Consider the following 57,671-nt stretch of genomic DNA (forward strand, 5'->3'; position numbering starts at 1 on the left):
AGAAATGAACCACCCGGGCACGCCGAATCTCTACGATATGTCCTTGCCGGTATCCAAGGGCGGCCTCACCTTCCGCGCCCGGTTTGGTGTTGAGCGCAATGGCGAAAACCTGCTGGCAGAAGGCGTTTATTCGAAAAACTCGGGGATCAAGGACGGCTATCCAGAGTTCACCATGCAGATGCTGATGGATCTGGGCTGGGACGGTGACCTGACGGCAGAGGAGCGGGCCAGCATTGACGCTGTGGCTGGTCCCGCAACCAACTGGAAGACCGATCTTTCAGGGGGTATTCAGCGCGTCGCCATCAAGCACGAGTGTGCACCTTTCGGCAATGCGAAAGCGCGTACTGTGGTCTGGAATTTCCCGGATCCGGTGCCCGTGCATCGTGAGCCGCTCTACACCACGCGTCGCGACCTGGTTGCGGATTACCCAACCTATGCAGACAAGACCTTCTGGCGGGTCCCGACTTTGTATGAGTCCATTCAGAAGAAGGATTTCAGCAAAGACTTCCCCATCATTCTGACCTCCGGCCGACTGGTCGAGTACGAAGGTGGTGGCGATGAAACGCGATCCAACCCCTGGCTTGCTGAGTTGCAGCAGGACATGTTCATTGAGGTGAATCCGCGGGATGCGAACAACCTGAACATTCGCGACGGCAATGACGTTTGGGTAGCCGGGCCTGAAGGCGGGCGCATCAAGGTCAAGGCCCTGGTCACCGAACGTGTCGGCGAAGGCGTTGCCTTCATGCCGTTCCACTTCGGCGGGCACCTGGAAGGTAAATCGCTGAGGGATAAATACCCCAAGGGCGCTGATCCCTATGTTCTGGGTGAATCTACGAACGTTGTTCAAACATACGGGTACGACTCGGTCACGCAGATGCAAGAGACCAAAGCCACCCTGTGTTCGATAATGCCGGCATAACAAGAGGTGTAGACCATGTCACTTAATGGACAAGCACGCGCAAAATTCCTTTGCGATGCCGAACGCTGCATCGAATGCAATGCCTGCGTTACGGCCTGTAAGAATGAGAACGAAGTCCCCTGGGGTATTAACCGTCGCCGTGTGGTTACCATCGAAGATGGCAAGCCAGGCGAGCGTTCGATCTCGGTAGCTTGCATGCACTGTTCAGACGCGCCTTGTATGGCCGTTTGCCCGGTCGACTGCTTTTACCAGACCGAAGACGGTATCGTTCTGCACTCCAAGGATCTGTGTATCGGTTGTGGGTACTGCTTCTATGCTTGCCCCTTCGGCGCGCCCCAATTCCCGCAAGCGGGCAATTTCGGCAGCCGGGGCAAGATGGATAAGTGCACCTTCTGTGCCGGTGGTCCCGAAGAGGACAACTCAACCGTTGAGTTCGCCAAGTATGGAAGCAACCGCATTGCCGAGGGAAAATTGCCTCTCTGTGCGGAAATGTGCTCAACCAAAGCCTTGCTGGCCGGTGACGGCAATGAGGTGGCGGACATCTATCGCCAGCGTGTGGTGAGCCGTGGTTTCGGTTCGGGCGCCTGGGGATGGGGCACAGCTTACGAGAAGAAGGGTGCATAAGATCGCCTGAGTATTCCGGGGCCTTTTGGCCCCGGAGCATTTTCGGGCAAAGAATTCTTCTTGTTGATTCCCTTGGAGTGCTCACATGAATTTAAAACTATTGGGTGTCGCTGTCTTTTTTCTGGCGACACTGTCAATCAACTCTGTCTGGGCGGAAGATGTCCCCGCAGTTGATCGAACAGCGACCGGGGGCGCTCAAACCCTGGAAGATATAATGGCCCGCCAGCAGAAATTGAAAGTTGACGGGGCATTCCGTTCTGAAAACCTGGGCGATCCAGCCAATGCAGCGCCAGCTACCGATCAATTAGGTACGCGGGGCGGGGTTTCTATCTCAGACACCTACCGCTCCATCCGCTATAACAAGTTTGATGCCAATACGCAGGCTCGTGGGCCAGCGGCAGACGTTCTTATCCAGGATGGAGGGATGGGGTGGCTTAAATTCCGAGAGGGGCCGCTCATCACCTACGGTGGCGGCGCGCTTCTGGGGTTTATCGCCCTGCTGGTGGTGTTTTATCTTGTTCGCGGCAAGATCATGATCGAAGGTGGCCCTGCAGGTACCACGATTGAACGGTTCAAAGCGATTGAACGGTTTGGCCATTGGTTGTTGGCCGGTTCGTTTATTGCTTTGGCGACAACCGGGCTCATTACCCTGATGGGCCGCAGCTTTCTGATTCCCGTAATAGGGCCCGATGCCTTCGCGACTCTGGCTGCAGGCTCCAAGTGGGTTCACAACAACATCTCCTGGTCTTTTATGCTCGGCCTGGTGATGACGTTCTTCATGTGGGTGGCCCACAACATTCCAGATAAAGTGGATTGGCAGTGGATCAAGGCGGGCGGCGGTATTTTTACCAAATCCCATCCTTCAGCAAAGAAGTTCAACGCCGGCCAGAAGATCGTGTTCTGGACGGTTATGGTGTTGGGCTTCTCGGTCTCTCTGACTGGCCTGTCATTGCTGTTCCCGTTCCAAATACCGATGTTTGCGGACACATTCAGCATCATAAACAGCGTATTGGGAACAGACTTTGCCACGGTTCTGACACCCCATGAAGAAATGCAGTATTCCAATCTTTGGCACTCTATCGTGGCTTTCGCCATGATGCTGGCCATTATTGCCCACATCTATATTGGCACCGTTGGTATGGAGGGTGCTTTTGATGCCATGGGCAGTGGTCAGGTTGATGTGGAATGGGCGCGACAGCATCACGATTTGTGGGTAGCCGAGGTCGAAGCCAAGCAAGGTAAAGGAGAGAATTCGTGAAAGTTATGATTGGGGCATTTGCCGCTTCCTTGCTGATTGCCTTCGCCGCGCCGGTGGTTCTGGGCCAGTTCGGATGGTCATCGGCCGAGCAAGGCAGCAGCGCAACGAGCGTTCGCCTTGACTAAGCCATCAGACACACACCAGATCGATGCTGTCGGTTTGGTGTGCCCTCTCCCCGTCTTACGCTTTAAAAAGCGGGTTCAGGGCTTGGCTGGCGGGACACTGGTCGAGTTCTTGGCGGATGACCCTACAGCACGTAAGGATTTGCAGGCGCTGTGTGATATAGCTGGGCACAGGATTGAATGGGTACGGGAAGAAGGTGCGGGGGTTATCCGTTATTGTATCTCTCTGGCTTGAGTGAGGTTCGGGACTACTTGTCCCAAGCCTCACCACGAGCAACATCTGAAGCTTTTTGCTCCACCCAATGCTCGCCATCCTCAGCGAGTTCTTTCTTCCAGAATGGCGCCGAAGTTTTCAGGGCATCCATAATGAACTCGCAGGCCGCAAATGCATCTGCTCTGTGGGCGCTACACACACCGACAAACACAATCTGTTCTCGCAGTAACAATCTGCCAACCCGGTGGATCACCCGTGCTTTACGCACATCCCAGCGCCGGGAAGCCTCTTCAATCAGCCCTGCAATCACCTGTTCCGTCATTCCCGGGTAGTGCTCCAGAAACAACCCCGACACATCCTGTGTATCGCCATGGTCGCGCACCAGTCCGGTAAATGTAGCAATAGCTCCGGTACCCGCTCCACTATCACGCAACGCGGTATACTCAGAGGCGGTATCAAAATCTTCAGTCTGGATGCTTATCATACTAACCCCCGGTTACCGGTGGGAAAAAAGCCACCTCATCGCCGGCCTTCACAACTGCAGCGGGTTTAACCATGGCCTGATTGATCGCAATCATCACCGGCTGGCTACCTTGCAGTTGTGCCCAGGGTCCACCTCGGCTGGCCAGTTCTGCCAACAGGTCGCCAGCAGTCTGCTCCTCGTTTGCCGGCATTGTGAGTTGCTCCGTACCTAATTCCTCCCGGAGGCGGGCAAAAAAACGAACGGTCAGGGTTTGTTCAGTCATGTCAGCTCAATAAGTCAGTAAATGGATAGTAGGTTAGCAGGTCTCCCTCTGCTATCAACGCATGTTCCGGAACCACTGCCAGCCCACCGGACCAGCATGCAGAGCTCAACATGCCTGAGCTCTGGTTTGTATAAGCAGAAACCTGAATTTTGCCGTTAACGGATTCCGTCCGCGCCCGCAGGAACTCACGGCGCACGGAAGGTTTGGTCACATTAAAGGCAGCGGGTACCTGTTGCCCTACAGGATGAACCTGCAAGCGCCCCTGGCAGGTGCGAATATAAGGCATACCCACCATCAGAAAGGTTACCAGGACCGAGGCGGGATTGCCGGGCAGGCCGAACACAGGTGTGCCCTTGATCGAGCCAAACGCCAGCGGCTTGCCGGGCTTGATCGCCATGCGCCATAGAGACAGCTGGCCGGATTCTTCCAGTACCGCTCGCACGTGGTCTTCCTCACCGACTGAAACGCCGCCACTTGTAATAACGAGATCGGCTGCAGTAGCTGCGCGCTCAAGGGTTTCTCGGGTAGTTGAGCGTGTATCCCCAAGTGTCTCACACAGCACTGCCTCGCAACCTGCCTCGGCCAAAAGCCCAAGCAGGGTGAAGCGATTGGAGTTGTATATCTGACCAGGCCCCAGCGGAAGGCCCGGCTCCACAAGTTCATCGCCTGTTGAGAGAATCGCCACTCGCAGCTTTTTCACTACATTAACTTCGGCGACACCAATGGATGCCAGAAGGCCCATTTCCTGGGGCCGGATCTTGCTACCTTTTGCCAGGGCCAAACTGCCCTCCGCAAGATCCTGGCCGCGCCTGCGAATGTTTTGGTCAGCTTTCACTTCTCCGTCGATGAGAATGCCATTGTCTGTAACCTCAACCCGTTCCTGCATGACAACAGTGTCTGCACCAGCCGGGATTTCGGAGCCGGTGAAGATGCGGGCGGCTGTTCCGGGTTGCAGCGTCCCGGGTGGCGAACCAGCCGGAATTCGGGCAGATACTGGCAGAGGCTGCCTCTGCGCATAATCTGCGGCGCGCAAAGCATAACCATCCATTGCACTGTTATCCGCTGGCGGAACATCCGCTGGCACACGATAATCCTGCGCCAGCACTCTGCCCAGGCTCTCTGTCAGGGGGAGAAGCTCGGTTTCCGTAATCACCGGTGCTTTGCTCAGCAGGTGAGCGATAGCCTCATCAACCGGTGTCAGGTTGGCTGCCATGATGAATGTCTCCGTGTTCTTAATTAGCGTGTGGCGAGTTTACCAATAACCTGTTGCAGGCGTTCAACAGCACGTACCGGCTTGCGCCCAACCAGAGCTGAGAAGTTGCAGGGGCCGTGGCGGCTGTCCAGCTGGGTGCTCAGAATGCCGTTCCAGCCAGTGCGACAGGCTCCCGTAGAACCGGGTAGGCAGAAAATTGCGGTGTGGTTCGCCAGCCCGCCAAAGGCTCTGGACTGAATGGTGGAACTGCCGATTTCCAAAGCGGATTGACGCCGGAACTCTTCGCCAAAGCCTTCAATGGCCTTGTCCAGCAGAGGCGCAACCGCTTCCGGTGTGCTGTCGCGCTCGCTAAAGCCCGTGCCGCCTGTGATGATAATTACCTGAATGTCCGAATCTGCAATCCAGGATGACATCGCTGCCCGCACCAGATAAACGTCGTCTGGCAGAATACGCCGCGAAACCAGCCGATGACCGGCCTCCACAACACTGTCTTCGAGAAACTGACCGGAGGAGTCTTCTTCATAGCCGCGGGTGTCGGAGACCGTAAGAATCGCGATGTTGAGGGGTTTGAGTTCGTTCGTGGGTTCAGTGCTCATGGCAAGGTACTCCGAGAATCACAGGGGGAATTTTGGATATCAGTATCCCTTTCAGAGCAAGGTAATGGAAGGGAGTAACCCATCAGGGGGAGGCTATAAGTCCCTTCATATAGGCATTTACGCCGAAAGTTGGCGTTAATTTGGTCAGTACACTTGACATTGCCCGCCAAGGTGGATGATTATCGCTCTTGCCCTACGAACGTTTGTACCCACTCTAACTGGCTCCTGTTTTTCCGGACTTCTATTTACACCGGTTGCTCGATCTGGCCAGCATCAGTTTTTACAACGAATCATACAATCTGTTCAGGGGCGCCCCTGTCATACCAACTTCCGTTTAATTCCATTCCTGAAAATCTAATAACCTATGAATCTTACTGAACTCAAGCAGAACTCCATGCCCGAATTGCTCGATATCGCGCAAGAGATGGGTCTCGATAACCTGGCACGTTCCCGCAAGCAGGATGTTATCTTCACCATATTGAAGAAGCATGCAAAAAGCGGTGAAGACATTTATGGCGACGGCGTACTGGAGATTCTGCAGGACGGTTTCGGTTTCCTCCGCTCTGCGGATGCCTCCTATCTGGCAGGCCCGGACGACATTTACGTCTCTCCTAGCCAGATCCGCCGCTTCAACTTGCGCACAGGTGATACCGTTGCCGGCAAGATTCGACCGCCGAAAGATGGTGAGCGCTACTTTGCCCTGTTGAAGGTTGCTGAAATCAACTTCGACAAGCCGGACAACGCCCGAAGCAAGATCCTGTTTGAGAACCTCACGCCACTGTTTCCAGATGAGCGTATGCAACTGGAAGCCGGTAACGGCAGTACCGAAGATCTGTCCTCCCGAGTGCTGGACCTGGTCGCACCCATAGGTAAAGGGCAGCGCGGGCTGATCGTATCTCCGCCCAAAGCCGGTAAAACTCTGCTGATGCAGAGCATTGCCCAGTCGATCACACGTAATAACCCGGAATGCCACATTATCGTTTTGCTGATTGACGAGCGTCCGGAAGAAGTGACCGAAATGCAGCGCACTGTGCGCGGTGAAGTGATCGCATCTACCTTTGATGAGCCACCTGCGCGCCATGTGCAGGTGGCTGAAATGGTTATCGAAAAGGCCAAGCGCCTGGTTGAGCACAAGAAGGATGTGGTCATCCTGCTGGACTCCATCACCCGCTTGGCTCGTGCCTACAACACGGTAATCCCGTCGTCCGGTAAAGTACTGACTGGTGGTGTAGACGCCCACGCACTGGAAAAGCCCAAGCGCTTCTTTGGTGCGGCTCGTAATGTAGAAGAGGGTGGCAGCCTGACCATCCTTGCCACGGCCCTGGTGAACACGGGTTCCAAAATGGACGAGGTGATTTACGAAGAGTTTAAAGGTACGGGCAACATGGAAGTGCACCTGGATCGCAAAATTGCCGAGAAGCGGGTATATCCTGCGCTCAACGTTCGCAGCTCCGGCACGCGCCGTGAAGACTTGTTGATGAGCGAAGCGGATATCCAGCGTGTATGGATTCTGCGCAAGCTGCTGCACTCCATGGACGACGACACTGCGGCCATTGAGTTTTTGCTTGATAAGCTTAAAGACACCAAGACCAACGACGAGTTCTTCCAGTCCATGAAGCGCCGGTAATCGCCGGAGCTCTGGTTTTGCGCCTCAGGGTTTGTGGGGCTGGCAGTACCGGGGGCACCCTCCCCGGACACGCCGTGAATACGTCCCTGTAGGCTTGGTCTTGCCATCCGTGGCAAGACACAGTCCGGGGAGGGTGTCCCCGGTACTGCTGATCAAGTTTTGGGCGCGCGCTTTTATTGGATTACAGTTAAGTTTTTGCGGGTTTTGGCCTTGAGAAAACGGGTAATTCCGTGAACGCGGTGAGGGCCTGCTTTCCCAGACTGTGTCTTGCCAGGGATGGCAAGACCAAGCCCCCAGGGATGGGTTTACGGCGTGTCTGGGAAAGCAGGCCCTCATTGCGTTCTGGCACCGGCTTGGAAGTCTGGAAGGCGCACAACTCCGTATTAGAAGCTAACCGTGAACGGAGCCAACGATGAAATACAACGATCTGCGGGACTTCATTGACCAGTTGGAGAAACTGGGCGAGCTGAAACGCATCTCAGTGGAAGTAGACCCCCACCTGGAAATGACCGAAATCTGCGACCGCACACTGCGGGCAGGTGGCCCTGCGTTGTTGTTCGAAAACCCCAAAGGCTACGACATGCCCGTGCTCGCCAACCTCTTCGGCACCACCAGAAGAGTCGCCTTGGGCATGGGTCAGGAAAACGTTACCGCGCTTCGGGACATAGGTAAACTGCTGGCCTACCTCAAAGAACCGGACCCCCCAAAAGGCTTCAAAGACGCCATAGACAAGTTGCCACTGCTCCGGCAAGTCATGCGCATGAGCCCGAAAGTGCTCAGGTCTGCGCCCTGCCAGGACGTGGTGATCGACAAAGACAAAGTCGACCTTTACCAGATCCCCGTTCAGCACTGCTGGCCGGGGGATGCCGGGCCATTGGTGACCTGGCCATTGGTCATCACCCGCGGGCCGCATAAAGAGCGGCAGAATCTTGGCATTTACCGGCAGCAGGTGATTGGCCGTAACCGGCTCATTATGCGCTGGTTAAGTCATCGCGGTGGGGCCCTGGATTTTCAGGAGTTCCAGAAAGAGAATCCCGGCAAGCCGTATCCTGTAGCGGTGGCCCTTGGGGCCGACCCGGCTACCATTCTGGGGGCTGTAACACCCGTGCCCGATTCTCTATCAGAATACGCGTTTGCAGGCTTGCTGCGAGGCAGTCGTACCGAATTAGTGCAGTGTGGTCTCAGTGATTTGCAGGTTCCTGCCAGTGCCGAAATCGTGCTGGAAGGCTTTATTTACCCGGATGATATGGCGCCTGAAGGTCCGTTCGGCGATCACACGGGTTATTACAACGAAGTGGACGAATTCCCGGTGTTCACCGTTGAGCGGATTACCCACCGCAAAGATCCGATTTATCACTCCACATACACTGGCAGGCCGCCCGATGAGCCCGCTATTTTGGGTGTGGCGCTGAACGAAGTGTTTATCCCGATTCTGCAAAAGCAGTTTCCCGAGATTGTGGATTTTTACCTGCCGCCGGAAGGCTGCTCTTACCGCCTTGCCGTGGTGACCATGAAGAAACAGTACCCCGGCCATGCCAAGCGGGTGATGATGGGAGTATGGTCTTTTCTGCGCCAATTCATGTACACCAAGTTCGTGATTGTGACAGACGACGATGTGGATGCCCGTAACTGGGAAGATGTGATCTGGGCCATCACTACCCGTATGGACCCGACCCGGGACACCACGTTGGTGGAAAACACCCCCATAGATTATCTGGATTTTGCGTCGCCTGTGTCTGGGCTTGGCTCCAAGATGGGGATGGACGCCACCAACAAATGGCCGGGTGAAACCACCCGCGAGTGGGGTGAGCCCATAGCCATGACTGACGCCGTAAAACAGCGTGTGGACGAACTCTGGGGCAGCCTGGGTATTGAAACTTCGGCTGATCGCCCCGATTGATATGAACACAAAGCAGTGGCAGGTGACTATGGAACCCTCTGGCATTCGCTACCTGGCGCCTGCTGATGTGGACTTGTTAAGCGCCGCTGACAGTGCCGGTATTGCCGTTCCTCATGCCTGCAAAAATGGTGTATGTGAACTATGTGAAGCTCGCCTGTTAAGCGGCTCCGCTGTGAATACCCGAAACCAACAGCTGATTCCGGTTGATGCGCGGCTGATGATGTGCAGAAGCACAGCGCTCGACCATCTTGAATTGGAGATGAGTGCCGTTATGGCAGCAGGAAAAAACCAGCCCCGAAAGTATCAGGCAAACGTAGTGGATGTGAGTTCCATCAGCCACGACGTGTATCGGGTTGAGCTTCAGTTGCCACGGCGGCGGGAACTGTCTTTTCATGCGGGCCAGTACTTGTCCATCAACCTGCCGGATGCCGAACCCTGCTATTTTTCCATCGCCAGCAGCCCATCCGAGCAGAATATCGAGTTGCATATTCAGGCTTCCCCCGAGTGGTTGTCGGCGCAAAAGGTGATTGATGCGCTCACTTCCGGTGAAACCGTCAGTCTGGAATTGCCCCACGGCAAAGCCTGCCTGGCCTGTGCCCCCGAGAAGCCATTGCTTCTGGTCGCAGCCGGTACCGGTTTTGCGCAGATGAAAAGCCTGGTGAGTTATTTGCGAAATGCTTCCTTTTCCCGGCCGGTAAAGCTTTTCTGGGGCGTGCGCCGCCATGAGGATATGTACCTCAGGTCCATGGCCCGTAAGTGGGAGCAGGAGTGGCAGGAATTCACCTTTCATCCAGTGGTGGGTGATGACGAAGACAGCGAGTGGAGCGGGCACCACGACCAGCTTGTGCGCGCTGTGCTGGCCTCTGGTATGGACTGGGGTAACGTGGAAGTTCACGCCAGTGGTTCACCAACCATGGTTTACACACTGATGGACGCTTTGGTGGACGCCGGGCTGCCAGTCGAAGCGTTCTTTTCCGATGTGCTGGAATACGCACCTCGCGGTTGAGGTGCATCACGTAGGTGACTGAAGCTCCGGGGCAGGGAGCTATACTATGGCTGGTCAGGCCCTGGGCATGGGCAATTCCGGCAGCCCGTTGTCGGTTGCCAGGCCCTGCATCATCAGTTTGACGCTCAGTTCTTCGTCGCCCATGTGGGCACTCAGGCGGCTCAGTTCTGCCAGTGTGTCCCGGCTGCGGCGTAACCTCAGGCTGGTTTCGAAATACTCCCGGGCTTTACCCCAAAGTTGATTTCTCAAGCTGAGCCGACCCAATGCCAGAAGCAACTCCGCATTGCTGGGGCGATCCTTTAGCCACTGCTCTGCGGTAAGAAGCTGTTCGTCGGGTTTGCGCCCTTCTATCCGGCCATAAAGATTAACCAGGTCATCACTCCAATGGTTGTGCAGAACCTTGCGCAGCAGGGTTTCGGTTTGAGCTTCATCGCCTAGATCGGCCAACAGGCGAGCATAATCACTGATGGTTTTCTCGTCTCTGCGCAGAAAACCTGGCAATTCATCCCACAGCCGGGTGAGTGGCTCCAGGGATGCGTTCGGGTCATCTTGTTGCTGCCGCCGGCAGTCTTCGGCAGCCTTTTCCAACAGGTTGTGCCATACCAGACGCTCAAGTTCTCCAAGCTCCGCTTCCGGCAGTACACTGCGCTTGCGCAGTTCGGGTAAAAGCCTTGAGAGTTCACGCCAATCTTCAAGGCGAAGGTAGGTGGTCTTCAGCAGTTTGAGAACGAAAGGATGGTGTGGAGATTGTTTGCGCAGGCGTACCAATGTTGCCAGCGCCTGCTCCAGGCGATTGCCGGCAAGCTGTAACTGGGCTTGGGTAATGCCGACGGCCATATCCGATCCTGGGGTGCTTTCAAAGGCTTTTCTTAGCAGTTCATCGACGGCTTCATGGTCACCGCACTCAAAGGCAGCCTGAGCTGCCGCCAGATAGTTGATAAGGGGCGTGTCAGCGTGGCCGGCGGCCGAGGTCAGCATCTTGCGCGCCCGCGGCCAGTTACCCTCTGCCAGAGCCAACAGGCCTACTGTGGTGCGCCGGCGGGCTCTTCGCTCCTTGCCTCGGGAAACCCAGTTGGCGACCAGCCCTGATCCTTGCCGCATACGGCGGAGCAGGTTAGCGGTGAGCACTATCAGTGCAACCACCGCGACGATGAGCGCAAGCCCAACCCAGAAGTTGGTTTCGAGTAAATAGTTGCCGAGGCTGATGCGAATGTAACCCAGGTCATATTGCAGCCCGAGTGAAAGCGCGGTGCCAATGAGCAGGGCAAACAGAATGATCAGAAGCAGGCGAATCATGAATCACTACTCCCGCTTGCTTCGTTGCTTCCGCTGCCCTGATTAAGCCGACCTGCAAGCCGCTCTTTGAGCAGACCCAGGGATTTACTGATGTCGGGGAGATCCGGTGCTACGTTATGCGCTTGCAGCTCAGCAAGGGTCTTGTTCAGGGCACTTACCCGAGGGTTGCTGCCATCGTACCAGTCGTCCACCGCCGCTTGCGCTTTGGCAAGAGCGCGTTCGTACAGTGGCTGGTTACCCCTCAGCACAGCCATCTCGGCTTCTTCAAGCATCAATTGCAGATTCAATCGTGCGTAAGCGCTTTGATCCGGCGACAGCAGCGGCTTGACTGATTCATCCAGGCGCCGAACCACAACCACTTGCATTAATGTAGATTTGAACTTTTTCCAGGTTTTGGCCAGTAAGCTGGGCTCGCCGCCCTCCTCTGGGCCTTCCTCATTCGGTGTGGAGCCTATAAACCCCGGGGCCTGTTCGCTGATAAGTGCCTGATCGGTTAGCTGGTGCACACTGTCAATGACGGCTTCAAGGGTGAGATAAAGCCCTGTTCTGTCGACACCGGTAATGCCTTTAAGTGCCAGAATTTCGCGAGCCAGTTGTTGACGCACTGGGTAAACACCAATGTCGTCCGACTCGGTAAGCACTTCATCAGTTGCTTCAAGCGCAGACAGGGCGCCGCGAATGTCTTTTTCAATCAGTAAGCGTTGGTTGGCAATGCGCAGCAGGTACTCGGCTTCTGCAAGTAGCCAGTCAGTGCGGGTGCGGTTTCCGGCTTCCAGTAATTCCCGGGCAGTGTGATCAATCTGTCGCTGTTGGGTCGCGATCAATTCACGTTGGGCTGAAAGCTTGTCTTCCAGTGCCTGCAAGCGCTGGCTTTGCTGGCTGCCCCTGTCGCCATAAAGGCTCTCAAGTTGCGCAGTATCCTGCTCCAGGCTGTTGAGAGTGCGTAGAGTGGCCTGGTTATCGTTCCACTGCTGCCAGTTCCATAGCGCCAGTACAATGACACAGATGAGTGCGATAATGGAGATGATCCAGACTGGCCAGATCCTCTGGCGGGCAGGCTGTTCTTTGGCAATCGGTGCGGGTAGTTTTTTTGTTGTCTCTGTCACGGGCATCCTTACTTGGCTGTTCCGGAGCCACCGTCTCGGCCGGCCAGTTGCTCTGCGACGGCGGCCACGATGTCATTATCGGCAAGGCTTCCTGGTATAAACGGAGCCTTGAATCCCGCTATGTGAGCCTGATCGGCGATCCGCCTTGCGGGCACAATTACGGGGCTGTCGTATAGATTATGGCTGCAATTGGCACATAGTGCGATTAGATTGTTAAGGGTTTCGCCAGAGAGTGCAATAACCGCGTCTGGTTCAAAATCCACGAGCGCAGCATTGATCTGGGCCGGAGTGTAGTCCGGGCAGAATCTGCGATACAGCGGCATCACAGTTACTCGGGCACCGCGCCCTTCCAGTGTTCGGCGGGTCAACTCCCGCCCCTCTTCACCCCGGGCAACCAGTACGCGTTCACCATCGATATTCGCCAATGAGGGTAGCTTCAGCAGGGCTTCGCTGGTCCAACCCTCGTCAGGTTTGTTCGGAGTTACCCCGTATTCTGCAAGAGCTTTGGCGGTCCCGGCGCCTACGCCATACCAATTCAAACCAACCGGCAATTGCGGCCACCATGAGTCGAGCTGATCCAGCAGCAGGCGCGCCGCATAGGGGCTGACGGCTATGATGTGGCGATATTCGTCGAGGTTCTGGAGAATTGTACGGCGTTCCGCAGTCTCTGGAAGAGGTTCTCTTTCTACCAGAGGGAACACGTAGGTTTCGGCACCGGCAGCCTGAAACTGCCGGGCCAGTCGGGAAGCTTCCGGTGCCGGCCGGCATATGAGAACGCGCCGGCCGGTCAGGTTACCTGACTCAGTTTGGAGTGTGGCCATAAACTTCAGCCAGAATCTTGTCTGCACCCTGCGCCAGAAGGTTTTCTGCCAGTTCACGGCCCAGGCGCTCGCCTTCAGCGCGAGGTGCGCGACCTTCTACGCGGAGGATTTTGCTTCCGTCTACGGCGCCAACCAGCGCACGTAGCCACAAGGTGTCGTCGTCTTCCAGCAGCGCGTAGGCTGCGATAGGCACCTGGCAACCACCCTCAAGGCGACGGTTAAGTGCTCTTTCGGCTTTTACCCGATCTGCCGTATCCGCGTGGTTCAAGGGCTCAAGCATCTTGCGCAACTCGTCATCATTGAGGCGGCACTCGATGCCAAGAGCGCCCTGGCCAACAGCTGGCAGGGATAGGGTATCTGGCATGGAGTAGCGAATACGGTCATCAAACCCAAGGCGCTTGAGGCCAGAGCTGGCAAGAATGATGGCGTCGTAGTCACCAGCGTCAAGTTTTGCCAGGCGAGTGTTTACGTTACCCCGAAGTACCCGAATCTCCAGATCTGGTCGGTAGGCACGCAGCTGGGATTCCCGGCGCAGGCTTGCCGTACCTACTATGGCGCCTTGTGGCAGAGCGTCTACATTGGCGTACTGGTTGCTGACAAAGGCATCTGTCGGGTCGTGCCGTTCACAGATGGCAACCAATCCCAAGCCTTCGGGAAACGCCATTGGCACATCTTTCATAGAGTGCACAGCAAGATCTGCCCGGCCATCAAGCATGGCTTCTTCGAGCTCTTTTACAAAGAGGCCTTTGCCGCCAATTTTTGCCAGGGGCACATCGAGGATTTTGTCGCCCTGGGTTTTGATCTTGATCAGCTCCACAGTAACGTTGTCGTGGAGCCGCTCTAACTCGGACTTGATAAATTCTGCCTGCCAGAGCGCCAGAGCACTACTGCGGGTTGCAACACGAAGAGTTCGTTTAGACATGATGCTCACTGCCGGTTCTGAAAATGTTCGTCAAGGTTACCCTGTGACGCCGTAAAAGTCCCGTGGGAGGCTGCCTCACACCCTGCTGTGTGGTGCAACAAAAAAACAAGTGTGGGCTAGCCTGGCTGCTGCCCGTTTAGCCACTCGCGCACGATGGTTGTATGGCGTCGACTGACCTGAAGCTCGCCCAGATCATCTTTGAGCAATAGCATGTTATGTCCATCGGGTGTGCGGTTTAATGCTTGAATAAATCGCACGCCAACCAGTGTATTTCGGTGAATCCGGAGCAACTGGTTCGGATAGGCACTTTCCAGTTCTTTTAGCGTGTAGTCAGAAACTGTTTCGCCACGGGTGTGGTGAATGGTCACGTATTTCTGGTCCGCCTGACAATAGCGGATCCCGGCTATATCAATTAACTCGGTTCCTCGGTGAGTTCGAACCGAGAGATGCTCATCTGCTGCTGCATCTTGTTTAGCAAGGCCGTCAGAAAGCGTTCGCAGCTGTACCCGGTTAACCCGCCCGGCACGCTCCAGTGCTTCTGCCAGCGCAGCCTTGCGCACGGGCTTGAGCAGGTAGGCTGCTGCCTGAACCCCAAATGCCTGGATCGCGTAATTATCATAGGCTGTGCAGAAGATGATAGCCGGGGGGTTGCTGAGCTGGCTCAGTTGGGCGGCCGCCTCCATGCCGTCGAGACCAGGCATGCGTATATCCAGCAGCAGAATGTCCGGGTTCAGTTCGGCGACTTTTGCGAGAGTGGACTGGCCGTCATCGGCCTCACCACAGACCTGGTACTCCGGCAGGTCCTCGACCAGGCGGCGGAGGCGTTGCCGAGCCAGTGGTTCATCGTCAGCAATTAGAATCTTTTGCATATTCATGAGTATTGAGTCGTTTTTGGCAGCCTTAAGGTTACGGTATAAACGTCTCCTTGATGGCTGTGTTTAAGTACCGCCGCCTCCCCGAATAGCGCTTGCAGCCTTGCCTGAGTATTACTCAACGCCATGCGATTACCGCTGTGCTGGCTGTTTTTGCTATCTGGTTTGGGGTTTTGAACCAACAAATACACATAATCGCCCCGCGCTTCGGCCTCTACACGCACCATGCCGCCCTCAGGGCGAGGCTGAATGCCGTGATAAACCGCATTTTCAACCAGGGGTTGAAGGGTCAGAGGTGGAATTGCCTGACGATCCAGCCCTTCGGCAATGTGCCACTCCAGTTTAAGGCGCGAGCCCAGGCGCAGGGATTCAATAGCCAGGTAGCGTTTGCAGAGATCCAGTTCTTTGGCCAGCGGGATCAGTTGGTCGCCTGTGCGTAAACTGGCGCGAAAGAGTTCCGATAAATCCAGAACTGCTTCTTCCGCTTGTTCGGGGTCGGATGCAATCAAACTGGCAATGGTGTTCATGCTGTTAAAAAGGAAGTGCGGCTGTATGCGTGCCTGCAATGCAGCCAGATGCGCTTGCATTTCAGCCTCCCTCTGCTGTTGTCCTTGATGCTGAAGGAAGAAGTAGCGCAAAACCATGAGGGTGATCAGCAGTGCCAGTAGCATTTTTTTCGCAATAGCCTGCCAATCTATAATGCCAGGCTGGGGGTGCAGAACACTGTCGGCAAACAGACTGAAAGCGAGTACGTCCAGTAATACTATGGTGGCAATGGCAAGGGTGGCTCGGGGAACTGACATGCGAGCCAGGCGGGTTCTGAGAAGGCAAATCAGCGCGGCGCTGGTGAGAGTGGTCCACTGAACAAACAGAGACAAAAGCGCGAAGTAATTCCAGTCAATCCAGCCGTCGCTGGCCTGAACAATGGCCAGTACCAGTACCAGTAACTCGCTGGTGACCAGCAGCATGAATACAGAGCGCACCCTGCAGAGATCCGGCACGAAAAAATTCTGTATCAAGACGGCTTTATCCCTGCTCAGGGGAGTCACTTTTCTACGGGTCAGAATGTTATACTCCCACCATATTCAATGTATCCAGTTCCCGCGAGATAATGCCGGGCTGCCAGCAGGAAATATAGACTATGACGGATCAGAAAAAATCTGACCAAGCCAATACCTCCGAAAAACCCTGGGGCGGACGCTTCAGCGAGCCCACTGATGCGTTTGTAGAGCGTTTTACTGCCTCTGTCGGGTTTGATCAGCGTTTGTATCATCACGATATTACAGGCTCTATTGCCCACGCGACCATGCTTGCTGCTGTGGGCGTGCTCACTGAAGAAGAGCGCGATAGCATTATTGATGGTCTGAAAGGCGTTAAAGAAGACATCGAAGCAGGGCGTTTCGAATGGTCCGTCAGCCTCGAAGATGTTCACATGAACATCGAGGCTCAGCTAACCAAGCGTATTGGTATTACCGGCAAAAAGCTTCACACAGGGCGTAGCCGTAATGATCAGGTGGCAACGGACATCCGTTTGTACCTGCGCGACGAAATTGATGTGATTGCGGAAGAACTGCGTCGCCTGCAAGCTGGCCTGCTGGATCTGGCCGAGCGCGAAGCTGACACCATCATGCCCGGTTTTACCCATCTTCAAACGGCGCAACCAGTCACCTTTGGACATCACCTTCTGGCTTGGTATGAAATGCTGGCGCGCGATGGTGAGCGTTTGCAGGACTGCCGTAAGCGGGTGAACATCATGCCTTTGGGCGCTGCTGCCTTGGCGGGCACCACTTATCCCATAGATAGAGAGATGACTGCCAAGCTGCTGGGCTTCGAGCGCCCAACTGAAAACTCCCTGGACTCCGTGAGCGACCGCGATTTTGCTATTGAGTTCTGCAGCTTTGCGGCTCTGTTGATGACCCACATGTCCCGCTTTAGTGAAGAGTTGGTGCTCTGGGCTTCTGCGCAGTTTGATTTCATTGATCTGCCGGATCGCTTCTGTACCGGTTCCTCAATAATGCCCCAGAAGAAGAACCCGGATGTACCGGAGCTTGTGCGTGGTAAAACCGGCCGTGTGAATGGCCACCTGATCAGCCTGCTTACCCTGATGAAGAGCCAGCCACTGGCTTACAACAAAGATAACCAGGAAGACAAAGAGCCTTTGTTCGATACCGTGGATACGGTTAAGGGTTGCCTCAAGGCCTACGCCGATATGGTTCCCGCTATTCGTGCCAAGGCCGAGAATATGCGCGTGGCAGCCAAGCGTGGCTTCTCTACAGCAACAGATTTGGCGGATTATCTGGTTAAAAAAGGTATGCCCTTCCGGGATGCCCACGAAGTTGTCGGCAAAGCCGTGGCCTTTGGTGTTGCTGAAGAGCGGGATCTCTCAGATATGACTCTGGAAGAGTTGCAGAGCTTCTCTGACACCATTGGTGAAGATGTGTTTGATGTGTTGACCCTGGAAGGCTCGGTTCAGGCCCGTGACCACCTTGGTGGCACGGCGCCGGCTCAAGTGCGAGCGGCGGTTGCACGAGCACGCAAGCTGCTGGGTTGATCCGTTAAGGTTGCGCCCCTGTGCTTTTAAGCGAAGGGGCGCAGCTTAACCACCAATCCGCCCGGTGGGCAGATCGACAGCCGCCGGAGCCAGCTTTTCCAGAGGTGCAGGCGGGCCTAGCCTGAACCCCTGACCAAAGTGAATGCCCAAAGTTCTGACCTTCCGGAGAATGTCATCATTCTCGATAAAGGTGGCCACTGTAATTTTCCCTGCCTTTTCCGCTATCCTCAGCAATGCTTCAACCATGATCTGTTGAACCGGATCATCTCCCAGCTTGAGCATCAGGCTGCGGTCCAGTTTGATCACATCCACTGGCAGCTTTGCCGCTAGCCGGTAGCTCTCCACAGAGGCGCCTGCACCATCCAGTGCGACGCGGCAGCCGATCTGGTGGAGTGCCTCGCATAAAACAGCTACTTCATCCGGATACTGGGTTGCATGAGCTTCGCGAATCTCAAGATAGAAGCACTCCGCTGCGTAATTCGAGACCCTGATGACAGATTCCAGGAAGTCGGGGAAGGTGTCGTCGAGCACGCTGGCCAGGGACAGATTGAAGCCGCAGTATTTTAGCCTTGGCTCCAGTAGCAGTTGGTTGCCAAGCCATGAGAGGGTTTGCATGATTACTTGTCTGTCCAACCGTTTGGCCAGATCAAACCGCTCTACTACCGGCAGAAACTGATCCGGGAGTAGTTCTTGTTCGTGCACGCCACACCCCGGGATTCTGGCGAGGATTTCAATGTGATCGCCCCAGGTAACACTGGCTACGGGGCGCAGTGGCTGAAACTCCAGGATGAGTGCCTGTTTATCCAGGGCTTTGCGTATCTGGTCCAGGTGCTCATTATTGTCGCTGAGATCTGATTCGGGGCGAGAGGCATGGGCGGCATGAACTCGGTTGCGTCCGGATGTTTTGGCGCCGTGGCAAAGATCTGCGGCCTGGGTCAGCAGGTCTTCAGAGTTTGGGGGCGTGGCTTTGCCCATGATCAGCAAGCCACCACTGGCAGTGGTTTGCAGCTGGTGGCCCTGCCACTCGAAAACGAAATTCTGGATGAGCTTCAGTATGCTGTCTGCGAGCTTGCGTGCGGTTGCCTCTGTGCAGTTTTCAATGAGCAAGGCAAAGGTATCGCCGGAAAGTCGCGATACCGTATCCTGTGTCCTGCTGCGCACGTCGAGAATGCTGGCCAGCTCTCTGAGATAGCGGTCGCAGGCGCCGGCCCCGGCAGTGCTGTTGAAGCGCTCGAAGTCATCCAGATTCAGATATAGAAGGCTGCTGCCGATTGATTCGCCGTCTGAATGTTCCATGCGTCGCTGAAGGCGAGCAATAAACTCCCTTCGGTTTATCAGCCCGGTAACCGGGTCGTGCCTGTATCGGTACTCGCTGTCACCGGTGCTGCTGGCGCGGTGGCTTATGTCGGTGGCCACAACAACTGCGCCAGTGGTCAGGCCCTGGACGGCATTCTGCTTGCCAGGTTGGTCGCTTGTCAGTCGCTGGTAATGGAACTCATAGACAGGCCACTCGCCGCTTTGTTGGGTGATGGGCATGTCTACAACAAAGCTGTCCTGTTCGAAGGCTCGCTGCCAGAGCTGTTCCGCCAAGTGTCGCTCATTCGGATGCTTTTCGAGGAGCTGGCTCAGGTTGTCGCCTACCTTGGGTGATGCACCATAGATGCTGGTGAATAATCTGGCATAGGGTGCGTTAAAGTGCAGGAGGTTCAGGTCTCTGTCCACAGCAGCTACCAGCCCGGGGCATGCCGCCGAGGTAGCATTGAGAATGTCTTTAACCCTTTCAAGGGCACAATCACGCTGCATTTCGCCAGAGCGATCCACCAGGGTCCCGCCGAGTTTTTGCACCCTGCCGCCGGTTTTAAGGGGGCGGCCATTCAGGATTGCGCGAATGCTTTTTTCTTTTGCGGTAACCAGATCAAGCTCTATCGAAAAGGGCTCGCCTGTGCGTGCACATCTGCGAAAAAGAGCCCGAATACGATCCGGGTTATTCTGGCAATAAAATAGTGCTTGCTCGGGAGTGATGTTTGCGCCGGGCTTTAGTTCAAGTAGCCTGTATATGCCCTCTGACCAGGTAATCTGGTTGCTCGAGACCTCCAGCTCCCATATTCCGAAGCCCACGGTGCTTTCAGCACAGCGCAGTAGGCGTGGATCTATAGCGGAGCTTTCCTGCTGAGTAATGCGGGCGCTCGCGGCTTCGTCTGCATCCCGCATACTGATACGTAACGAAAGGCTCGCGGTGTAGAAATAACCTTCTTTGTGGCGGAGTGTGACAAGTACAGTCTGGCCGCTTTCAATGCGATGTCGGTTGGCAGGAGCAAAAGGGTCGTCTTCTCTGGAGGCCAAAACCCGGTGTACCATGGTGCCTTCCAGTTCGATGGCATCATAGCCAAGTACAGCTTCCGCGTGATTGTCGGCAAATAGTACCTTGCCTTCGTTATCAATACGCACCAAAGTTTGGCGACCGGTGCCGCTGGAAGTGTCAGCACGATAGTGTTGTATCACAAACTCTTTCACTGAGCAGGGCCTCGGGTTTTCTTGAGCGTGTTCTGCTTTTATTATCTGATTCTTATGCCACGATGAGTTCATCATACTGATAATTAAACTGGAAAGAACCTCTCTCCCGGAGCTGCCTTGACTGCTCACTCTTCGCCGATAGCCCTGGATTTTGATGAGGGCATTGATCGCAAAACCCTGCGCTGTCTGCGGGATAGATTTCTTATGCTTAATCGTGAGCGCTGGAAGAGAGCTCACTCATCGTTGACCTATCGGCAGCAAGTGGTTTTGGAAATACTGCCGCTGGTGTTTCACATCAACCATCCTGCGCTGCCTGGCTATCTGGATGCAGACTGCCCCTATGGTTTAAGTCACTACCAGCCGGATGCAGCAACCAAAAGCGCAGCGCGGCGCTTGGCTCGTACCTTTAGCTTGCGGGATGAGGGCAAGCGCCGGGCAGACTTGGAAGCCCTGTTTCTGATGGGTAGCCCCGGCACCCTGGGGCACTCTGTCGCAAGTGATCTGGATGTATGGTTATGCCACAGGGACGATCTTCAGGAGTCTGGGGTGCGGCGTCTTGAGCGCAAGGCTGAAAAGCTCACAGAGTGGGCCTTGTCCTTTGGCATTGAGTTGAATGTGTTTGTGTTTTCCGCAGCCGACTGGCGCAAAGGCAGGCAGCGGGTGGAGGTAAGCGGGGAAAATTGCGGAAGCGCCCAGCATTATCTGCTGCTGGATGAGTTCTACCGCACAGCCATACATTTAGGGGGCTGCTACCCCTTGTGGTGGCTTGTTCCCCCGGAGCAGGAGGGAAATTACCGGAAGTGCGTGAGCAGGCTTGTGGATTACCGTTTTATCAATGGCGATGCATACATAGATTTTGGCGCCGTGCCCTCTATCCCGACCAGCGAGTTTCTCGGTGCGGGTGTATGGCAACTCTACAAGGGTATTGATGTGCCATGGAAGGCGATCCTGAAGCTGCTGCTTATTGAGTGCTACGCCCAGACCCAAGCGCTTCCGGTTCTGTCCCTTGTTTTCAAGCAGGCGGTGTTTGATGGCGTTGCAGATGTGGATGTTCTGGACCCATACGTGATGCTTTACCGGCGGCTGGAGCAGTGGCTGATGAGTGAAGGCGCCAGCACCAGGCTGGATTTGGTGCGTCGCAGCTTGTACATCAAAGCCGGGCTGCCGCTGACCCGTGCCGGAGTGACAGGTGAGCAGGGAGCCGAGCCCTGGCGCGCCCGAATGCTGAGGGAGATGATTGATGACTGGGGTTGGCAGAAAAAACAGATCGAGGCACTGGATAATCGTCACCGCTGGCAGGCGGAGGAGGTATCCGCCCTGCGTCGTGTGGTGGTCTCTGAGCTGACTCACAGCTATCGGCTGCTGTCGAAAATGGCACGCGATCATGGTGGGCAGGCTGCCATCAGTGCAAACGATATTAACCTGCTGGGTCGTAAACTTTACGCAGCATTCCAGCGCAAGGCCGGGAAAATAGAGCAGATCAACCCGGGGCTGGTGCCGTCGTTGGTGGAGGAAAACCTGGCTTTTCATCACCAGTCGGAACAGGAAGGCACAGGAACAGGTTGGCTGTTATACCGGGATCTGGAAGATCCTTCAGATGCCTTCTGGCAGCCCGTTATTCGGCGCTCCGGAAATCTCGCAGAGTTGGTAGTCTGGAGTTATTTTAACGGTTTACTGACCCGCTCTACCCGGCTCAATGTTCGGGCAGGGCAGGGCATTGCCTCCGTCAGTGAGTTGCGGGAAATGCTCGGCGCGCTTGCAGAGTTTTTACCACTTCCTGTTGCTCCGGCCGAGCGGGAAGCTCTGGCCCGCGGCATTCGCCCTCTGCGCAACCTCCTGCTGGTTAATGTGGGGGTTGATCCACAGTCTCACCTTTCAGAACGTGGCTTGCACAAGCTCAGTGCCCGGCATGATTCTTTGGGCTTCAGTGGCGGACGTGAGAACCTGGTTTTCACCATTGACCAGATCATGCTGAATAGTTGGCAAGAGGTCAGTCTCCAACACTATGCATCCGGGGATACCTTGATCCAGTGCCTGAAGAACGTGCTCGCCTCCGTTGCCCTGGCTCCCCGCCACATTCCCGGGATTGAAGTGCATAGCCATAACCGAGGGCATGGGAGCGCCATAGCCCGGAGAGTCCGGGAACTGTTTGCCGATGTATTGCGCCAGTTTTTTGCAGGAGGTGCGGGGCCGCATCCCTTGCGATATATAATTGAAATGGACCGCCGGTATTTTTTGTTGGAATTCAGCGGAACTGAGCCCGGGTTTACGGCTCTGGAAAGCCGGGCAGCCTTGATGGATTGTCTTGCCCAGCCCCGAGATGTATATCTGCCTGTTGTGTTTGATCGGCACGCACTGATGGACGAACCGGCTCTGCGCGCGGCCTGCCAGGCCAGTGAGCCTGATAGTATCCAGGTGTTTTATCTGCTTCGGGGTGAGCGGGTGCAGATTTGGGTGATTGATGAGCGTGGGTCTGTGTTTGGCTGGGATCAGCGGGCCAGTCGCCGTCCTCTTGCCCCGCTGCTGCGTTTTCTGGAAAACCTGCTGGAACGGCGCTCTCTGCGCAATAGCCAGGTGCCTGTAGCGTTGGCTGGAGTCCGCTGTTATGAGCTGGTTTCAAACAGCGGGGTTTTACGAACAGAATATCGGCCGCAAGCGGATAGCAACGCGACTTTGCCCGGGTTTGAAGTGCAAGCCGTGGGCGTTCAGGAAGGCGATAGCCGGGTACGTTTTGATCTTTACTGCGGTGATCAGGAGTTTACCGTGTTGCAGTACGGCGACCAGCTGATCCCGGCTGTTGCTCATTATATTCATTCACTGCGTCAAAGCAGTGAGCGCTACCCGGTTTATCTTACGGATGTGCACCTGCCCCACGACCTGGATCCAAGGGTGTATCAGCAAGATATACAAACCAGTCAGTACCTGTATTACCGGGCTTTTCTGGAGGATGCCCTGAACCGTGAGCTGGGGGCGTTTCTCTAACCCTCCGGCCTCGCCGTGCAGGGCGTGGGTCAGGTATACTTTGGCTATAATGAACTCAGGGGTGCCAGGTATGCGCGCAAGGATACTTCCTATAATGATGCTGATTGTGGCAGCGGCGCTTGCAGGCTGTGGTCAGAAAGGGCCGTTATACCGGGAGAACCCGGAAGTAATATCCGGGGTTGCCGAAAATGCAGCCGATGCGGGAGTGCAAAAACCGCTCTCATCCAGCCGCGATTCGGACGATCAATAATTCTGCGCATACCCGCACTGCTAAACGAAACAGGAATCAAATGGATTACTTTAACTACCGTGATGGTGAACTTTACGCCGAAGACGTACCCGTCTCCTCGATAGCTGAGCGCTTTGGCACACCGGCTTATGTGTATTCCCGAGCCACGTTGGAGCGCCATTACCGGGCCTATAACGAAGCGTTGAATGAGCGAGAGCTGCTCATTTGCTATGCGGTAAAAGCCAACAGCAACCTTGCCGTGCTGAATGTGCTGGCGCGAATGGGTGCCGGCTTTGATATTGTCTCTGCGGGCGAGTTGGAGCGAGTGCTGCGTGCAGGTGGTGATGCTGGCAAAGTGGTGTTTTCCGGTGTAGGAAAACAGGAATGGGAAATGCGCCGCGCCCTGGAGGCCGGTGTTCGCTGTTTTAACGTGGAATCTGACACTGAGCTTGATCGTCTTAATGCGGTAGCTGGCGAGCTGGGCGTTAAAGCGCCGATCTCCTTGCGAGTGAATCCGGATGTTGATGCGGGTACGCATCCCTACATCTCTACCGGTCTTAAAGAGAACAAGTTTGGTATTGATATAGCGGAAGCGTTGGCCGTTTACGCGCGGGCTGCCACATTACCCAACCTGGAGATCAAGGGCGTGGATTGCCATATCGGCTCTCAGCTTACGTCGGTTTCTCCATTTCTGGATGCATTGGATCGCGTGCTTGAGCTGATTGATGCGCTGGCCGATAACGATATCCATATTCGGCACCTCGATATGGGTGGTGGTCTGGGCGTAACCTACAACGATGAAGAGCCACCCAAGCCCGCTGAGTATGTAAAAGCGCTGGATGAGCGTATTGGTGAGCGCAAACTGGAGCTGATTCTGGAACCGGGTCGTTCCATCGCTGCCAATGCCGGTATTTTGATTACCCGGGTCGAGTTTCTCAAGTGCACCGAGCACCGTAACTTCGCGATCATTGACGCGGCCATGAACGATCTGATTCGCCCGGCTCTGTATAGCGCCTGGCAGGCCATTGTCCCCGTGCAGCCTCACCAGGATGCAGAAGAAAAAGTGTGGGATTTGGTTGGCCCGGTGTGTGAAACCGGGGATTTTCTTGGCAAAGACCGGTCTCTTCAACTCAAGGCCCGGGATTTGTTGGCCGTGCGCTCTGCCGGTGCCTATGGCTTTGTTATGAGTTCAAATTATAACACCCGCAACCGTCCACCGGAGTTGATGGTTGATGGCGAAGAAGTGCACGTAGTTCGCCATCGTGAAACCATCGAGGATCAACTGGCACCCGAAAGCTGCCTGCCGGAATGAGAGATGGGCAGGAGATGAACCAGCAGCGTCGGAACCAGGGCCCACTGCTACGATTCAGCAAAATGCATGGGCTGGGCAACGACTTTGTTGTGGTTGACGCTATCAGTCAGCCATTCAGGCTGCGCCCGGAAACGATTCGGGAGCTGGCAGACCGGAACTTCGGTATCGGGTTTGATCAGCTTCTGGTTGTGGAGCCGCCTGGGCTACCCGATGTGGACTTTCGTTACCGGATATTTAATGCCGACGGCACCGAAGTCGAACAGTGTGGCAATGGTGCCCGGTGTTTCGCAAAGTTTGTGCGCGACCAGCGCCTGACGAATAAAAAAACCTTGCGTGTCCAGACAGCCGGTGGAGTCATTGAGCTGCGAGCAGCTAAAGATGGCATGGTCACAGTCAATATGGGTGTGCCTGAGCTGAACCCATCGGCGATTCCCTTTGTTGCCGATCACCGCCAGGACGTTTATTCAGTGAAAGTGGGGGCGGAAACCGTAGAGCTCAGTGCTGTTTCCATGGGTAACCCCCACGGCGTTGTTGTTGTCGACGATGTGGATGCAGCGCCGGTCGGACATCTTGGGCCGTTACTGGAAAGCCACTCGCAATTTCCGGAACGGGCTAATATAGGTTTTTTGGAAATAATCAGTCGTAGCCACGTGCGCCTCAGGGTGTATGAGCGTGGCTCTGGTGAAACGCTGGCCTGCGGCAGCGGTGCTTGTGCGGCGGTAGTCGCAGGGCATTTGCGGGGGTTGCTGGACAACCGTGTGGAGGTCGATCTTTGTGGTGGCCGGCTGGCCATCGAATGGCAGGGTGAAGGGGCGCCTGTTATGATGGAAGGGCCCGCCACAAGCGTATTTGAGGGGCAGTTGCGACTGCCAGGTGATTCAGGTGGCAGCCGGCGTCGACGGCCCAGCCGCCCACACAAACAACGGAACTGAAAGCCAGGAGAGCGTGATGACAGATCAAACGGCCCAACAGAAGGCCGGTGAGCTCACCCGGGAAGCGGTGGCTGAGTACCTGAAAAACAACCCTGAATTTTTTGTTGATCAGGATGAGCTGCTGCGCAGCTTGACCTTGCCCCATAACAGCGGCCGGGCCATTTCACTGGTTGAGCGCCAGGTGCATCTGTTCCGCGAGCAGCGGGATACCCTGCGTAACGAGCTGGTTGAGCTCGTATCCATTGCCCGTCATAACGACCGCCTGTTTGAAAAGAGCAAGCGGTTACTGATGCAGGTGATCGAAGCCCGCAACCTTATTGATATGGCATCCACTATTGATGACAGTATTCGTGGCGACTTCGGGCTGGACGCAGCATCGGTAATCCTGTTTACCGACGCGGAAGTGCCTGGGAGCTCACAGGGTGCTTTGCACGTTGTGACTCCGGCCGAGGCTCAAGAGCGCCTTGGCAATCTTTTAGAAGGCAGTCGGGCGGTTTGTGGTCAGTTCCGCGAGAGCGAGCGGGAGTTTCTGTTTCCGGATCGGGATGAGCCAATTGCGTCCGTTGCCCTGGTGCCTTTGCGCCATGATGAGCTGGTGGGGGTTTTTGCAGTTGGCAGCTGTGAGGCTGGTTATTTTGACCAGAGCATGGGCTCGCTGTTTCTCAGCTATATCAGTGACACGCTGAGCCGGCTCTTGCCCCCGATGGTTCGTCGCCACACCACGGCCATACCGGTCGCCGACCTTGCGACAGAGTCTCGCTGAAGTGACCGCTGTGCCAGCGACAGCTCAGTTACCGGATGAGCTGGGCCGGCACATGACGAGTTTCGCGCAACACCTGACGTCGGAAAAGCGCTACTCCCCCCAAACCTGCAAGAATTACCAGCGGGACTTGCAGCGCCTTGCCGCATGGCTTGTGGGGCAGAGTTATGCTGAGTGGCGTGCTGTCAGTGGCCATGACCTGCGCCGTTATGTTGCAAACCTCGGTCGACAGGGGCTGAGCGGTCGCAGCATTGCTCGCCATCTGTCCGCCATAAGGCGTTTCTACCAGTACTTATTGCGGGAAGGGCTGGTCACGGACAACCCCGCACTGGATATACGAGCTCCGAAAAGCGGTCGCCGGCTGCCCGCTGTAGCCGATGTAGACCAGTTGAATTACCTCCTTGATGTCACTCCGGATGACCCGCTGGAAGTGCGCGACAGGTGCATGTTTGAGTTCATGTATTCATCAGGCTTGCGGTTGGCGGAACTGGCCAGCCTGGACGTTGATGCGGTTGACCGCAAAGGTGGCGAGGCGCGGGTAGTCGGGAAAGGCGGGAAAACGCGATTGCTCCCCGTGGGTCGAAAAGCTCTGGAAGCTCTGGCCCAGTGGTTACCCATTCGCGCAGGGTTGGCCCCAGAGACTGAGCCGGCACTGTTTGTAAGCCGTCGTGGCAACCGTATCAGTCACCGCAGTATTCAGGCGCGCCTGAGTCGCTGGGGCATTGCCAAAGGTGCGGATCAGAAGCTTCACCCCCACATGCTTCGGCATTCTTTTGCCAGCCACATGCTTGAGTCCAGCGGTGATCTGCGCGCAGTTCAGGAATTGCTCGGCCATGCGGACATAGCCACCACACAGGTCTATACTCATCTTGATTTCCAGCATTTGGCACGGGTTTATGACCAGAGCCACCCCAGAGCGCGCCGACGTAACTCGCGTGGCTATGACGACCAGAACTCCGGACAGGAAGGAAACGTTTGATGTCATCGGATCAAACCTGGAAAGAAAAGTACTTCCAGGAGCTTGAGTCTGCAGAGCAGCAGGAGGCGCATTGGAAAGCCGAACGTAATGCTCTGGAACGAATGCTGGTGCGAACCAGTCTCGCGTCAGCAGGCCAGGCACCAGAGCTGGACCACTTGCTTGAACAGGTTCGGGCGGATCTGCGTAAAAACAGAGTTGATGTGGAGCGCTGGCGGCAATTGCAGGAGCAGATAGATCGCCAAATTGCTTTGCTGGATGATGTGTCCACCCCAAACACCGGAAATAATCGGGAGCCGCTTTCGGCGGAGCTATCAGAAGCAAGGCCTGTCGCTGAAAATGCCGGTGACGAAGATCAGCCGGCATCCGGGGTCAAAAGTTCAGAAGACCAGAGCCAACGGCTCCGGATTGCCCGGCGAGTTGGTCATCTCCTTGGGCAATTGCTCACTCAGGTTTCTTTGGAATCAGATGCCGAAGCGCGGGCAAGAAACTTGCAGAGAGCGCTTCTGTCCAGTGATGACTGGGATGAGTTGCGAGAAGGGCTGAATCAGGTTGCAGACTTGATTGTCGCCGCTGTAACTCGCAGCCAAAGGGAGTTTGAAGCCTTCCTCAAACGTCTTGATGAGCGCCTGGTGGTGCTGCAGGAGCATTTCACTGTGCAGTCGTCGGCACAGTCTGGCCGCGAAGCCGCAGTTGAAAAGCTTGATCGCAACATCCGAGAGGAGATTGAGCAGGTTGACCAGTGCATCGAGGCAAGTGGTGATATCCATGAGCTGAAGCAGTCAGTCAGCGGCCACCTTGAGCTCATTGGTCAGGCGGTAAACCGCTTTCGGGTTGAGGAAGCCGAACGGGAACAATTACTGTCTGCGCAACTGATGACCATGCAGGAAAAAATGGCGGTCATGGAAACACACTCTGAACAGATGCGTGGGCAGATCCGAAAAGAGCGTGAGCGTGCCGTAACCGACTTGCTGACGCAGTTGCCCAATCGGGACGCCTGGCAGGAGCGCCTGTCCTTTGAGTACAATCGCTGGAAACGTTACCAGTACCCACTGACGGTTGGCATTCTGGATATCGATCTGTTCAAGCGTGTGAATGATTCCTACGGGCACAAGGCGGGCGACAGGGTGCTCCAGCTTGTGGCCAGAGAAGTTAAAAAGCGGCTGCGTAAAACGGATTTCGTTGCCCGTATTGGTGGTGAGGAGTTCGCCCTGCTGTTTCCGGAGACGCTCCCTGATGATGCTCGCGTTGTGCTGGACAAGCTTCGTGGGCATGTCAGCGCGCTGCCGTTTCATTTTGGTGGGCAGCCTGTGACGGTTACCTTCTCTGGTGGTTTGGTAGGCTTTGCTCGGGACGACACTGAAGAGTCGGTCTTTGAGCGTGCCGACCGTGCGCTGTATCTTGCCAAAGAGAGTGGCCGGAATTGCATCAAGGTCGGCTAGGGCAGCGCAACGTCTGAGGAAATTCCGTGAAGGTCACTCTTCTGTATTTATCTTGCTGGCTGCTGTTGGTTTTTCAATCCGTTGCACTGGCAGACCCTCCCCAGGCATCCCCCGCGCCGGTGCTGGGAGATCAGGACTGGGCTTGGATCAGCGAGCAGGAAAGCCTCAGGATTGGTGTGTACGCCGACCAGGTGCCTCTGGTTTTTAATACTGGCAGCGGTCATCTTGCCGGTACTTATATTGATTACCTCGCGCGACTTTCTGACAAGCTCGGCCTGCCTGTTGAGCCTGTAGTGATGGGGGCCAGCGCTGCCGCTGAGCTATCGCCTGATCAGCCAGAAATGGATGCGCTGCTGACTACCAGGATTCCGGGCACCCCCGTGCCTGAGGGCAAGCGCTTCACAGGCCCTCTGATGACACTCACCTACGGCCTGTTTATCGGTGCTGGTGATGCCTCAATTCGTTCACTGGCCGATCTTGAGGGTAGTCGCATAGCCGTGGTTGAGGGTGATCCTAATCAGTACGACATGCTGGATTCTGTTGAGAGTTTTACGCCGGTAGCGGTTCAGAGCTTGGGTGAAGCTGTCAGCCGAGTCTTGTCCGGGCAGGCCGATGCCTTTTTGGGGCCGGTCCCGGTCGTCTCGGACTATCTCCAGTCAGCCATGATCAATGGTATCGGCCTGTCGGTGCTCCTTGATCAGAGGTCGGTGGATGTTGTGTTTCAGGTGGAGGAGAACCGTGGGCTCGCTTATCGAGTTCTGGATCAAGCGGTAAAAGCGATAAGTCATAACGAGCACAGGGTTATCCGGCAGTCCTGGTTGCAGGTGGATCTTTCCGCGCTGGAACAGAGTGGTGTGGAACTCTCGGCTTCTGATATTGACTGGCTCAAGCGTTATCCTGAGCTCAAGGTTGCATACCGCTCTGACTGGCCACCCTTTGAATATGCCCAGGATGGACGCGCTACAGGCCTGGTGCCAGATCTCGTGGCGCGTCTGGAGAATCAGTTGGGTGTGCGTTTTGAGAAGAAACTTCTGGAAGACCGTGTGGTTGCGGAGCACGCATTGGTGGCTGGCGAAGTGGATATATTGCCCGGATTATCGCGTACGCCCCGCACTGAAGAATCATTTCTGTTTACCAGGGCGTACGTGAACGTGCCGATTGCTCTGGCCATCCGGGACGATGGACGTTTTATCGGAGACCTTCGCGAACTGCGCACCGAGCGTGTCGGTGTGGTTAACCGGCATGCGGCGCACGATTACCTGCTTATCAATCACCCAAACCTGGATCTTTACCCCACAGCAACGATAGAGGCGGGTTTGTTGGCGCTTTCGAATGGCGATCTTGACGTTATGGTGACCCACATTCCGGCGGTCAGCTATACCGTTGCCAGGCTCGGCCTTTCGAATCTCAGGATCACCAGTATCACGCCTTATCAGTACGATCTCCGGCTTGCGGTACGCAAAGACAGCCCGGAGCTTCACCGAATCCTGAACAAGGCTCTGGGCAGTCTGAAACCAGCCGATACGGAGGCCATCTATAACCGTTGGATCCACCTGGATATCGAGCAGGAAGCCGATTACACCGTGGTTCGCCGGGTTGTGTTGCTGGCCGTTGTGGTGGTGTTGATCTTCCTTTACTGGAACCGCAAGCTGTCGCGGGAGGTTGACGAGCGCATACGGTCTGAAAATGCCTTGCGCCGGAGTGAAGATGAACTGCGGGCTGCCAAGCTGGAAGCAGAGCGCCTGGCACGGAAGGCGGAGGCCGCGAGCCTTACGAAGAGTGAATTTCTGGCCAACATGTCCCATGAAATCCGAACACCCATGAATGCGGTGATTGGCTACAGCGACCTGCTCAGTAACAGTGTTACTGACCCTCAGCAGCGTAACTACCTGGATGCCATCCGGGCAGGTAGCCGAAGCTTGCTCATGCTGATTAACGACATCCTTGACCTGTCGCGAATCGAAGCCGGTAAAATGCGACTGGACTATTCGCCCGTATCTGTACGCCGGCTTCTTGATGATGTGCGCCACATATTTGATCTGCGCGCGCGGGAGCAGGGCATCACACTGGAAGTCAGTGTTGGCTCGGATATGCCAGTTGCCATGATACTCGATGAAACCCGGTTCCGGCAGGTGCTGTTTAACCTTGTGGGCAATGCAATCAAGTTTACCCACGAGGGCGGTGTTGAAGTGCGGGCCACCGTCGGGCCGCTTAAGGGCGAAGCTGCAGAAACATCGGAATATCAGAGTTATCGGCTCTCCATCAAGGTGAAAGACACAGGTATCGGAATTCCAGCCGATCAGCTCGGACGTATCTTTGACGCTTTTGAGCAGCAGGAGGGGCAGAACACCCGCCGCTACGGAGGAACCGGGCTTGGACTGGCGATCAGCCGTAAGCTGGCTCAAATGATGGGTGGTGAACTGGAGGTGAAAAGCGAGCCCGGCCAAGGCTCTGTTTTTACGCTCACCCTACCCAATGTTCAGGCGACCGGTGATCAGGCCGAGGATGACGGCGAAACGAAAGAGTCTGAACGGTTGTTGGCTCAAACACTGAGTATGCAGGAGCGAGGCTGGCTGAGAGAGCAGTTAACGGCAGATTTCGGTGACGAGTGGGAGGCCGTGAGGGAAAGTGGCGATCCTGAAGAAATGAAAGATTTTGCGCAGCGCGTATTGGATTGGGGGCAGCGCTATCGTTCTCGTTCTGTAACACGATACGGCGAGAAACTCATGGCAGATGTAGACGCATTCAATCTCGATGCCGTTAACAGCGCGCTTGATGCGTTCCCAAAACTGCTGGGGCGGGAGGAGTGAGCCGGACTACTCCGGGTGCCGCGAATCAGATTTACAGGCAGTCGAACTGGGAGCGGCGATCAAAGGCTACAGAGACCATGTCATAGCCCGAATCCGACAGCCTTCGAACCAGCTCACGGTCTTTCAGCAAAGCCATACAGACTTTATGAACACTGGCTTGGAGTTGCTCTGTGGCAGGCTGGCTGGTAGCTAGACGGAAGTCGACAACCAGGTACTTGCGTTCTATGGCAGAGGCAACAGGAATGTCCTCGCGCTCAATGCTCTCATAGCCAATGTAAGTTGCCTGATCCTGGGGGAATACCTGGCTCATTACGATATCCAGATTCTCCGCTTGGGCTACGGGAGTGCAAAGCAAGGTTGCAGCGCCTGCCGCACGGATCAAGTTCTGAATGTTCATTATTGGCAGCCCCCGGTAGCCGTACTGCATTTAATGTAACGGAATGTAATGTTTGGTTACAACTGATTATTGCAAAGACTGTCAGCTATTGCGCGGCTTTGGGCTGAGTTTTTTCAATTGTTTGCAGTTTGCATACATTAGTCGTTGTGCATTGACTCCTGGGGGCTCCCCTGGGGTTGCACTATCAACTATCATGAAACGAAATCCGACGGCAGGAGAGTTGCCCATGTTTCAGCTCGTATTCAAGGGTGAATGTGCCCCCGGCACCGATTTGGCAACAGCCCGGAACAATGCCCGTGCACTGTTCAAGGCCAGTGTTGATCAGATAGAGCGCATGTTCAGCGGCAGCTCGGTAGTGATCCGTAACAAACTTGATGAAGGGCAGGCCGAGAAGTATCGGCAAGTGTTACGCAAGCACGGCATGCTAGCCTACGTTCAAGCCATGCCCCAAAGCCAGGTACAGGAAAGGCCCGTGCCTGCACCAGCATCGAAGTCTCAGCCGACGAGCCCTGCGCCAGATCCCGATAAACCGGTTGCCCGTTCTACCACTCCGGATGTTGAGCCGGGTGACCGTTTGCCAGTAGCCGGGGACAAGGTCGATGATATTCTGGCGGGATCAACGCTCGGGCTTGACCCTGTTGGTGTAACACTGGTGGAGCCTGAGGAAGTAGAACCACCTATGTTTCAACATCTGGATGACTGGACGCTGGCACCTGCCGGCAGTGATATAGGTGTCGAGCGGGATCTGCCTCCACCGATGGTGCCGGATGTGTCACACCTGTCGCTGGTAGACGATGATTCGAAGAAAAGTTGAACATGATACCCAGGGAAACTGTCGGGTTTTGACGTCATTTTCATTATTAGCTCTCGCTTGGCTGGTTTTAATATCCCCCGCATCCCTAGCTGCTGGAGCCAGTGATGGCGCCGCTGATCGCCCTCGCGTAGGACTGGTGCTCAGCGGCGGTGGCGCCAAAGGCATGGCCCACGTGGGAGTGCTCAGGGTGCTGGAAGAAATGAAAATCCCGGTGGATATGGTGGTAGGAACCAGTGCTGGGTCTGCGGTAGGCGCACTTTATGCCTCGGGCATGTCAGTTGCCGAGATCGAGAATCGTTTTCTTGAAATGGACTGGCTATCGAGCTTTCGGGATGACCCTGGCCGGGCCTACAAACCCGTTCGCCGAAAGCAGACAGAGTGGCGATTTCCCGTTAGTCCGGGCCTTGGCGTTAGCCTTGATGGCCTGCATCTGGGGGCGGGCATTATTGCCGGCCAGAATCTTGGTTTTATCCTCAACGAACTTACCCAAAGTGTCGCACTGGTTGAGGACTTCGACCAGTTACCCATTCCCTTCCGGGCCGTCACAACCGATCTCGAAACTGGCGAGATGGTGGTGCTTGGCAAAGGCAACCTTGCCACAGCACTACGTGCAAGCATGAGTATTCCCGGCGTGTATGCCCCGGTTAAACTTGATGAGCGTTTGTTGGTGGACGGCGGTATTGCGAACAACCTGCCTGTTAACGTTGCCCGTGAAATGGGGGCCGACATCATTATTGCTATTGATATTACTGACGCTTTGGTGGGCTCCGATGAACTCCAGGAAGCCTTCTCGGTATTTGGTCAGCTAACCACCATGATGACGCGCCGCAATACTGAACAGCAGCTTGATTTGTTGGACGAGCAAGATGTTCTTATCCGGCCGGATTTACTAGGTTATGGCGTTGCAGATTTTAGTGGAGCTGCCGTACTTTTTGAGTTGGGAGCCACCAGTGCGCGGGGGCATGCGGTGGAGCTCAACCGGCTGGTGGTAGCAAGCGACGCCTGGCAGGCCTACAGGGCGAGGCTAACCTCTGCAAGCCGCGAAACTGAAGGGGTTATTGCCCGCGTTGAAATCGAGCATGACCGACGTTTGGGTGGTGAGTTTCTGCGGGGACGGATACGCCAGAAGGCCGGCGCGCCGCTGGACGTAGAAGCCCTGGAAGCTGATCTCAAGCGGATCTACGGGCTGGGCTATTATGAAACTGTGTCTTATTCCTTATCGCCATCAGCTGAGGGCACGCGGCTGACGATAAAAGTGCAGGAGAAAAGTTGGGGGCCGAATTATCTGTCTTTCGGGATGAACTATGAGGATAACTTTGATGGTGATACCCGCTTCAATCTCACGTCTTCGCTGAGGGTGACTGAGCTGAATGAACTGGGTGCCGAATGGCAAACAGGCCTGCAGCTTGGTACGGAGCCACAGATTCGTACCCAGTGGTATCAGCCTCTTGATTATGGGTATGAGCGTTTTCTGGTGGCGGGCGCCGAGTATTCCCGGGATACCATCAGCGTTTATGCTCCGGAAGGCACTCGCGTTGCAGAGCTGGATGTTAGCTTTCGCTACGCTGACCTTGGCTTCGGGGTGGAGCTGGGTGGCAATGCTGAGGCCCGCCTTACCTACACACGCGGATACGCCACTGTGAACAAGCAAGTTGGCACCGCGGATATCCCGGCAGACGAGGTGCATCAGGGCGGTATCACCCTGCAGTTGGTGCACGACTCTCTTGATGATGCCTTCTTCCCCCGCGACGGGGCCTTTGCAGGAATCCGGGGCCGTATCGAGCGCGAAGGCATGGGCTCTGAGCGGCACTTTGACGCCATAACCGGTATGGCGTTGGGTACAGGCAGCTGGAAAAACTTTACTCTCACTGGACTGCTTTATGCCCACGCCGTAACCCGCGGGGAGCCGGGCTTGGAAAACACGATACGCCTTGGGGGGTTCCGCCGTTTGTCTGCCTATGCACCCGGCCAGATTACGGGTGACAGCGCGGCAATGGCCTCGGCCTATGCCAGCCAGACGTTTGGAGGCCCGATTACCCCCTGGTTTGCAGGTATGGGGCTGGAAGTAGGTAATGCCTGGGAATCACTCAGTGATGCCAGGTGGCACAGTTCCGTAAAATCCTGGAGCGTATTTACCGGGAGGGACACTTTTTTGGGCCCAATGCAGATAGCGGTAGCCTACAATAATAAAGATAACTGGACAGCCTACCTGAATATCGGGTTTTCCTTCACTCAGCTCTTTTACTAAGATGCTGCTGCCAACCGGCCGGTGGCGGACTTCCATTTGCTTGCTGTCGCTTCAAAGGCTGATTATAGCAAAGGCGCCAGCAGGCGAACTGCGCGGCAGGTCAGCCGGAACGCAATGGAACGCCCCTGATAATCTTCTTGTGTCATTCTACGGCAGTGGGAGAGGTCTTCTGTGAGCATGGTATCGACATCAGAAACAAACGATTCAGATGTATTGATCGCGATTATTTCGAAGTTGAGTCGCATGGAGCGGTTATCCAGGTTTGCGGTGCCGACGGCGGCATAGTGATCGTCCACCAGAACAACCTTCTGGTGCATGAAGCCCGGTTGGTAGCGATAAATACCAATGCCCGCCTGGCTGGCCTGTATCAGATAGGAGTATGCGGCAAGGCCTACCAGCAGGTTGTCTGATTTCTCCGGGATTATGATTCGTACGTCTACCCCCCGGAGGGCCGCCAACTGCAACGCGTTCACAATCTGAACATCCGGCACAAAATACGGTGATGCAATCCAGAGTCGATGTCGGGCGTTATTGATACAGCTCAGGAAAAAAAGTGTGCAGGTCTCCCAGGTGTCTGCAGGGCCTGTGGGAAGCACCAGAACCTGTTCATTGCCTGGCATCGTGCCCTTCGGAGCCCAGTTCAGGCTGGGGAATTCATTGCTTGCCCAGTTCCAGTCTTCCAGCCAGGCAAGCTGTAAACCGGTTACGGCAGGGCCTTCTATGCGGCAGTGGGTATCCCGCCAGAACCCTTGGCCCATTACCGTGCCCAGATACTCATCGCCCAGGTTGATGCCCCCGACAAAACCGATTTGGCCATCACAAACCAGCAGCTTGCGGTGGTTGCGGAAATTGATCTGAAACCTCCGGCGTCGAATATTACCATCACCAAAGGAAGCCACCTTGGCGCCGGCTTTCGCGAGTTCTTTCAGGTAGCTGCGGGATAGCCCGAAACTGCCTACGTCATCGTACAAGAACCACACTTGCACGCCTTCGGCGAGTTTTTGCTCAAGGGTGGTTTTGATGCGCTGGCCAATCTTGTCTGAGCGCACGATGTAAAACTCAAGAAGGATATAGGAGGTGGCGTCCTCCATAGCCGTAATCAGAGCCTCAAACGTAGCCTCGCCATCGCGCAGCAGTGAGCATGAATTACCCTCTGTGAACGGCTGGCGTCCTAACTTGCAAAGAACCTGCAAAGGACTATCAAGATGCTGCTGTTCCGGCATGGAGAGGGAGGTGGTCTGTTGTTCGAAGCGTTTAAGCAAGGCCGTGAGGGCCTTGTCTCCCATGCGCCGCGCTTTAACATAGCCGCCGAAGCGGGAGCGGCCAAAAATAAGAAAAAGTGGCACGGCAACATAGGGCAGGCCTAACAGTCCGATAATCCAGGCAATGGCTCCCTGAGTTGTTCGATAGGTGAGGAGAATTCGATAAATGCAGGCAACCGAGCCCAGATAAAGCAGGCTGACGGCAATAGCCACTAATGAAGTATCAAACATTATTCATTCGATTTCCGGGTAAGGTGCTGCTCGCGATACTGGGCCGGGGCCAGGCCGGTCCAGCGTTTGAATGCCCGGCTGAACGCGCTTAGTTCAGAGAAGCCCAAAAGGAAGGCAATCTCGCCCAGGGCATAGTGGTCAGACGCAACGTAACGCAGAGCTTTGTCTTTCCGCACATGCTCTACAAGCTCATGAAAACTGTAACCTTCTTTTTTCAGTCTCCGGTACAGGGTTTGACGGCTCATGTGGAATTGCCGGGCCAGAGTATCTGCATCAATCTTGTCGGTCGCCATCTGGCGGGATATCAGCTTGCGGATTTTGCGGCTGAACGATCGCCGCGTTTGCAGGCGAGCCAAAAGGCCGTTCACCTGTTTCAGTACAGCGGAATACACATAGGGGTTGCTGTGGGGTATCGGGTGGTTCATGTGACGACTGTGGATGGCAAGCCGGGTTACGGCAGAGCCGAACACCACTGGGCCGCCCAGCAGCTTCTCATATTTGTCAGCGTAATCCGGGCGAGAGTGTGCAATCTCTGCCCACTCTACATTGAGTCCGGAATAGATAAAGTGCCGTCCTCGCGATAAAGCCGCGGCAATCGTCCGATCCATATCCTGACGACAATAGTGCTCCGGTGAGTCCGCCTGCCAGGTGAGTATGGCTACATCTGCAACCTGTTCGAAGCTCAGAATCACGGATTCATTAATCAGTCTGTGCAAACGCACATATTGGGTGACTGCCTCGCCCAGTGTGTCGCAGTTAAAGAATACGTGCCCCACCAGTCCCATACGCTCCGGGTCAATAATCTGGCCTGCTTTCAGACCCACTGCGGAGTCGCCAGTGACACTCTCAGCATAGTCCCAAAGACGATAGTGGGCCTGCGCTGGTACGCGCCTGTCTGGCTCCCTGAGTGCGGTCAGGTCCAAGCCAATAATGTCCTCAACCTTCTGCCTGTTCAGTACGCCCTGACGGTTCAGGTAGTGAGCAAGCGCCAGCGTACTGGAGGCGGCTACAAAGGGGGTTGTTGTAGTGATCGGCGTTTGGGTCACATTTGCTGGCTCATTAGCGCGTTGTCATGGGTTTGTTACAGAATGTCAAGTGATTGGGACAGTCTGTCAACGTACTCTATCTCTTGTAACGATAGTATATAAGTCACAGGTTGAAGTAATGGAAGACACATCCAGGAGGTGTTTTATGAAACCAGTCATTTTTGTACCCAGTACTGAGCTTGAGCGCAAAAACGTAGCAGCGCTGGCGGAATATCTGGGTGAGATTTACTACTGCTGATCACAGATTGGGATAGCTATCGACCTTTTGACCGGGCATTATTGCCCGGTTTTTTTTGGCCTCAAGAAACACTTGCCTGCAATACACCCTCTTGTTCGCCCGTCTGGCAATGTTAATGTATTGGCTTCTGAACATTGTGATCCCTGACGGAGAAGATCTGCCCATGAGTGCAATACTGAACCATAGAATTACCGGAGAAGGTGCCCCACTTATTCTGATGCACGGCGTTTTTGGGGCCCAGGAAAACCTGGGTGCTATTGCCCGGAAGTTCCATACACAGTGGCAGGTTCACGCCTTGGACTTACGTAATCACGGCAGTTCTTTTCATACCGACACCATGGATTATCCCTCCATGGCCGGGGATGTAATTGCATACATGGATGCGCAGGGAATCGACAAGGCATGCCTGCTGGGACACTCGATGGGCGGCAAGGTTGCCATGCAAATTGCTCTGCATGCGCCCGAACGGGTCGAAAAATTGATTGTTGCTGATATCGCCCCGGTAACCTACAAGGCACGGCACGATGCAATCCTTGAGGGCATGATGCGGGTTGATCTTGCAAGCGTGCGTTCCCGAAGGGATGCCGATAAGCAACTTGCTGAGTTTGTAGAGACGCCCGGAGTTCGGCAGTTCTTGCTGATGAACCTTGAGCGTATCCCCAACGAGGAAAAACCGGAAGACGGTTCGGTATACCGGTGGCGCCTGAACCTGGAAGCAATCGATGCCTGTTATGCCAACCTGGCAGCGGCACCCGAGGCTGGAGCCCCATTTGAGGGTCCTGTGTTATTTTTGAAAGGTGCAGATTCGGCCTATATTCAGGAAAAACACCGGGATGAAATCACCCGGCTGTTTCCCAATGCTCAGCTTCGCATTATAGAAGGTACCGGGCATTGGTTGCATGCTGAGAAAACAGATGTTTTTGTAGAGTTGTGCGAGAAGTTTTTAAAAGGCCAGGATGACCTCTAGGCCATCAATAATAACAAACCGACGGGTTGATGTATGAAGTGGTTGGTGGGCAGTTTGCTGGTGTTTTTTATCTTGCTGGGTGGCTTTTTTATGGCGCCATCTCCTATTGATGCAAAAGCTTGGCAAGCGCCGAGTCCGAAAGCCATGACAGGCCCGCTCGCCCCGAACGAGCATTTGCGCCAGGCAGAATTATTGGCAAAAGGGCAGGTTTATGGCCCGGAAGATACTGCTGTTAATGCCAACGGTGTGGTCTTTGCGGGTACCCAAGACGGTTACATTGTTCGGGTGTTTCCCGATGGTCAGGTTGAAAACTGGTTGTCTACAGGAGGGCGCCCCCTGGGTATGGTGTTTGACCAGGGCGGCAACCTGATAGTCGCTGATGCCTGGAAGGGTCTGTTGTCAGTTACGCCTGACGGCGAGATTAATGTCTTGGCCACTGAGGCTGAGGGGGTACCCTTCCGGTTTACAGATGATCTGGATATTGCCCCTGATGGGCGCATTTACTTCACCGACGCCAGTTCACGCTTCTACCAACCGGATTACCTGCTTGATCTTCTGGAAATGCGGCCTCATGGTCGGCTGTTGCGGTATTCCCCGGAAACCGGTGCAACCGAGGTTTTGCTGGGTGGTATGCACTTTGCCAATGGCGTTGCGGTGGCACCGGGGGGCGATTATTTACTGGTGAATGAAACCTGGAAGTATCGTATCCAGCGATACTGGATAAAAGGTCCGAAAATCGGCCAGGCGGAAATGTTTGCGGAGAACCTGCCAGGGTTTCCCGACAATCTGGCAGTGGATGAAAAAGGCCGGTTCTGGGTGGCCTTCCCTACACTCCGCAATGCTCGCATTGACACACTGCACTTTAAACCCTGGCTCAAAGAGCTGGTTGCCAAATTACCGCGAAGCCTTCAGCCAGCGCCTGAGGAATACGGCCTGGTGGTGGCGTTTGATGGCGAAGGTAAGGTAATTACCAGCCTGCACGATACCCAGGGCCAGCACTTGCAGGAAATTACGTCGGTTAACCCCCACGGAGGCTATCTCTATTTTGGTTCGCTTCACAATGATCGCATCGGGCGACTCTCGTTGCAGAACATTCCTGGATTGGGAGGGCAGTAATGACTGGGCTGAAGGCAATAAAATGGGATCTTCCAGACCCGTTTACTCTTGAAATTCTGGTGGTGGACGCCGATACCGACGAGCTGGGGCATGCCAACAACGTGGTCTATGTGCGTTGGCTAGAGGACATCAGCTGGGCGCACGTCAAGAGCCTGGGCATGACCTGGGAGCTGCATGAGGCCACCGGCAAGGCCATGGCAATTACTCGCACAGAGATTGACTATCTTGCATCTGCGAATCCCGGTGACCAGCTGGTTCTGGGTACATGGCTTACGGGCTTCGATGGCCGTTTTCGTTCTGCGCGGCAGTTCCAGTTGGTGCGGCCAGCTGACGGTAAAACACTGATGCGGGCAGTGTCTACACACGCCTGTGTTGACCTGAAAACCCAGCGCCCATCCCGAGCTCCAAAAGAATTTGCCGATATCATGAAAGCCGCGACTGTAGCCGGAGGGAAAGGTTTGTAACCTGGTGTGAGTCACTATTGTCACCAACTTCTGGTAGTCTGGAGGATGAATGTAAAGTCCTACCTCTATCAATCACTATCGACGTCTTTTTCCGGAGATACCCATGGATACCCCTATTGATCAGCATTCTGAATCGTCCATGAAAAAGGTGGTCTACCACCAGTTTGGTGAGCGCGATGTTCTGGAAGTCATCAACGCAGATATACCGGTACCGCAAGAAGGCGAGGTGCTGATTCGTGTTCACGGGGCTGGGCTGAACCCCATTGACTGGAAAACCCGTAAAGGGTTCGGCTTCGTAGCTCAGCAGATAGAAACCTCCCTGCCATGGACGCCAGGATACGATGTGGCGGGCGAAGTTGTTGCCATCGGGGACGACGTAACCACTTTGGCACCCGGCGACCGGGTGATGGGGTTGGTGGGTTTTCCACTGAACGGAGGTGGCTATTCGGAGTATGCGTTGGCGACGGCAGACGAGTTGGCCGTTGTGCCTGAGGAGCTTGACCTGGTAACCGCTGGGGCTCTGCCACTGGCGGCGCTGACTGCCTGGCAAGCGCTGTTTGAGGTGGCCGAACTTGAGCCTGGCCAGAAAATTCTTGTGCACGCTGGTGCTGGCGGTGTAGGACACTTGGCAGTGCAGTTTGCGCTGGCTCATGGTGCTCACGTTATTGCAACGGCCTCCGCTGGTAATCGTGATTTCCTTGCGGAGCTTGGTGTGCACGAAGTGATTGATTACAACACCACAGATTTTGCTGATGAGTGCTTTGGGCTGGATGTTGTGTTGGACCTGGTTGGTGGAGATACGGGCAAGCGGTCCTTGCGCACACTGGGGGAGAGTGGCGTGCTGGTTACCATTCCCACCGTTACTGCAGATGAAGTTGTCAGTTCAGCCGAAGCTCAGGGTTTGAAGGCCCATGGTATGACTGTGCGCCCGGATGTGTTTAACCTTGAGGAAATTGCCGAGCTAATCGAAGATGGTGATGTGAAGGTTCACATTGGCCAGGCTTTTGCGCTGGATCAGGTTGCACAAGCCCACGAACTCCTTGAGGGTGGGCATGTGCGAGGCAAGCTGGTTCTGGATTGTAGCTAAGCTTCAAAAAGCGGCGCAGTAATTAGCTTTTGGGGGATGGGCTTTCGGTAGAAGGCTCTTCTCCCAGCACAGGCGATTCTTTCCCCGGTGCAGATGGTTCTGCCCCCTCTCCATCACTTTCCCTGGTTTTCCGCTCTTTATGGTATTGCGGCGGCACCAAACTGATCAGTATCCAGTCGTCATCCGGTTTCAGATCGTCCATGTTGCGCACGGGCTTGATGCGGCTTTTACTATCGAACACAAACAGCACCAGAGCGTCGCCGTTATACTTAGCCAAAAAGTCGTTGTAGCCAAAGGTTTCGCTGAGTTGTGTGGTTTTAATGGTGTAACCCTGGCTCTCCAGGCTGGCGAGTTTGGCGTAGCTTAGATCGTTGAACAGGCCACGGGTCATCTGGATCTTGCCCGCTGTCTGGTGTCGTGCCTTCTGATCCTGATCCCCTTCCGACAGGCTGAACACACTGTGGTCACCGAACCAATCCAAAAAGTGGTAGGTGGCCAGTGAGTTCATATGCTTGTAGGGAGAGATAACCAGCAGGTTGCCGATACCCGTTAGGTCCAGGTGAGTTGAGGCGTGCTCGGAAATCGGGTTGCCAAAGTATACCTTCAGATTGTCCATCCGCGCATGGCGCACGTTTTCCCAGTTAGTGTCTGCCAAGGCCACCGGCACCTCATGTTTTTTAAGGGCCTTCCCAATCATCCGGGCCATCGGATTGGCGCCCAGAATCAGGAATCCGTACTCAGCTGGCTCCGTCACATTCAGCAAGCGGGCGATTGGCCGCGCTGTCAGGCTTTGCAGGGTAACGGTGGCAATAATCAGTACGAACACCATAGGAACAAGAGCCGCAGCGCTTTCATAGCCGAGGTTCTGCAGTTGGAATGCGAACAGGGCAGAAACCGCTGCGGCGACAATCCCTCTTGGCGCTATCCAGCTTAAAAACAGTTTCTCCCGCAGGTTCAGATCAGTCCCTATGGCTGAGAGAAACACACTGAGCGGCCGAGCCACCAGCATCAGCACGGCCAGAACCACGGCCAAGCCCCAGCCCAGATCGGCAATGGCGGCAAACTCTACCCGGGCGGCCAGAATGATAAACAGCGCTGAAATAAGCAGTACGCTCAGGGATTCTTTAAACTCCAGGATACTGTCGACAGAAACCTGCTTCATGTTGGCCATCCAGATGCCCATCACTGTTACGGTGAGCAGGCCAGACTCGTGGGCCATTTCATTGGAGAATGCGTAAACACCGAGCATGAAAGTAAGTGTTGCTGCATTGTGTAGATACTGGGGCATAAGGTGCTTGCGCAGCACAAGGCCGTTCAGGTATCCGGCCAGGGCACCAGTGACAAAGCCAATGACCAGGGTTTTGCCAAAAATATAAAGAGAATGGCCGAATACGTTGCCCTGGCCCCAGGACACTATGCCCTCGAACACCAGAACAGCCAGCAATGCCCCCACCGGGTCAATGATAATGCCTTCCCAGCGCAGAATATTCGCCAGTTTGGCGCTTGGCCGCACTGAACGCAGAAGGGGGGCGATAACGGTTGGCCCAGTTACAACGGAAATTGCCCCGAAGAGCAGGGCGACGGCCCAGGAAATATCCAGAACCCAGCGCGCTGCCAGGGTGCCAATGATCCCGGTAACAGCGGAGCCAACGAATATGAGATTACGGGCCATTTTGCTGTGCCCGCGAATTTCATCAAAGCGCAGGGTCAGGCTGCCTTCAAAAAGAATGATGGCTACGGCCAGTGAAACCATGGGAAACAAGAGGTCGCCAAACACTTCGTCTGGTTTCAGAAAGCCCAGTACCGGGCCTACAAGTATGCCGCCGGCAAGCAGGAAAAGAATGGCCGGTACGCGCACGCGCCAGGCAAGCCATTGAAATGACAGTGAAAGAATACCAATACTGGCAAGAATCAGGACTGTGCTGGCTGGCATAGAGATCTGGAACCCGTGTGATTATTGGTTAGCGCGTTTTGCAATACGATTTAACAGCCGGGAGGCTGCAAACAGACCAAAGCTGGCTGTAACAGGACAGGCAGCACCAAAGCCGGTAGCGCAGTCAAGCCGCGTGGGGCCTGAGGTTGCAGGCTTTTGCAGGCAAACTTCACCCTCTCCGGCAGGATATGTGAGTTGTTCAGTTGAGTATACGGCTTCGATCCCAAATCGTCGCTTTGGGTTACGAGAAAAACCGTACTCCCGGCGTAAAAGATTGCGAACCTTGGCCAGCAAAGGGTCTTGGGTGGTTTTGGCAAGATCGGCCACCAGAATTTTGGTAGGGTCCATTTGCCCGCCCGCTCCTCCGGCACAGACAACCGGAATCTTTGCGCGCTGACAGTGGGCAATCAGTGCAGCTTTTGGTTTAACGCTATCAATTGCATCCACCACCGCTGTTACATCCGGAGTGACCAGTTCTGTGAGGTTCTTCAGAGTGAGGAAGCCAAAGTGAACCCGAATGTCCGCATGGGGGTTAATGGCTTTTAATCGCTCTGCCATTGCATCCGTTTTGGTACGACCGTATTGGCCTTCCAGCGCATGAAGCTGGCGATTGGTGTTGGATACGCAAATATCATCCATGTCGATCAGGGTGATAGTGCCAACTCCGCTGCGCGCCAAGGCTTCAGCAGCCCAGGAACCAACACCACCCAAGCCAATAACAGCAATATGGGCATCTCGAAAGGCGTGCAGCGCACGGCGCCCGTACAGACGTTCAATACCGCCAAAGCGAAAGGCATAATCGTTGGCGTTCATAGGGCCTCCGTTTGGATCCGGGCACAAGCCGGAGAATTCAAGGGGCGCGATTATACCCTAGTGCCGGAGCAGACATGAAATACCTGCAAAACAGCCACGCAATGCGTAGCTGTCAGGGGGCTAAGTGGGGTGCAGCTAAGGTGTGACGGCCGCGCCGGGAAGGGGCTCATGATTTCTTTTTTAGCAGGCGACAACTGAGGGGATTGGCGGGAATTGGAGTCGAAGTCAGCGAATAAAAGGGTTCAGCAAGCGCGTGAAGGTTCCTGTCAGTTTGATTGGAGCACTCAGTACAGAAAGCGTGATGCAATCTTCAGAACCAAGGGCCAATGGTTTGTGCTCGTCCTGCTCGGTTAACACCACAAAATCCCACTGGTTAAAAACGCCATTCTGATCGGAAAATGTCCCCTGCAATACGATGGTCGTTTCAGTACCACGATGGGTATGGGCGGGTGCCTTGCCGCCTGCTACCAATTTCTGCAGAACTACCTGTTCATTCTGGCCCGGAAACTTCCCGGTAATATCCAGAACGCTAACGTCTCCCAATTGCCGCTTCCAGGGAAGGTTGTTGATGTCCTGCCCCAGGAGCTTCTTCAGAAGATCTGTTTTGGGATGCGCTTTAGATCGGGGCTTGGGCTCTGGCGAGCTGTCTATTCTGGCGAGTATGTCATCGAACATTGACCCGGAAACACTCACTTTTGGCTGCTGCTCCATCATCACGGCACCCAGGCTGTCGAGGGTGTCGACCTGACTGCGACAATGCGGGCATTTGTCGAGATGGAGACGAATGCACAGAGCATGGGGTTCGCTCAGGTTGCCTGCACTGTATTCCATCAGAGTCAGGCTATCGGGGTGATGCCGTGTCATACGTTCTGATCCTGCAAAATTACTTTCAGTTTGCTCAGTGCAAGGCGCACTCGGCTTTTCACAGTTCCGAGGGGAATGTTCAGTTCGTTGGCCACCATCTGGTGCGACTTCTGCTCCATGTACACCTTGGCTATGACGGTAATCTGGTCTTCGGGTAATTGGCTTAACGACTCCCTGACCCGACGCTCAGACATGAGGCGGTGCAGTGAAGTGATCGGCTGATTATCGTCTTCTCCGGGAATCTGCCACAGATCCTCTGTCTCCACCGGCATCTCCACACTGGTGCGACGCATTTTGCGTAACATGTCGATGCGCTGATTACGTGCGATGGTAAAAATCCAGGTGGAAGCCGCGGCCTTTTGCCAGTCATAAAGGCAGGCTCGGCGCCAAATAGAAACAAACACTTCCTGTACCAGTTCATCTGCGTGGCTGGCCATGCCATTTGCCATGGCGTAATACTTGAGCTGCGGCGCGAAGTGTTCGAACAAGGAGTGATAGGCCTGGCGATCCTGGCTCTTTCCGACTTTCACCAACAGCTGACTCCAGGGGTCCTTTCGGCCCTCGGCACGTGCTGGCTGTTGATCCAGTGTGGTCACCGGACGCTCCTTGACAGTTGCATGGCTTATGTTTGTTACGTTGCTCATTGTATGCACTCGCCCCGGGATTGTCAGTCACCATATTTACGGGCCGGTTTTCAGTGCGGATCAGTTTTCTACCAAAGAAACGTTTTGGCGGGCTACTCTTTGCACCCCAAACTCATCGAGACGCTTAGTCTTCGAGGTAGGTGTAACCCTCAAGCCCGGCAGCCAGTTCTTTCAGCAGCCTTGACTGAGCAGCCTCAGGCAAACCGCTTGCGGCAAACTTGTTGCGGTAGGCTTGCAGCAGGTTGCTGGGCTCGAAGTTCACATACCTGAGCACATGGGCCACAGTGTCGCCGATAATGGGCGTGTTGATATCGTAGCCACCGGCGTCGTTCAGGCGTACGTCTACAGAGTGCGTGTCTCCAAACAGGTTGTGCATATCTCCGAGAATTTCCTGGTAGGCACCGGTCAGGAAAAAGCCCATCAGCAAAGCCTCGCCGGGCTCATCTTCGGGCAAAGGCAGTGTGGATTCCGTGCTCTGGCCATCCACGTAGCGGTCGATGCGGCCATCTGAATCACAGGTGATATCCTGGATTACCGCCCTGCGGGTGAGTGGGCGATTCAGGCCGTTTACCGGCATAACCGGGAATATCTGGTCAATACCCCACACATCCGGCAGTGACTGGAACAGCGAAAAGTTCACGAACAGCTTGGCGGCCAACTTTTCGTTCAGCTCGTCAATGATTTCGCGGTGGGCCCGACTATTTTTATCCAGTTGGCTTTGTAACAACCGGCAGCAGCGAATGTAGAGTATTTCTGCGTTTGCACGTTCCTGTAGTGAGAGTGTGCCGTGGGCAAATTGGCCGTGAACGTCGGCCATGGCATGCAACACATCATGATAGATTTCCGCCAGCGAGCGCGGGGAACCTGGGTCTTCCAGGCTCTGCAGGTCACGCCAGAGATCCTGTAGTGGTGCCGGAGCATCCTGTCGGGGTTGTTTGCCAGATTGCTCTTCGGGCACCTCGTGATCAATCACATTGGTGACCAGCACCGAGTGGTGTGCGGTCAACGCGCGCCCGGATTCGCTGATCAGATCCGGATGAGGAAGACCATGGCGGTCACATTCCGCCTGCAGCACGTGCACCACGTTGTAGGCGTATTCGTGCATGCTGTAGTTCATGGAACAGGCGCTTCGGGAGCGGGTGCCTTCGTAATCAACCCCAAGGCCCCCGCCAATATCTACGGTGTTCACCGGAGCACCCATGTGCCTCAACTCGCTGTAAAAGCGCGCGCATTCCCGCAACCCAGTCTGGATATCGCGGATGTTGGCTATCTGGGAGCCCAGATGGAAGTGCAGCAGTTGCAGGGTATGCAGGGCATCAGCTTGGCGCAGAGTGTTCACCACATCCAGCACCTGGCTGGCGGACAATCCGAATTTTGATTTCTCGCCCCCCGTGTTCTGCCAGTTACCCTTACCGATAGTGGCCAATCGAACCCGAACGCCAATGAGCGGAGAAACCTCCAGTTTTTTGGCTTCGTCCAGAATCAGCGGCAGCTCTGACTGTTTTTCCACCACAATAAACACCCGGTGTCCAAGCTTTTGACCGATCAGAGCCAGGCGGATGTACTCTCTGTCTTTGTAGCCGTTGCACACGATAACCGAGTCGGGTTGCCTGGCCAGTGCCAGCACCGCCATGAGTTCCGGCTTGCTGCCTGCTTCAAGGCCAATTTGCCCGTTGCTGGCCGCCGGCTCCGCTGCAATCAATTCCTCAACCACCCGGCGTTGCTGGTTTACCTTGATGGGGTAGACCGCCGTGTACCGCCCTTTATAGCTATGCTCTGAAGCCACCTTATTGAACGCGTTGCACAGCTTGTTCACCCGGTCGTGAAGGATGTCGGTAAAACGGATCAGCACGGGCAACTGCAGCCCGGACTCCACCAGCGAGCGAGTCAGCTCTGGCAGATTGATCTCCGCCTCGTTCTTGCCCCGGTTTGGCCGGATAACAACCTCGCCCTCGGGATTGACGCCGATATAGCCATCGCTCCATTGGGTAATGTTGTAAGTCTTGTGAGCCGGGGAGGCGCTGGTGTTGCTCATGGCTGCAATCCTTCTGGGAAACGCTGGGCCGGGCAGACCGGCTGAATGGCTGGTATTGTAGGGTTTAGCCATTGCTGCTGAAAGAGCCGGTCGCCGTCGATCACGACATGCTAGGCCTAATCAGTAATATTCGATAATAAATACTATGGCTGGCCGATAAACAAAACCTACAATACAGGCTTTGGCCATTGCATCAGGTATTTGCGGGAGAGCACCATGACGACACTGAGTAACGATTGGTTTACAGAGGTTTTCCAGGATCAAGGAACGGCGTTTTCACTGCAGGTGAGAAAGAAGCTGCACGAAGAGCAAACACCGTTTCAGAAGCTGGAAATCTACGAAACCGAAACCTTCGGCAACCTGATGGTGCTGGATGGCTGTGTGATGCTGACTACCCGGGATAACTTTCTGTACCACGAGATGATGACTCACCCGGCGCTATTCACCCATAAAAACCCGAAAAAGGTGGTGATTGTGGGGGGCGGTGACTGCGGCACTTTGAAAGAAGTGCTGAAACACCCGGATGTTGAAGAAGCCTGGCAGGTTGAAATCGACGAGCGGGTCACTCGCATGTCTGAGGAATATTTCCCGGAATTGTGCGAATCCAACGATGACCCACGGGCCAATTTCTTCTTTGGCGACGGCGTTCAATGGATGCGAGAAGTGGATCCCGACAGCATTGATGTCATCATTATCGACAGTACCGATCCGGTTGGCCCCGCTGAAGGCCTCTTTGCCCTGGATTTCTATCGCGACGCCATGCTGGCGCTGGGTGACGGCGGCATTATTGTGCAGCAGAGCGAATCGCCGCTGCTTCACACCAATACCATCATCAAAGACATGCACAACGACATGCGCAAAGCCGGCTTCGACCACGTGCAAACCCTGCCGTTCCCTCAGCCGGTTTACCCCACCGGCTGGTGGAGTTGCACCATGGCCAGCAAGGACAATCCGCTGAGGTATTTCCGCGAGGATGATGCCAACAAGCGCCCCTTCGTAACTCGCTACTACAACAGCGGTATTCACTACGGCGCCTTGGCCATGCCCCAGTTCATGATCGAAGCCCTGGAAGACGAAACGCGACCGGCAGTGTGTTAGTTGGTGGCTACTTCACCGCCCAGATGCGCTCGAGCGTCAGTTCGTCCGGGTCAAACTGGTACACGCTGATGCCACCGGACGACTGATGCCCCATCGCCAGAATACCCGCCTCGGGAGAGGTGGCGATGGCGGTGTTGCGGTCGTAGTTGCTGCCGTAGGTGACCAATTTGGGCGATTCACCCAGATCAAAGTACTTCACGGGCCAGGGGCTGCCGGTTTTGAATAGGGCGGCTATGTGGCTGTTGTTGCCGAAGCGCAGGTAGTATTCGCTGTTGTGGATGAAGGCCACGGCGATGGTGAAGGTGTTGAGGCCTTCAGGGGCATCAATGAGGCCGCTTCTATCTCTGTTTCGAGGGTCGCCCGCCTCAAACGGAGTGTCATCGAGATACACGCCACCATAATAGGTTGCTAACCTATGTCGGGTTCCTGGCTGAGCTGTATTCCAAAAATAACCGATACCATTCTCGTCTGCGCTGACCACCCATTGCCCGTCTGGGCTAATGGCGGCGTGAGTTTTGACTGAATTGCCGTCCAGTTTAGCAATTGGTTGCCCGGTTTCGAGACCCCACAAAGCGACACCGTTCATGCGCTGGTATTTCTCCCCTTGATCACGAACTTCTTGTATCGACCGGTAATAGGGTGGTTCAAATGCTTTGGATTCCCCGCTTCCTGCAGAAACCAGCCATTGCTCTGACTCGTCCATCGAGAGATTGAAGAGCTTGTGGTAGCCAAGAAAAGCTCTGCCATCGGTTGCTTTGATTGTCTCTGTAGATCCGTCTTTCCATCGTCGAAATATGCCCCAGCCAATGTCAGAGTAGTAATAGGTGTTGAGATCCTGAGTCATGAGATGACCATAGGTCGGTTTGTCTAACTCAAAAGTTGTCTGGGGCATTCCGTTTGTTGTTTGGGCGGTCACGACGTTGTCGAGATCCTGCCATAGAAAAACATCCCGCTTTTTAATGAAATAGGCACTATAGATGTTAGCCTCGCGGCTAATGATTTTCCGGTTACGTGCTTTCAAATCCCACAGAATCAACTTCTGATCCCTGTGGGCCGTGATGGCAAATGCCCCGTTTGAGGAAACTGAGGCACTTACGACGGGCCCGGCTGAGTTGTAAACTTTCCACAAGGTGAACCCTGCAGCCAAAGTCACTCCCACTAGTAGAAGTGCCCGTAGATTGAATTTGCTCATCAGTAACGCCCAAACTTTGAATTTGCCAGTAATTGGCTCTGCATAATTTCTCGCTGGTAGACCTCTTCAAACAGTTCTTGGGTGGGGATGCGCATTCCTGAATGGCTGAAGAGCCAAGAGCTTTGATCAACCTCCGCCCAAGATCCATCCTGCAGGTTATCCTCGATAAATCCATCTCGAAAGAAGCCAGTTCCTTCACCCGTAACCTTGGCAAACCCCACATACCCCAACGCCGGCCTCGGCGACTGCTTCGGAAACCACCCATTCACCGCAAGCCTCTTCAAACGCAAAACATAATCCTTCGCCACCTGCGGGCTTATGCTGGCGCGGTGATTCAACGGCGACAGCAGGGTGTACTCAGGCGGCCGCTCGCCGATACGCAGGCAGTCTATGCAGGGCTGCCAGAGAGCGTTTGCTTCGGCTAGAATTTCTTGTTCCAGCCTGCCCCAGTTGGCTTTAACGGTTTGTTTGAGCACCTCGGGTACATACGCCGAACGCTGAGGGTGGGCCGTTTCCCCGGCGTCAAAGGTGAGGGGCAAATACTCCTTGTAGAGCTTTTCAATGGCAGGCTCGAAGCCATTGTCCAGAAAGCTCGGGAAGCACCACCATTTCTTGTTATAAGCTCCGTGCAATTTACCGAGTATGTCATCCATCGGATCCTCGGCCCTGGCCAGCGCCCAGGCGGTCATTGCTGCAGGGTGGATACGGTACAGGGCCTTTTGCCACCAGGCCCTGTCGTCGGTATTGTCTGGCCCGAGAATCCCGTCACCACGGGAGTGCAGCACGACAATTTTCCGGGCGGCGCTGTGGGCGGACGGAAACACGCCGAGCCCCAGGGGGTGCGCATCACGGGAGCTGTCGTTGGTGAGAGCGTTGTCGGCGACCGCTGGCTGCCAGAGAAACAGGTGGTCCACCAGGTTGCTATGCCCGATGGTACCCAGAATATTCAGTGCAGTGAGGCCCACCCGTGCGCCCAGTGAATGAGTGATGATGTTGATGGCAATGCCAGCGTTTGCCAGTTGTTGAATTATGGCCACCAAACGCCGCCCACTCGCCATGGCATTCAGTTCGGCCTGCATAAAGTCTGTAGCGCCGGTATTCCCAGGCCAGGAAACATTGATAATGCGGCTGTAGGGCATCCAGTCCTTGCCATCAAAACCCGCAGCGCGATTCAGTTGGTATTCCATGTGAATGGCCCAGCTGTGCGCGCCTGTGCCGTTCACTTCGTCGTCTTTCAGCGGGGTGGCGGTATAGTCCGATAGCGCCCCCGTATCCTGCCAGACCGTAGCCTTGTTTGGGTGCCAGGCAGTTCTCGGTACTGGCCCGTGGCCGCCGTAACGTTTTTGGCTATCCTTGCGGTTCAGGAATCGCCCCCACTCTCCATGGGGCACGTTGTAGCCGTGTATGTAGATAAGCGCGTTGTTGCCATTCTCCCGGAAATAATCCAGTTGCTCGTCTGTCAGCAAGTCGCCCGAGGCAGGGGCCGGATCCCGCAGGTTGATGATTACCGGCGGCGGCAAGTGTATAGCCCTGGCTTTGCGTTCGCCCTGAATAACCGTGAGGTCTACACCTTCATCGAGGTAATGACCGGGGGCGAAGCGGCGTTGTTCACTCACAGTATCGAAACCGATCAGATGCTCGCCTTCCGGCTCCTCCGGCCAACGCCATCTGGCATTTCCGGTGACGAGTTGAGTGAAGATGGCTTCGGTATTGTCTGGCGTATGTTCTGTGCCATTTTCCAGTTGAGCGGTTACAACCTTGCCGCTCTCATCGGTGATTGTGCCGGCGCCGATAAACGCCCTCGTGCGCTTGAGGTTGTCCGAGCGTTGCAGGCGCACGTTTGCGGTTTCGTGGGTGCAAATGGGCGCGCCGTGGGCGCCAAAAGGTGCTGAGCTGGGTGAAAAGGGCAGGTGGCTTGCGGCTGTCATTCAGGTTCCCTCCTGTAAGTGCGCTAATGTTGAAAGTGCTTCCAGTGTGCCGGACCAATGGGCTCCTTGCCGGGTTTTGCGTACAGTCGCCAGCTCATCCTGGTTCAGAACTCTGGTGAAACCTTGCCGTATCAAAAGCTCCGCGCCTTCTACCAGGGCTTGTTCATTCGGAGCCCCTAATGTGATCAATTGCTGGAACCAAGAAGAAACGACGCCATCCTCCAGTCCATTGCCCTGAGCAAGGGACTTCACCAGCAGGTTCTGGCGACAGTGCTCCACGGCTGCCAGGTTCTCTTTGGTCAGCACCAACGGTTGCGAGACAGTGTCAGCCAAACCGCTCGAAGCTGCCCGGGTCTCGTTTTTCACAAGCGACCAGTTGGCACTTCCATAGTGCCCCTTGATAGCGGTTAGTGGGCCAAGCACGCGCAGGCGTTGATGGGGTGAGAGCGAAGCCCCAAGGCTGCCCAGTGTTGCCGGATCTGAGTAACGAAAGAGGCTGTCGCCGTGCGGGCCGCTAACCGTGTTCAGGCTGACAAGATGATTGCGGATGTCTTCGAGCGTCAATTGTGGGCCGTGTATGGCCAGGGCTTTGCCCTCTGCTAGCCATCCTTGCAGCCAATGCTCACTCTGGTGAGTGACAGGCTGAGTAATCAACGGGCCATCAAAGGCTTGTTCACGGTATTGCGAATGGATGTAGGGCAAGTCGTAAACCGGCACCGGGTCCTGCTCGAAAAGCAGGCGCAAGGCTTCGGAGTGCTTTGCCTGGTCAATCAGATACCAATTGGCATCTGCATCAAAAGAACCTGAATGATGATAAAACGACGTGGTTTCGTGAGCCTTTCGGCTCTGGGCTGTGGAGTCCTTCATGGCTGCCTTCATCTATCCTTAGATGACCAAAATGCACAGTGATGGTAGCCGAATGTGTAAATACTGTCACCCGGTCTGGCGGCCCGGACGCATTGTTCAAATACCGCGATTCAGAAACCGGGAAGGAATACCCATTCAGGTATCCCTCCCAGGCTCACCTGAGGTTGGCTATTTTCCGGTAACAAACTCCGGATAGGCTTCCATGCCGCACTCCGCCAGATCAACACCCTCGTATTCATCCAGCTCGCTGACTCTTATCCCCGTTACAGCCTTGATAATGCCCCATACCAGCAGGCTGGCAAGAAACACCCAGCCAAAAATGGTTGCCGCACCAATCAACTGGCCGCTGAAGCTTGCGTCGCCGTTGGTTACCGGCACCAGCATTAGCCCCAGGAAACCGCAGACACCGTGGGCAGAGATGGCGCCCACCGGGTCGTCGATACGCAGTTTGTCGAGAAAGATAACGCTGAACACCACCAGCACACCGCCAAGACCACCCCAGAGCGTTGCAACCAGTGCGCTTGGGGTCGATGGCTCGGCGGTGATCACCACCAGGCCAGCGATGGCTCCGTTGAGAAGCATGGTCAAATCCGCTTTGCCAAACAACAGGCGACCGGTTATCAGGGCGGCGATGGCTCCACCTGCGGCAGCTGCGTTGGTGTTGAGGAAGACCATGGCAACCGAATTGGCGCTGGCGATATCGCCTAGCTTGAGAACAGAGCCGCCATTGAAGCCAAACCAGCCCATCCACAGGATAAATGTGCCCAGCGCAGCCAGCGGCAGATTGGAGCCGGGAATGGCGCGGATTTCGCCGTTGGGGCCGTATTTGCCTTTGCGGGCACCCAGCAACAGCACCCCGGCAAGGGCCGCGGCGGCACCGGCCAGGTGGACGATGCCGGAGCCGGCAAAGTCACTGAAGCCCAGGTCGCCCAGGCTATACAGCCCGAAAACATCCTTGCCGCCCCAGGTCCAGGAACCTTCCAGCGGGTAGATAAGCCCGGTCATCACCGCTGCAAAGGCGAGAAATGCCCACAACTTCATTCGTTCAGCAACGGCACCGGATACGATCGACATGGCGGTGGCTACAAACACCACCTGGAAGAAGAAATCCGCCGCGCTGGAGTAAATCGCACCGCCCTCAAAACCATCTTCCCGACTGGCAATGTCAGCCAGAACTGCTGCCGCATCTATTCGCTCAATGCCGTTCAGTAGAAGGGTGCCGTCGTACATGAGGGCATAGCCGCACACCAGGTACATGGTGCAGGCAATGGCATAAAGCGCGACGTTTTTAGTGAGGATTTCAGTGGTGTTTTTAGCTCTTACCAGCCCGGATTCGAGCATGGCAAAACCCGCAGCCATCCACATAACTAATGCGCCGCACATCAGGAAATAAAACGTATCTATTGCATACTGCAGGTGAAAAACATTGCTTTCCATAGGAAGCCCTCCGCACAAGGCACTTCAAGTTGATTTTTTTGCGTTGGTTTTTTAGCTGATCAGGGCAATATCAGACGGCTTCTTCGCCTGTCTCACCTGTCCGGATCCGAATGGCCTGTAGCAGTTCGGTCACGAAGATCTTGCCGTCGCCAATCTTGCCGGTGTTGGCAGCTTTGGTAATGGATTCGATAACCTGGTCGAGCAGGTTGTCGCCAATGGCCACTTCAATTTTTACTTTGGGCAGAAAATCCACCACATATTCCGCGCCACGATAAAGCTCTGTGTGGCCCTTCTGCCGCCCGAAGCCTTTCACCTCGGTGACGGTTACGCCTTGTACGCCAATCTCGGATAGTGCCTCTCGGACATCATCCAACTTGAAAGGCTTGATGATCGCTGTCACAAGTTTCATTACTTTCTCCTTGGTAAAACCGTCCCAACATGAGAGGCCATCGGCCATTTGTTGAGTTCGGAGTGCTGCCGCTCTGCACGTCAACTGTGCGGATTGCGTACAAGAGCTAAAGCACCGGGTGTGCCAACGCAAAAAAATAAATTCAAAACAGTTGCTTAGTAAGCTTTGGTCGCAGAGTGTTATAGATCTGAGAACCAGATTTTGCACCACAACAGGGCGCTCAGCCATCCCATGAGCCACACTGGAGCAAGCCAAGGGATGGAGAAGGCTATTATAGTGCTCACCGCGCCTAGTATGGCAGGGCTGGCGGTGTGATACACTCCTGCAAACAGGTCGCGGCCCGTGTCTTTTGGCCGAAACCGGACATTATTTTAATCAGTGAGGTGATGAGTGAAAGGCCCACAGGATATTTTTTCGCAGATTCAGGGGCAGTTTGGGCAATTTGTACCAGATATGGCTCGTGCCGCCCGGGAAGATTTTGAAACCCAGGCTCGCGCTGCGGTTACGTCGGTTTTGGCGCGTTTGGAGCTGGTGACCCGTGACGAATTTGACGCCCAGCAAGCAGTGCTTATGAAAACCCGCGAGATGGTAGAGGCTTTGGAAAAAAGAGTCGCGGAGCTGGAAAAGTCTCAGAAATCACAGTAAACCCAGATTGCTCCCGGCAGGAAGTCGGGCTCATGTTGGCCGATGTATTTTGGCCTTGGACTGATAACCAGAAACCATGGAAGGTTGTTATGCTTGCCGTTGTCCATTCCCGCGCCAGCATTGGCGTATCTGCGCCTGAAGTCACCGTTGAGGTCCATCTTTCCGGCGGGCTCCCCGCGCTTTCTATTGTTGGTTTGCCTGAAACCGGTGTGCGTGAAAGCCGCGAACGAGTGAGAAGCGCGTTGTTGAACGCAGGCTTTGAATTCCCGGCACGCCGTATAACCATCAATCTGGCGCCGGCAGACTTGCCCAAAGAAGGCGGCCGCTTTGATCTGCCAATCGCGCTTGGCATTCTTGCCGCTTCCGGGCAGATACCTACCGAAAGTCTTGCGTCCTGTGAGTTTCTGGGAGAGCTTTCCCTTGATGGTGCGCTCCGCCCGCTAAAAGGCGTGTTGCCTGCCGTTCTGGCGGCGCGAAAAGCAGGGCGTAGCTTGCTTATACCCAATAGCAACGCAGAAGAAGCCGCGCTCGCAAGCCAGGGTGATGTGCTGGCAGCGGGGCATATATTGGCTGTTTGCGAGCACTTGTGTGGGCGGGCCCGACTGGTTCCTGTGGCCCGCACAAAGCCTGATCCCCTGGCGTATGGAGACATGCCGGATCTTGCAGATGTGCGTGGCCAAAGTGTCCCCCGCCGGGCCTTGGAAGTCGCTGCTGCCGGGTCGCACAATCTTCTGTTTTTCGGGCCGCCGGGAACCGGGAAAAGCATGTTGGCCAGCCGCTTACCCGGAATTTTGCCAGATCTGAGCGACGATCACGCCATGGAGGTGGCCAGTGTGCATTCGGTTGCCGGGCTGCGGGTAGGAGAAGGCGGTTGGCGCCAACCGCCATTCAGATCCCCTCATCACACCGCGTCTGCCGTGGCGTTGGTGGGTGGTGGCAGCAGCCCCAGGCCCGGAGAAATCTCTTTGGCCCACAGGGGCGTACTTTTCCTCGATGAATTGCCAGAGTTTGAGCGCCGGGTTCTGGAAGTGCTGCGGGAGCCCATGGAAACCGGAGAAATTTCCATCAGCCGAGCCGCTCGGCAGGTGAGTTTCCCTGCAAGATTTCAGGTTATCGGCGCGATGAATCCCTGTCCTTGCGGCTACAGCGGGCACCCAACCATTGAATGCCAGTGCACGCCCCAACAGGTTATGCGCTATCGCTCGAAAATTTCCGGCCCGCTTCTGGACAGGTTCGATTTACACGTGGAAGTGCCTGTGCAAAGTGGCGATGTACTGATGCAGTCTGGTGGTGATGGTGAGTCCAGTGCCGCAGTACGAGAGCGGGTGGGGCTTGCCAGAGAGCGTCAGGCCCATCGGGGGTGTGTTAACGCAACTTTGTCCGGGCGCGAACTGCAGACGGCCTGCAGCCTTGCCCCCTCCAGTGAAAAGCTGCTTTCCGGCGCCATGGAGAAGTTGGGGCTGTCAGCCCGTGCACTGCACCGGATACTGCGGGTTGCCCGTACTCTGGCCGATCTGGACGGGGCTGAAGCGGTTACACAGGCGCATTTGGTGGAGGCGCTGGGGTATCGCCAGTTTGATCGCCAAACCGGTAAGAGCTCTGTGGTCTCCGCCTGATTCTTTTTACTCTGGTAAACTGTGTGCAAACTCCGTTAATCAAACCCGCAGCCAGCGGTTGAGGATTGCAGATGACTGATCAGAAAGAACCGCAAGATCTTGGTGATGATAACCCACAAAAACAGCCAGCCAGCGATTCGCCCATTACCACCCGCCGTGGTGTTCGCAGTTTTGTGTTGCGCCAGGGGCGTATGACCGAGGGCCAGAAAAAGGCCTACGAGCGCAGTTGGCCGAAGTTTGGCCTGAGCCGTGAAGACGGCATGATCGACCCGCGCCAGGTATTTGGCCGCGACGCTATGCTCAATCTCGAAATTGGTTTTGGGATGGGCCGCTCCTTGGCGGAAATGGCTGAAGCAGCGCCAGAGCAAGACTTTATTGGTGTAGAAGTTCACCTGCCAGGCGTCGGCGCACTGCTCAAGGAAATTGAGGATCGTGGGCTGGAGAATGTCCGCGTTTACAACATAGATGCCAATGATGTGATCGATTTGTGCCTGCCGGACGCTTGTCTGGACCAGGTTATGGTGTTTTTCCCGGATCCCTGGCACAAAAAGAAGCATCACAAGCGACGAC

At 55.3% G+C, this 57,671-nt stretch carries 50 protein-coding genes and 1 pseudogene (2 of these 51 cut by a window edge); 27 read left to right on the plus strand and 24 right to left on the minus strand.

Annotation, left to right across the window (positions count from 1 at the left end):
* The 5 genes from CDH47_RS07340 to CDH47_RS07355 all read left to right on the plus strand — a co-directional run.
* A protein-coding gene (locus CDH47_RS07340; protein ID WP_100639195.1) for a molybdopterin-dependent oxidoreductase crosses the window boundary here: on the plus strand, positions 1-919 show its final stretch. 1,967 nt of this gene lie to the left of the window's left edge; the window shows 919 of its 2,886 coding nt (coding positions 1,968-2,886); its start codon lies off the left edge, out of view; it ends in the stop codon at positions 917-919.
* A gap of 15 nt (positions 920-934) precedes the next feature.
* The gene (gene fdh3B, locus CDH47_RS07345; RefSeq protein WP_100639196.1) at positions 935-1,543 is read left to right on the plus strand and encodes a formate dehydrogenase FDH3 subunit beta; all 609 of its coding nucleotides are present in this window, start codon (positions 935-937) and stop codon (positions 1,541-1,543) included.
* Positions 1,544-1,628: 85 nt separating this feature from the next.
* Entirely contained in the window at positions 1,629-2,801 is a 1,173-nt protein-coding gene (locus CDH47_RS07350) for a formate dehydrogenase subunit gamma (RefSeq protein WP_100639197.1), read from the plus strand.
* On the plus strand, positions 2,798-2,926 hold the full coding sequence (locus tag CDH47_RS17775) for a hypothetical protein (RefSeq protein WP_275667847.1): 129 nt from the start codon (positions 2,798-2,800) through the stop codon (positions 2,924-2,926). Before CDH47_RS07350 ends, CDH47_RS17775 begins: the two co-directional genes overlap by 4 nt.
* Positions 2,919-3,158: a sulfurtransferase TusA family protein gene (locus CDH47_RS07355; protein ID WP_100639198.1), complete on the plus strand. Its 240-nt coding sequence runs from the start codon at positions 2,919-2,921 to the stop codon at positions 3,156-3,158. Before CDH47_RS17775 ends, CDH47_RS07355 begins: the two co-directional genes overlap by 8 nt.
* A gap of 13 nt (positions 3,159-3,171) precedes the next feature.
* Here CDH47_RS07355 and CDH47_RS07360 read toward each other — a convergent pair whose 3' ends face one another.
* From CDH47_RS07360 to moaB, 4 genes are read right to left on the minus strand one after another with little or no spacing between them, the layout of a single operon-like run.
* Positions 3,172-3,621, minus strand: coding sequence for a molybdenum cofactor biosynthesis protein MoaE (locus tag CDH47_RS07360; protein WP_100639199.1), 450 nt, complete (start codon positions 3,619-3,621; stop codon positions 3,172-3,174).
* A 1-nt stretch (position 3,622) separates the two neighbouring features.
* Positions 3,623-3,883 (minus strand): molybdopterin converting factor subunit 1, encoded by a 261-nt coding sequence (gene moaD, locus CDH47_RS07365; RefSeq protein WP_100639200.1) that lies wholly within the window; start codon positions 3,881-3,883, stop codon positions 3,623-3,625.
* Between the two features lies 1 nt (position 3,884).
* On the minus strand, positions 3,885-5,099 hold the full coding sequence (locus CDH47_RS07370; protein WP_100639201.1) for a molybdopterin molybdotransferase MoeA: 1,215 nt from the start codon (positions 5,097-5,099) through the stop codon (positions 3,885-3,887).
* A 20-nt stretch (positions 5,100-5,119) separates the two neighbouring features.
* The gene (gene moaB / locus CDH47_RS07375; RefSeq protein ID WP_100639202.1) at positions 5,120-5,692 is read right to left on the minus strand and encodes a molybdenum cofactor biosynthesis protein B; all 573 of its coding nucleotides are present in this window, start codon (positions 5,690-5,692) and stop codon (positions 5,120-5,122) included.
* 364 nt (positions 5,693-6,056) lie between these two features.
* On the opposite strand from moaB, the gene rho reads away from it, so the two are divergent.
* The 3 genes from rho to CDH47_RS07390 all read left to right on the plus strand — a co-directional run bounded on the left by rho (position 6,057) and on the right by CDH47_RS07390 (position 10,225).
* On the plus strand, positions 6,057-7,319 hold the full coding sequence (gene rho, locus CDH47_RS07380) for a transcription termination factor Rho (RefSeq protein WP_100639203.1): 1,263 nt from the start codon (positions 6,057-6,059) through the stop codon (positions 7,317-7,319).
* Positions 7,320-7,731: 412 nt separating this feature from the next.
* On the plus strand, positions 7,732-9,219 hold the full coding sequence (ubiD, locus tag CDH47_RS07385) for a 4-hydroxy-3-polyprenylbenzoate decarboxylase (protein ID WP_100639204.1): 1,488 nt from the start codon (positions 7,732-7,734) through the stop codon (positions 9,217-9,219).
* 28 nt (positions 9,220-9,247) lie between these two features.
* A complete protein-coding gene (locus tag CDH47_RS07390) occupies positions 9,248-10,225 on the plus strand; it encodes a 2Fe-2S iron-sulfur cluster-binding protein (RefSeq protein WP_239985653.1) in 978 nt (325 codons plus the stop codon).
* A gap of 54 nt (positions 10,226-10,279) precedes the next feature.
* Here the strand turns inward: CDH47_RS07390 and CDH47_RS07395 are convergent, their stop codons facing one another.
* The 6 genes from CDH47_RS07395 to CDH47_RS07420 all read right to left on the minus strand — a co-directional run bounded on the left by CDH47_RS07395 (position 10,280) and on the right by CDH47_RS07420 (position 16,210).
* Positions 10,280-11,521: a heme biosynthesis HemY N-terminal domain-containing protein gene (locus CDH47_RS07395; protein WP_100639205.1), complete on the minus strand. Its 1,242-nt coding sequence runs from the start codon at positions 11,519-11,521 to the stop codon at positions 10,280-10,282.
* On the minus strand, positions 11,518-12,633 hold the full coding sequence (locus CDH47_RS07400) for a uroporphyrinogen-III C-methyltransferase (protein WP_100639206.1): 1,116 nt from the start codon (positions 12,631-12,633) through the stop codon (positions 11,518-11,520). Before CDH47_RS07400 ends, CDH47_RS07395 begins: the two co-directional genes overlap by 4 nt.
* A gap of 2 nt (positions 12,634-12,635) precedes the next feature.
* Positions 12,636-13,448, minus strand: a complete 813-nt coding sequence (locus tag CDH47_RS07405) for a uroporphyrinogen-III synthase (protein WP_100639207.1) — start codon at positions 13,446-13,448, stop codon at positions 12,636-12,638.
* A complete protein-coding gene (gene hemC / locus CDH47_RS07410; RefSeq protein ID WP_100639208.1) occupies positions 13,429-14,370 on the minus strand; it encodes a hydroxymethylbilane synthase in 942 nt (313 codons plus the stop codon). Before hemC ends, CDH47_RS07405 begins: the two co-directional genes overlap by 20 nt.
* A gap of 116 nt (positions 14,371-14,486) precedes the next feature.
* Positions 14,487-15,245: a LytR/AlgR family response regulator transcription factor gene (locus CDH47_RS07415; protein ID WP_100639209.1), complete on the minus strand. Its 759-nt coding sequence runs from the start codon at positions 15,243-15,245 to the stop codon at positions 14,487-14,489.
* Positions 15,242-16,210, minus strand: coding sequence for a histidine kinase (locus CDH47_RS07420; RefSeq protein ID WP_100639347.1), 969 nt, complete (start codon positions 16,208-16,210; stop codon positions 15,242-15,244). Before CDH47_RS07420 ends, CDH47_RS07415 begins: the two co-directional genes overlap by 4 nt.
* 173 nt (positions 16,211-16,383) lie before the next feature.
* On the opposite strand from CDH47_RS07420, the gene argH reads away from it, so the two are divergent.
* On the plus strand, positions 16,384-17,793 hold the full coding sequence (gene argH, locus CDH47_RS07425; protein WP_100639210.1) for an argininosuccinate lyase: 1,410 nt from the start codon (positions 16,384-16,386) through the stop codon (positions 17,791-17,793).
* Between the two features lie 45 nt (positions 17,794-17,838).
* Here the strand turns inward: argH and CDH47_RS07430 are convergent, their stop codons facing one another.
* Positions 17,839-20,307 carry an EAL domain-containing protein gene (locus CDH47_RS07430; protein ID WP_100639348.1) on the minus strand — a complete coding sequence of 823 codons (2,469 nt, stop codon included), beginning with the start codon at positions 20,305-20,307 and terminating at the stop codon, positions 17,839-17,841.
* Positions 20,308-20,424: 117 nt separating this feature from the next.
* On the opposite strand from CDH47_RS07430, the gene CDH47_RS07435 reads away from it, so the two are divergent.
* From CDH47_RS07435 to CDH47_RS07470, 8 genes and pseudogenes are all read left to right on the plus strand, one after another.
* Positions 20,425-23,289, plus strand: a complete 2,865-nt coding sequence (locus tag CDH47_RS07435) for a class I adenylate cyclase (RefSeq protein WP_100639211.1) — start codon at positions 20,425-20,427, stop codon at positions 23,287-23,289.
* A 70-nt stretch (positions 23,290-23,359) separates the two neighbouring features.
* Positions 23,360-23,440: pseudogene (lptM, locus tag CDH47_RS17845) on the plus strand (LPS translocon maturation chaperone LptM); the annotation flags it as partial.
* A 139-nt stretch (positions 23,441-23,579) separates the two neighbouring features.
* Positions 23,580-24,830 carry a diaminopimelate decarboxylase gene (lysA, locus tag CDH47_RS07445; RefSeq protein WP_100639213.1) on the plus strand — a complete coding sequence of 417 codons (1,251 nt, stop codon included), beginning with the start codon at positions 23,580-23,582 and terminating at the stop codon, positions 24,828-24,830.
* A 14-nt stretch (positions 24,831-24,844) separates the two neighbouring features.
* Positions 24,845-25,762, plus strand: a complete 918-nt coding sequence (gene dapF / locus CDH47_RS07450) for a diaminopimelate epimerase (protein ID WP_100639349.1) — start codon at positions 24,845-24,847, stop codon at positions 25,760-25,762.
* A gap of 16 nt (positions 25,763-25,778) precedes the next feature.
* Positions 25,779-26,525, plus strand: a complete 747-nt coding sequence (locus CDH47_RS07455) for a DUF484 family protein (protein ID WP_100639214.1) — start codon at positions 25,779-25,781, stop codon at positions 26,523-26,525.
* A gap of 52 nt (positions 26,526-26,577) precedes the next feature.
* A complete protein-coding gene (gene xerC / locus CDH47_RS07460; protein ID WP_100639350.1) occupies positions 26,578-27,501 on the plus strand; it encodes a tyrosine recombinase XerC in 924 nt (307 codons plus the stop codon).
* Positions 27,501-28,940: a diguanylate cyclase gene (locus tag CDH47_RS07465; protein WP_100639215.1), complete on the plus strand. Its 1,440-nt coding sequence runs from the start codon at positions 27,501-27,503 to the stop codon at positions 28,938-28,940. Before xerC ends, CDH47_RS07465 begins: the two co-directional genes overlap by 1 nt.
* Before the next feature lie 26 nt (positions 28,941-28,966).
* The gene (locus CDH47_RS07470) at positions 28,967-31,750 is read left to right on the plus strand and encodes an ATP-binding protein (RefSeq protein ID WP_100639216.1); all 2,784 of its coding nucleotides are present in this window, start codon (positions 28,967-28,969) and stop codon (positions 31,748-31,750) included.
* 31 nt (positions 31,751-31,781) lie between these two features.
* On the opposite strand, the gene CDH47_RS07475 is transcribed toward CDH47_RS07470, so the two are convergent.
* The gene (locus CDH47_RS07475; RefSeq protein WP_100639217.1) at positions 31,782-32,147 is read right to left on the minus strand and encodes a hypothetical protein; all 366 of its coding nucleotides are present in this window, start codon (positions 32,145-32,147) and stop codon (positions 31,782-31,784) included.
* A gap of 226 nt (positions 32,148-32,373) precedes the next feature.
* Here CDH47_RS07475 and CDH47_RS07480 point away from each other — a divergent pair, with 226 nt between their 5' ends.
* Positions 32,374-32,961: a hypothetical protein gene (locus CDH47_RS07480; RefSeq protein ID WP_100639218.1), complete on the plus strand. Its 588-nt coding sequence runs from the start codon at positions 32,374-32,376 to the stop codon at positions 32,959-32,961.
* Positions 32,962-33,124: 163 nt separating this feature from the next.
* A complete protein-coding gene (locus CDH47_RS07485; RefSeq protein WP_239985655.1) occupies positions 33,125-35,209 on the plus strand; it encodes a patatin-like phospholipase family protein in 2,085 nt (694 codons plus the stop codon).
* 62 nt (positions 35,210-35,271) lie between these two features.
* Here CDH47_RS07485 and cls read toward each other — a convergent pair whose 3' ends face one another.
* Positions 35,272-36,702, minus strand: a complete 1,431-nt coding sequence (cls, locus tag CDH47_RS07490) for a cardiolipin synthase (protein WP_100639220.1) — start codon at positions 36,700-36,702, stop codon at positions 35,272-35,274.
* A complete protein-coding gene (locus CDH47_RS07495; protein WP_100639221.1) occupies positions 36,702-37,748 on the minus strand; it encodes an AraC family transcriptional regulator in 1,047 nt (348 codons plus the stop codon). Before CDH47_RS07495 ends, cls begins: the two co-directional genes overlap by 1 nt.
* Positions 37,749-38,149: 401 nt before the next feature.
* Between CDH47_RS07495 and CDH47_RS07500 the strand changes: the two genes are divergently transcribed.
* The 4 genes from CDH47_RS07500 (at position 38,150) to CDH47_RS07515 (ending at position 41,620) form a co-directional block, all read left to right on the plus strand.
* Complete coding sequence (locus CDH47_RS07500) at positions 38,150-38,953, plus strand: alpha/beta fold hydrolase (RefSeq protein WP_100639351.1); 804 nt, start codon at positions 38,150-38,152, stop codon at positions 38,951-38,953.
* 33 nt (positions 38,954-38,986) lie between these two features.
* Entirely contained in the window at positions 38,987-40,069 is a 1,083-nt protein-coding gene (locus CDH47_RS07505) for an SMP-30/gluconolactonase/LRE family protein (RefSeq protein WP_100639222.1), read from the plus strand.
* Positions 40,069-40,533 carry an acyl-CoA thioesterase gene (locus CDH47_RS07510; RefSeq protein WP_100639223.1) on the plus strand — a complete coding sequence of 155 codons (465 nt, stop codon included), beginning with the start codon at positions 40,069-40,071 and terminating at the stop codon, positions 40,531-40,533. The genes CDH47_RS07505 and CDH47_RS07510 overlap by 1 nt, the downstream gene beginning before the upstream one ends.
* 103 nt (positions 40,534-40,636) lie before the next feature.
* Positions 40,637-41,620 (plus strand): NADP-dependent oxidoreductase, encoded by a 984-nt coding sequence (locus CDH47_RS07515; RefSeq protein WP_100639224.1) that lies wholly within the window; start codon positions 40,637-40,639, stop codon positions 41,618-41,620.
* Positions 41,621-41,642: 22 nt separating this feature from the next.
* Here the strand turns inward: CDH47_RS07515 and CDH47_RS07520 are convergent, their stop codons facing one another.
* The 5 genes from CDH47_RS07520 to speA form a co-directional block, all read right to left on the minus strand.
* A complete protein-coding gene (locus CDH47_RS07520; protein WP_100639225.1) occupies positions 41,643-43,553 on the minus strand; it encodes a cation:proton antiporter in 1,911 nt (636 codons plus the stop codon).
* Between the two features lie 21 nt (positions 43,554-43,574).
* Positions 43,575-44,366 carry a tRNA cyclic N6-threonylcarbamoyladenosine(37) synthase TcdA gene (tcdA, locus tag CDH47_RS07525; RefSeq protein WP_100639226.1) on the minus strand — a complete coding sequence of 264 codons (792 nt, stop codon included), beginning with the start codon at positions 44,364-44,366 and terminating at the stop codon, positions 43,575-43,577.
* A gap of 225 nt (positions 44,367-44,591) precedes the next feature.
* A complete protein-coding gene (locus CDH47_RS07530; RefSeq protein ID WP_100639227.1) occupies positions 44,592-45,230 on the minus strand; it encodes a ChrR family anti-sigma-E factor in 639 nt (212 codons plus the stop codon).
* Positions 45,227-45,826: a sigma-70 family RNA polymerase sigma factor gene (locus CDH47_RS07535; protein WP_100639228.1), complete on the minus strand. Its 600-nt coding sequence runs from the start codon at positions 45,824-45,826 to the stop codon at positions 45,227-45,229. The genes CDH47_RS07530 and CDH47_RS07535 overlap by 4 nt, the downstream gene beginning before the upstream one ends.
* A 172-nt stretch (positions 45,827-45,998) precedes the next feature.
* Positions 45,999-47,909, minus strand: coding sequence for a biosynthetic arginine decarboxylase (gene speA, locus CDH47_RS07540; RefSeq protein ID WP_100639229.1), 1,911 nt, complete (start codon positions 47,907-47,909; stop codon positions 45,999-46,001).
* A 216-nt stretch (positions 47,910-48,125) separates the two neighbouring features.
* Between speA and speE the strand changes: the two genes are divergently transcribed.
* Positions 48,126-49,007: a polyamine aminopropyltransferase gene (speE, locus tag CDH47_RS07545; RefSeq protein WP_100639230.1), complete on the plus strand. Its 882-nt coding sequence runs from the start codon at positions 48,126-48,128 to the stop codon at positions 49,005-49,007.
* A 7-nt stretch (positions 49,008-49,014) separates the two neighbouring features.
* On the opposite strand, the gene CDH47_RS07550 is transcribed toward speE, so the two are convergent.
* The 5 genes from CDH47_RS07550 to glnK form a co-directional block, all read right to left on the minus strand.
* Positions 49,015-50,199, minus strand: coding sequence for a WD40 repeat domain-containing protein (locus CDH47_RS07550; protein ID WP_100639231.1), 1,185 nt, complete (start codon positions 50,197-50,199; stop codon positions 49,015-49,017).
* Entirely contained in the window at positions 50,199-52,127 is a 1,929-nt protein-coding gene (locus CDH47_RS07555; RefSeq protein WP_100639232.1) for an alpha/beta hydrolase, read from the minus strand. Before CDH47_RS07555 ends, CDH47_RS07550 begins: the two co-directional genes overlap by 1 nt.
* Positions 52,128-52,994, minus strand: a complete 867-nt coding sequence (locus CDH47_RS07560; RefSeq protein ID WP_161494482.1) for a DUF4123 domain-containing protein — start codon at positions 52,992-52,994, stop codon at positions 52,128-52,130. It lies immediately after the preceding gene.
* Positions 52,995-53,162: 168 nt separating this feature from the next.
* Positions 53,163-54,431 (minus strand): ammonium transporter, encoded by a 1,269-nt coding sequence (locus CDH47_RS07565; RefSeq protein WP_100639234.1) that lies wholly within the window; start codon positions 54,429-54,431, stop codon positions 53,163-53,165.
* Between the two features lie 70 nt (positions 54,432-54,501).
* Positions 54,502-54,840, minus strand: coding sequence for a P-II family nitrogen regulator (gene glnK / locus CDH47_RS07570; protein WP_100639235.1), 339 nt, complete (start codon positions 54,838-54,840; stop codon positions 54,502-54,504).
* A 390-nt stretch (positions 54,841-55,230) separates the two neighbouring features.
* Here glnK and CDH47_RS07575 point away from each other — a divergent pair, with 390 nt between their 5' ends.
* The 3 genes from CDH47_RS07575 to trmB form a co-directional block, all read left to right on the plus strand.
* On the plus strand, positions 55,231-55,485 hold the full coding sequence (locus CDH47_RS07575) for an accessory factor UbiK family protein (RefSeq protein WP_100639236.1): 255 nt from the start codon (positions 55,231-55,233) through the stop codon (positions 55,483-55,485).
* A gap of 89 nt (positions 55,486-55,574) precedes the next feature.
* Complete coding sequence (locus CDH47_RS07580) at positions 55,575-57,101, plus strand: YifB family Mg chelatase-like AAA ATPase (RefSeq protein ID WP_100639352.1); 1,527 nt, start codon at positions 55,575-55,577, stop codon at positions 57,099-57,101.
* A gap of 71 nt (positions 57,102-57,172) precedes the next feature.
* On the plus strand, positions 57,173-57,671 hold the 5' portion of the coding sequence (gene trmB / locus CDH47_RS07585) for a tRNA (guanosine(46)-N7)-methyltransferase TrmB (RefSeq protein ID WP_100639237.1). The gene runs 254 nt beyond the window's last position; the window shows 499 of its 753 coding nt (coding positions 1-499); its start codon is at positions 57,173-57,175; the stop codon falls past the right edge of the window.

The organism is Marinobacter salexigens (assembly GCF_002806945.1).
In the GTDB taxonomy this organism is placed as follows: Bacteria; Pseudomonadota; Gammaproteobacteria; order Pseudomonadales; family Oleiphilaceae; genus Marinobacter; species Marinobacter salexigens.

What these genes read in the sequence shown, in the direction of transcription:
- fdh3B (WP_100639196.1), top strand. Translation starts at nt 935, where the DNA reads ATGTCACTTAATGGACAAGCACGCGCAAAATTCCTTTGCGATGCCGAA.
- CDH47_RS07350 (WP_100639197.1), top strand. Translation starts at nt 1,629, where the DNA reads ATGAATTTAAAACTATTGGGTGTCGCTGTCTTTTTTCTGGCGACACTG.
- CDH47_RS07360 (WP_100639199.1), bottom strand. Translation starts at nt 3,621, where the DNA reads ATGATAAGCATCCAGACTGAAGATTTTGATACCGCCTCTGAGTATACC.
- moaD (WP_100639200.1), bottom strand. Translation starts at nt 3,883, where the DNA reads ATGACTGAACAAACCCTGACCGTTCGTTTTTTTGCCCGCCTCCGGGAG.
- moaB (WP_100639202.1), bottom strand. Translation starts at nt 5,692, where the DNA reads ATGAGCACTGAACCCACGAACGAACTCAAACCCCTCAACATCGCGATT.
- rho (WP_100639203.1), top strand. Translation starts at nt 6,057, where the DNA reads ATGAATCTTACTGAACTCAAGCAGAACTCCATGCCCGAATTGCTCGAT.
- ubiD (WP_100639204.1), top strand. Translation starts at nt 7,732, where the DNA reads ATGAAATACAACGATCTGCGGGACTTCATTGACCAGTTGGAGAAACTG.
- CDH47_RS07390 (WP_239985653.1), top strand. Translation starts at nt 9,248, where the DNA reads ATGGAACCCTCTGGCATTCGCTACCTGGCGCCTGCTGATGTGGACTTG.
- CDH47_RS07395 (WP_100639205.1), bottom strand. Translation starts at nt 11,521, where the DNA reads ATGATTCGCCTGCTTCTGATCATTCTGTTTGCCCTGCTCATTGGCACC.
- CDH47_RS07400 (WP_100639206.1), bottom strand. Translation starts at nt 12,633, where the DNA reads ATGCCCGTGACAGAGACAACAAAAAAACTACCCGCACCGATTGCCAAA.
- CDH47_RS07405 (WP_100639207.1), bottom strand. Translation starts at nt 13,448, where the DNA reads ATGGCCACACTCCAAACTGAGTCAGGTAACCTGACCGGCCGGCGCGTT.
- hemC (WP_100639208.1), bottom strand. Translation starts at nt 14,370, where the DNA reads ATGTCTAAACGAACTCTTCGTGTTGCAACCCGCAGTAGTGCTCTGGCG.
- CDH47_RS07415 (WP_100639209.1), bottom strand. Translation starts at nt 15,245, where the DNA reads ATGAATATGCAAAAGATTCTAATTGCTGACGATGAACCACTGGCTCGG.
- CDH47_RS07420 (WP_100639347.1), bottom strand. Translation starts at nt 16,210, where the DNA reads ATGCTGCTGGTCACCAGCGAGTTACTGGTACTGGTACTGGCCATTGTT.
- argH (WP_100639210.1), top strand. Translation starts at nt 16,384, where the DNA reads ATGACGGATCAGAAAAAATCTGACCAAGCCAATACCTCCGAAAAACCC.
- lysA (WP_100639213.1), top strand. Translation starts at nt 23,580, where the DNA reads ATGGATTACTTTAACTACCGTGATGGTGAACTTTACGCCGAAGACGTA.
- dapF (WP_100639349.1), top strand. Translation starts at nt 24,845, where the DNA reads ATGAACCAGCAGCGTCGGAACCAGGGCCCACTGCTACGATTCAGCAAA.
- CDH47_RS07455 (WP_100639214.1), top strand. Translation starts at nt 25,779, where the DNA reads ATGACAGATCAAACGGCCCAACAGAAGGCCGGTGAGCTCACCCGGGAA.
- xerC (WP_100639350.1), top strand. Translation starts at nt 26,578, where the DNA reads ATGACGAGTTTCGCGCAACACCTGACGTCGGAAAAGCGCTACTCCCCC.
- CDH47_RS07465 (WP_100639215.1), top strand. Translation starts at nt 27,501, where the DNA reads ATGTCATCGGATCAAACCTGGAAAGAAAAGTACTTCCAGGAGCTTGAG.
- CDH47_RS07475 (WP_100639217.1), bottom strand. Translation starts at nt 32,147, where the DNA reads ATGAACATTCAGAACTTGATCCGTGCGGCAGGCGCTGCAACCTTGCTT.
- CDH47_RS07480 (WP_100639218.1), top strand. Translation starts at nt 32,374, where the DNA reads ATGTTTCAGCTCGTATTCAAGGGTGAATGTGCCCCCGGCACCGATTTG.
- CDH47_RS07485 (WP_239985655.1), top strand. Translation starts at nt 33,125, where the DNA reads ATGGCCCACGTGGGAGTGCTCAGGGTGCTGGAAGAAATGAAAATCCCG.
- cls (WP_100639220.1), bottom strand. Translation starts at nt 36,702, where the DNA reads ATGTTTGATACTTCATTAGTGGCTATTGCCGTCAGCCTGCTTTATCTG.
- CDH47_RS07500 (WP_100639351.1), top strand. Translation starts at nt 38,150, where the DNA reads ATGAGTGCAATACTGAACCATAGAATTACCGGAGAAGGTGCCCCACTT.
- CDH47_RS07505 (WP_100639222.1), top strand. Translation starts at nt 38,987, where the DNA reads ATGAAGTGGTTGGTGGGCAGTTTGCTGGTGTTTTTTATCTTGCTGGGT.
- CDH47_RS07510 (WP_100639223.1), top strand. Translation starts at nt 40,069, where the DNA reads ATGACTGGGCTGAAGGCAATAAAATGGGATCTTCCAGACCCGTTTACT.
- CDH47_RS07515 (WP_100639224.1), top strand. Translation starts at nt 40,637, where the DNA reads ATGGATACCCCTATTGATCAGCATTCTGAATCGTCCATGAAAAAGGTG.
- CDH47_RS07520 (WP_100639225.1), bottom strand. Translation starts at nt 43,553, where the DNA reads ATGCCAGCCAGCACAGTCCTGATTCTTGCCAGTATTGGTATTCTTTCA.
- tcdA (WP_100639226.1), bottom strand. Translation starts at nt 44,366, where the DNA reads ATGAACGCCAACGATTATGCCTTTCGCTTTGGCGGTATTGAACGTCTG.
- CDH47_RS07530 (WP_100639227.1), bottom strand. Translation starts at nt 45,230, where the DNA reads ATGACACGGCATCACCCCGATAGCCTGACTCTGATGGAATACAGTGCA.
- speA (WP_100639229.1), bottom strand. Translation starts at nt 47,909, where the DNA reads ATGAGCAACACCAGCGCCTCCCCGGCTCACAAGACTTACAACATTACC.
- speE (WP_100639230.1), top strand. Translation starts at nt 48,126, where the DNA reads ATGACGACACTGAGTAACGATTGGTTTACAGAGGTTTTCCAGGATCAA.
- CDH47_RS07550 (WP_100639231.1), bottom strand. Translation starts at nt 50,199, where the DNA reads ATGAGCAAATTCAATCTACGGGCACTTCTACTAGTGGGAGTGACTTTG.
- CDH47_RS07555 (WP_100639232.1), bottom strand. Translation starts at nt 52,127, where the DNA reads ATGACAGCCGCAAGCCACCTGCCCTTTTCACCCAGCTCAGCACCTTTT.
- CDH47_RS07560 (WP_161494482.1), bottom strand. Translation starts at nt 52,994, where the DNA reads ATGAAGGACTCCACAGCCCAGAGCCGAAAGGCTCACGAAACCACGTCG.
- CDH47_RS07565 (WP_100639234.1), bottom strand. Translation starts at nt 54,431, where the DNA reads ATGGAAAGCAATGTTTTTCACCTGCAGTATGCAATAGATACGTTTTAT.
- glnK (WP_100639235.1), bottom strand. Translation starts at nt 54,840, where the DNA reads ATGAAACTTGTGACAGCGATCATCAAGCCTTTCAAGTTGGATGATGTC.
- CDH47_RS07580 (WP_100639352.1), top strand. Translation starts at nt 55,575, where the DNA reads ATGCTTGCCGTTGTCCATTCCCGCGCCAGCATTGGCGTATCTGCGCCT.